Source organism: Sphingomonas sp. MM-1 (assembly GCF_000347675.2).
In the GTDB taxonomy this organism is placed as follows: domain Bacteria; phylum Pseudomonadota; class Alphaproteobacteria; order Sphingomonadales; family Sphingomonadaceae; genus Sphingomonas_E; species Sphingomonas_E fennica.
The window spans coordinates 2,482,243-2,536,627 of record NC_020561.1; the positions used below are offsets into that span (position 1 = coordinate 2,482,243).

The 54,385-nt window shown below is 69.0% G+C and carries 63 protein-coding genes (2 of these 63 running past the window's edge); 31 read left to right on the forward strand and 32 right to left on the reverse strand.

Annotated elements, in window-relative coordinates; all coding sequences use genetic code 11:
- Positions 1-1,175, forward strand: the final stretch of a protein-coding gene (locus G432_RS11900) for a M1 family metallopeptidase (RefSeq protein ID WP_015459076.1). Its footprint begins 1,438 nt before the window's first position; 1,175 of the gene's 2,613 nt are visible here — the last part of the coding sequence; the start codon falls outside the window, past its left edge; the stop codon is at positions 1,173-1,175.
- Between the two features lie 57 nt (positions 1,176-1,232).
- Here G432_RS11900 and G432_RS11905 read toward each other — a convergent pair whose 3' ends face one another.
- Positions 1,233-1,583 carry a hypothetical protein gene (locus G432_RS11905; protein ID WP_015459077.1) on the reverse strand — a complete coding sequence of 117 codons (351 nt, stop codon included), beginning with the start codon at positions 1,581-1,583 and terminating at the stop codon, positions 1,233-1,235.
- A 12-nt stretch (positions 1,584-1,595) separates the two neighbouring features.
- The gene (locus G432_RS23730; RefSeq protein ID WP_015459078.1) at positions 1,596-1,760 is read right to left on the reverse strand and encodes a hypothetical protein; all 165 of its coding nucleotides are present in this window, start codon (positions 1,758-1,760) and stop codon (positions 1,596-1,598) included.
- Positions 1,761-1,856: 96 nt separating this feature from the next.
- Between G432_RS23730 and gcvA the strand changes: the two genes are divergently transcribed.
- A complete protein-coding gene (gcvA, locus tag G432_RS11910) occupies positions 1,857-2,783 on the forward strand; it encodes a transcriptional regulator GcvA (protein ID WP_015459079.1) in 927 nt (308 codons plus the stop codon).
- Between the two features lie 5 nt (positions 2,784-2,788).
- On the opposite strand, the gene G432_RS11915 is transcribed toward gcvA, so the two are convergent.
- The 4 genes from G432_RS11915 to G432_RS11930 are packed head-to-tail and all read right to left on the reverse strand — an operon-like array spanning position 2,789 to position 6,298.
- Positions 2,789-3,574, reverse strand: coding sequence for a 3'(2'),5'-bisphosphate nucleotidase CysQ (locus tag G432_RS11915; protein ID WP_015459080.1), 786 nt, complete (start codon positions 3,572-3,574; stop codon positions 2,789-2,791).
- Positions 3,561-4,907 carry a TldD/PmbA family protein gene (locus tag G432_RS11920; RefSeq protein ID WP_015459081.1) on the reverse strand — a complete coding sequence of 449 codons (1,347 nt, stop codon included), beginning with the start codon at positions 4,905-4,907 and terminating at the stop codon, positions 3,561-3,563. The genes G432_RS11915 and G432_RS11920 overlap by 14 nt, the downstream gene beginning before the upstream one ends.
- Positions 4,908-4,965: 58 nt before the next feature.
- The gene (ubiA, locus tag G432_RS11925) at positions 4,966-5,883 is read right to left on the reverse strand and encodes a 4-hydroxybenzoate octaprenyltransferase (RefSeq protein WP_015459082.1); all 918 of its coding nucleotides are present in this window, start codon (positions 5,881-5,883) and stop codon (positions 4,966-4,968) included.
- A gap of 31 nt (positions 5,884-5,914) precedes the next feature.
- Positions 5,915-6,298: a VOC family protein gene (locus G432_RS11930; protein ID WP_015459083.1), complete on the reverse strand. Its 384-nt coding sequence runs from the start codon at positions 6,296-6,298 to the stop codon at positions 5,915-5,917.
- A 202-nt stretch (positions 6,299-6,500) separates the two neighbouring features.
- On the opposite strand from G432_RS11930, the gene G432_RS11935 reads away from it, so the two are divergent.
- Complete coding sequence (locus G432_RS11935; protein WP_041865379.1) at positions 6,501-9,272, forward strand: TonB-dependent receptor; 2,772 nt, start codon at positions 6,501-6,503, stop codon at positions 9,270-9,272.
- Positions 9,273-9,370: 98 nt separating this feature from the next.
- Here G432_RS11935 and G432_RS11940 read toward each other — a convergent pair whose 3' ends face one another.
- On the reverse strand, positions 9,371-10,141 hold the full coding sequence (locus G432_RS11940) for a VOC family protein (RefSeq protein WP_015459085.1): 771 nt from the start codon (positions 10,139-10,141) through the stop codon (positions 9,371-9,373).
- A 29-nt stretch (positions 10,142-10,170) separates the two neighbouring features.
- Positions 10,171-10,929, reverse strand: coding sequence for a DUF899 domain-containing protein (locus tag G432_RS11945; RefSeq protein WP_015459086.1), 759 nt, complete (start codon positions 10,927-10,929; stop codon positions 10,171-10,173).
- 104 nt (positions 10,930-11,033) lie between these two features.
- Between G432_RS11945 and G432_RS11950 the strand changes: the two genes are divergently transcribed.
- Together G432_RS11950 and G432_RS11955 are read left to right on the forward strand one after the other, a co-directional pair.
- Positions 11,034-11,474 carry a MarR family winged helix-turn-helix transcriptional regulator gene (locus tag G432_RS11950; protein WP_015459087.1) on the forward strand — a complete coding sequence of 147 codons (441 nt, stop codon included), beginning with the start codon at positions 11,034-11,036 and terminating at the stop codon, positions 11,472-11,474.
- Positions 11,475-11,564: 90 nt separating this feature from the next.
- Positions 11,565-14,003 carry a zinc-dependent metalloprotease gene (locus G432_RS11955; RefSeq protein WP_015459088.1) on the forward strand — a complete coding sequence of 813 codons (2,439 nt, stop codon included), beginning with the start codon at positions 11,565-11,567 and terminating at the stop codon, positions 14,001-14,003.
- 122 nt (positions 14,004-14,125) lie between these two features.
- Here the strand turns inward: G432_RS11955 and G432_RS11960 are convergent, their stop codons facing one another.
- The 5 genes from G432_RS11960 to rpmF all read right to left on the reverse strand — a co-directional run bounded on the left by G432_RS11960 (position 14,126) and on the right by rpmF (position 17,255).
- A complete protein-coding gene (locus G432_RS11960) occupies positions 14,126-14,488 on the reverse strand; it encodes a MerR family transcriptional regulator (RefSeq protein WP_015459089.1) in 363 nt (120 codons plus the stop codon).
- A gap of 22 nt (positions 14,489-14,510) precedes the next feature.
- Positions 14,511-14,810, reverse strand: a complete 300-nt coding sequence (locus G432_RS11965; protein WP_015459090.1) for an integration host factor subunit alpha — start codon at positions 14,808-14,810, stop codon at positions 14,511-14,513.
- A gap of 114 nt (positions 14,811-14,924) precedes the next feature.
- Complete coding sequence (locus G432_RS11970; protein WP_015459091.1) at positions 14,925-15,887, reverse strand: beta-ketoacyl-ACP synthase III; 963 nt, start codon at positions 15,885-15,887, stop codon at positions 14,925-14,927.
- A complete protein-coding gene (plsX, locus tag G432_RS11975; protein WP_015459092.1) occupies positions 15,884-16,921 on the reverse strand; it encodes a phosphate acyltransferase PlsX in 1,038 nt (345 codons plus the stop codon). Before plsX ends, G432_RS11970 begins: the two co-directional genes overlap by 4 nt.
- 154 nt (positions 16,922-17,075) lie before the next feature.
- Positions 17,076-17,255, reverse strand: coding sequence for a 50S ribosomal protein L32 (rpmF, locus tag G432_RS11980; protein ID WP_015459093.1), 180 nt, complete (start codon positions 17,253-17,255; stop codon positions 17,076-17,078).
- A 197-nt stretch (positions 17,256-17,452) separates the two neighbouring features.
- Here rpmF and G432_RS11985 point away from each other — a divergent pair, with 197 nt between their 5' ends.
- Complete coding sequence (locus G432_RS11985) at positions 17,453-17,884, forward strand: MAPEG family protein (protein ID WP_015459094.1); 432 nt, start codon at positions 17,453-17,455, stop codon at positions 17,882-17,884.
- A gap of 20 nt (positions 17,885-17,904) precedes the next feature.
- Here the strand turns inward: G432_RS11985 and G432_RS11990 are convergent, their stop codons facing one another.
- The gene (locus G432_RS11990; RefSeq protein WP_015459095.1) at positions 17,905-18,573 is read right to left on the reverse strand and encodes an MBL fold metallo-hydrolase; all 669 of its coding nucleotides are present in this window, start codon (positions 18,571-18,573) and stop codon (positions 17,905-17,907) included.
- 44 nt (positions 18,574-18,617) lie between these two features.
- Between G432_RS11990 and pabB the strand changes: the two genes are divergently transcribed.
- The 3 genes from pabB (at position 18,618) to msrA (ending at position 22,588) form a co-directional block, all read left to right on the forward strand.
- The gene (gene pabB, locus G432_RS11995; protein ID WP_015459096.1) at positions 18,618-20,378 is read left to right on the forward strand and encodes an aminodeoxychorismate synthase component I; all 1,761 of its coding nucleotides are present in this window, start codon (positions 18,618-18,620) and stop codon (positions 20,376-20,378) included.
- Between the two features lie 177 nt (positions 20,379-20,555).
- Positions 20,556-21,758, forward strand: coding sequence for a pyridoxal phosphate-dependent aminotransferase (locus tag G432_RS12000; protein ID WP_015459097.1), 1,203 nt, complete (start codon positions 20,556-20,558; stop codon positions 21,756-21,758).
- A gap of 119 nt (positions 21,759-21,877) precedes the next feature.
- Positions 21,878-22,588, forward strand: a complete 711-nt coding sequence (gene msrA, locus G432_RS12005) for a peptide-methionine (S)-S-oxide reductase MsrA (protein ID WP_015459098.1) — start codon at positions 21,878-21,880, stop codon at positions 22,586-22,588.
- A 30-nt stretch (positions 22,589-22,618) separates the two neighbouring features.
- Here msrA and pyk read toward each other — a convergent pair whose 3' ends face one another.
- Positions 22,619-24,082: a pyruvate kinase gene (gene pyk / locus G432_RS12010; RefSeq protein WP_015459099.1), complete on the reverse strand. Its 1,464-nt coding sequence runs from the start codon at positions 24,080-24,082 to the stop codon at positions 22,619-22,621.
- 79 nt (positions 24,083-24,161) lie between these two features.
- On the opposite strand from pyk, the gene G432_RS12015 reads away from it, so the two are divergent.
- From G432_RS12015 to ruvA, 11 genes are all read left to right on the forward strand, one after another.
- Positions 24,162-24,575, forward strand: a complete 414-nt coding sequence (locus G432_RS12015) for a DUF1244 domain-containing protein (protein ID WP_015459100.1) — start codon at positions 24,162-24,164, stop codon at positions 24,573-24,575.
- A gap of 113 nt (positions 24,576-24,688) precedes the next feature.
- On the forward strand, positions 24,689-26,041 hold the full coding sequence (locus G432_RS12020; RefSeq protein WP_015459101.1) for a metal-dependent hydrolase family protein: 1,353 nt from the start codon (positions 24,689-24,691) through the stop codon (positions 26,039-26,041).
- Positions 26,042-26,204: 163 nt separating this feature from the next.
- A complete protein-coding gene (locus G432_RS12025; protein WP_015459102.1) occupies positions 26,205-26,813 on the forward strand; it encodes a PEPxxWA-CTERM sorting domain-containing protein in 609 nt (202 codons plus the stop codon).
- 180 nt (positions 26,814-26,993) lie between these two features.
- Positions 26,994-27,236 (forward strand): DUF2312 domain-containing protein, encoded by a 243-nt coding sequence (locus tag G432_RS12030; protein ID WP_015459103.1) that lies wholly within the window; start codon positions 26,994-26,996, stop codon positions 27,234-27,236.
- Between the two features lie 27 nt (positions 27,237-27,263).
- On the forward strand, positions 27,264-27,932 hold the full coding sequence (locus G432_RS12035; protein ID WP_015459104.1) for a glutathione S-transferase family protein: 669 nt from the start codon (positions 27,264-27,266) through the stop codon (positions 27,930-27,932).
- Between the two features lie 30 nt (positions 27,933-27,962).
- Positions 27,963-28,280, forward strand: a complete 318-nt coding sequence (locus G432_RS12040) for a heavy metal-binding domain-containing protein (protein ID WP_015459105.1) — start codon at positions 27,963-27,965, stop codon at positions 28,278-28,280.
- Positions 28,277-29,020, forward strand: a complete 744-nt coding sequence (locus G432_RS12045) for a hypothetical protein (RefSeq protein WP_015459106.1) — start codon at positions 28,277-28,279, stop codon at positions 29,018-29,020. Before G432_RS12040 ends, G432_RS12045 begins: the two co-directional genes overlap by 4 nt.
- 44 nt (positions 29,021-29,064) lie before the next feature.
- Entirely contained in the window at positions 29,065-29,808 is a 744-nt protein-coding gene (locus tag G432_RS12050) for a YebC/PmpR family DNA-binding transcriptional regulator (RefSeq protein WP_015459107.1), read from the forward strand.
- An 88-nt stretch (positions 29,809-29,896) separates the two neighbouring features.
- Positions 29,897-30,256 (forward strand): endonuclease domain-containing protein, encoded by a 360-nt coding sequence (locus G432_RS12055; protein ID WP_015459108.1) that lies wholly within the window; start codon positions 29,897-29,899, stop codon positions 30,254-30,256.
- The gene (ruvC, locus tag G432_RS12060; protein ID WP_015459109.1) at positions 30,253-30,750 is read left to right on the forward strand and encodes a crossover junction endodeoxyribonuclease RuvC; all 498 of its coding nucleotides are present in this window, start codon (positions 30,253-30,255) and stop codon (positions 30,748-30,750) included. Before G432_RS12055 ends, ruvC begins: the two co-directional genes overlap by 4 nt.
- Positions 30,747-31,346, forward strand: a complete 600-nt coding sequence (gene ruvA / locus G432_RS12065) for a Holliday junction branch migration protein RuvA (RefSeq protein ID WP_015459110.1) — start codon at positions 30,747-30,749, stop codon at positions 31,344-31,346. The genes ruvC and ruvA overlap by 4 nt, the downstream gene beginning before the upstream one ends.
- Positions 31,347-31,607: 261 nt before the next feature.
- Here the strand turns inward: ruvA and G432_RS12070 are convergent, their stop codons facing one another.
- On the reverse strand, positions 31,608-32,471 hold the full coding sequence (locus G432_RS12070; protein ID WP_015459111.1) for a 2-hydroxyacid dehydrogenase: 864 nt from the start codon (positions 32,469-32,471) through the stop codon (positions 31,608-31,610).
- A gap of 83 nt (positions 32,472-32,554) precedes the next feature.
- Positions 32,555-33,676: a dipeptidase gene (locus G432_RS12075; RefSeq protein ID WP_041864895.1), complete on the reverse strand. Its 1,122-nt coding sequence runs from the start codon at positions 33,674-33,676 to the stop codon at positions 32,555-32,557.
- 200 nt (positions 33,677-33,876) lie between these two features.
- On the opposite strand from G432_RS12075, the gene ruvB reads away from it, so the two are divergent.
- The 8 genes from ruvB to pal all read left to right on the forward strand — a co-directional run bounded on the left by ruvB (position 33,877) and on the right by pal (position 39,828).
- Positions 33,877-34,905: a Holliday junction branch migration DNA helicase RuvB gene (gene ruvB / locus G432_RS12080; protein ID WP_015459113.1), complete on the forward strand. Its 1,029-nt coding sequence runs from the start codon at positions 33,877-33,879 to the stop codon at positions 34,903-34,905.
- A gap of 61 nt (positions 34,906-34,966) precedes the next feature.
- The gene (locus G432_RS12085; protein ID WP_015459114.1) at positions 34,967-35,431 is read left to right on the forward strand and encodes a YbgC/FadM family acyl-CoA thioesterase; all 465 of its coding nucleotides are present in this window, start codon (positions 34,967-34,969) and stop codon (positions 35,429-35,431) included.
- Positions 35,428-36,114, forward strand: coding sequence for a protein TolQ (tolQ, locus tag G432_RS12090; RefSeq protein ID WP_015459115.1), 687 nt, complete (start codon positions 35,428-35,430; stop codon positions 36,112-36,114). Before G432_RS12085 ends, tolQ begins: the two co-directional genes overlap by 4 nt.
- Positions 36,114-36,557, forward strand: coding sequence for a protein TolR (tolR, locus tag G432_RS12095; RefSeq protein WP_015459116.1), 444 nt, complete (start codon positions 36,114-36,116; stop codon positions 36,555-36,557). The genes tolQ and tolR overlap by 1 nt, the downstream gene beginning before the upstream one ends.
- A complete protein-coding gene (locus G432_RS12100) occupies positions 36,554-37,402 on the forward strand; it encodes a hypothetical protein (protein WP_015459117.1) in 849 nt (282 codons plus the stop codon). Before tolR ends, G432_RS12100 begins: the two co-directional genes overlap by 4 nt.
- Positions 37,399-37,836 carry a hypothetical protein gene (locus tag G432_RS12105; RefSeq protein ID WP_015459118.1) on the forward strand — a complete coding sequence of 146 codons (438 nt, stop codon included), beginning with the start codon at positions 37,399-37,401 and terminating at the stop codon, positions 37,834-37,836. Before G432_RS12100 ends, G432_RS12105 begins: the two co-directional genes overlap by 4 nt.
- 65 nt (positions 37,837-37,901) lie before the next feature.
- Positions 37,902-39,224: a Tol-Pal system beta propeller repeat protein TolB gene (gene tolB, locus G432_RS12110; protein ID WP_015459119.1), complete on the forward strand. Its 1,323-nt coding sequence runs from the start codon at positions 37,902-37,904 to the stop codon at positions 39,222-39,224.
- A 76-nt stretch (positions 39,225-39,300) separates the two neighbouring features.
- The gene (gene pal, locus G432_RS12115) at positions 39,301-39,828 is read left to right on the forward strand and encodes a peptidoglycan-associated lipoprotein Pal (protein WP_015459120.1); all 528 of its coding nucleotides are present in this window, start codon (positions 39,301-39,303) and stop codon (positions 39,826-39,828) included.
- 39 nt (positions 39,829-39,867) lie between these two features.
- On the opposite strand, the gene G432_RS12120 is transcribed toward pal, so the two are convergent.
- From G432_RS12120 to G432_RS12140, 5 genes are read right to left on the reverse strand one after another with little or no spacing between them, the layout of a single operon-like run.
- Positions 39,868-40,722 (reverse strand): S1/P1 nuclease, encoded by an 855-nt coding sequence (locus G432_RS12120; protein WP_015459121.1) that lies wholly within the window; start codon positions 40,720-40,722, stop codon positions 39,868-39,870.
- 39 nt (positions 40,723-40,761) lie between these two features.
- Positions 40,762-41,934, reverse strand: a complete 1,173-nt coding sequence (locus G432_RS12125; RefSeq protein WP_084673655.1) for a GNAT family N-acetyltransferase — start codon at positions 41,932-41,934, stop codon at positions 40,762-40,764.
- Entirely contained in the window at positions 41,897-42,667 is a 771-nt protein-coding gene (locus G432_RS12130) for a glycerophosphodiester phosphodiesterase family protein (protein WP_041864896.1), read from the reverse strand. The genes G432_RS12125 and G432_RS12130 overlap by 38 nt, the downstream gene beginning before the upstream one ends.
- Positions 42,639-43,106 carry a RidA family protein gene (locus G432_RS12135; RefSeq protein WP_015459124.1) on the reverse strand — a complete coding sequence of 156 codons (468 nt, stop codon included), beginning with the start codon at positions 43,104-43,106 and terminating at the stop codon, positions 42,639-42,641. Before G432_RS12135 ends, G432_RS12130 begins: the two co-directional genes overlap by 29 nt.
- Before the next feature lie 31 nt (positions 43,107-43,137).
- Positions 43,138-44,043, reverse strand: coding sequence for a DMT family transporter (locus G432_RS12140; protein ID WP_041865383.1), 906 nt, complete (start codon positions 44,041-44,043; stop codon positions 43,138-43,140).
- Between the two features lie 101 nt (positions 44,044-44,144).
- Between G432_RS12140 and G432_RS12145 the strand changes: the two genes are divergently transcribed.
- Entirely contained in the window at positions 44,145-44,834 is a 690-nt protein-coding gene (locus tag G432_RS12145) for a phytanoyl-CoA dioxygenase family protein (RefSeq protein ID WP_051128730.1), read from the forward strand.
- Between the two features lie 15 nt (positions 44,835-44,849).
- Here the strand turns inward: G432_RS12145 and G432_RS12150 are convergent, their stop codons facing one another.
- The 3 genes from G432_RS12150 to G432_RS12160 are packed head-to-tail and all read right to left on the reverse strand — an operon-like array spanning position 44,850 to position 46,661.
- Entirely contained in the window at positions 44,850-45,734 is an 885-nt protein-coding gene (locus G432_RS12150; protein WP_015459127.1) for an alpha/beta hydrolase, read from the reverse strand.
- 37 nt (positions 45,735-45,771) lie between these two features.
- Positions 45,772-46,395, reverse strand: a complete 624-nt coding sequence (locus G432_RS12155) for a hypothetical protein (RefSeq protein ID WP_015459128.1) — start codon at positions 46,393-46,395, stop codon at positions 45,772-45,774.
- On the reverse strand, positions 46,392-46,661 hold the full coding sequence (locus tag G432_RS12160) for a DUF3572 family protein (RefSeq protein WP_015459129.1): 270 nt from the start codon (positions 46,659-46,661) through the stop codon (positions 46,392-46,394). Before G432_RS12160 ends, G432_RS12155 begins: the two co-directional genes overlap by 4 nt.
- 41 nt (positions 46,662-46,702) lie before the next feature.
- Here G432_RS12160 and G432_RS12165 point away from each other — a divergent pair, with 41 nt between their 5' ends.
- Complete coding sequence (locus G432_RS12165; RefSeq protein ID WP_015459130.1) at positions 46,703-47,065, forward strand: response regulator; 363 nt, start codon at positions 46,703-46,705, stop codon at positions 47,063-47,065.
- 126 nt (positions 47,066-47,191) lie between these two features.
- On the opposite strand, the gene rpmG is transcribed toward G432_RS12165, so the two are convergent.
- A complete protein-coding gene (rpmG, locus tag G432_RS12170) occupies positions 47,192-47,359 on the reverse strand; it encodes a 50S ribosomal protein L33 (RefSeq protein ID WP_015459131.1) in 168 nt (55 codons plus the stop codon).
- A gap of 242 nt (positions 47,360-47,601) precedes the next feature.
- Between rpmG and G432_RS12175 the strand changes: the two genes are divergently transcribed.
- Positions 47,602-47,844: a hypothetical protein gene (locus G432_RS12175; RefSeq protein WP_015459132.1), complete on the forward strand. Its 243-nt coding sequence runs from the start codon at positions 47,602-47,604 to the stop codon at positions 47,842-47,844.
- A 16-nt stretch (positions 47,845-47,860) separates the two neighbouring features.
- On the opposite strand, the gene G432_RS12180 is transcribed toward G432_RS12175, so the two are convergent.
- The 6 genes in view from G432_RS12180 to manD are tightly spaced (at most 4 nt apart) and all read right to left on the reverse strand, a layout consistent with a single transcriptional unit that may run on beyond the window.
- Entirely contained in the window at positions 47,861-48,757 is an 897-nt protein-coding gene (locus G432_RS12180; protein ID WP_015459133.1) for a polysaccharide deacetylase family protein, read from the reverse strand.
- Positions 48,754-49,980, reverse strand: a complete 1,227-nt coding sequence (locus G432_RS12185; protein WP_015459134.1) for an SGNH/GDSL hydrolase family protein — start codon at positions 49,978-49,980, stop codon at positions 48,754-48,756. The genes G432_RS12180 and G432_RS12185 overlap by 4 nt, the downstream gene beginning before the upstream one ends.
- A 4-nt stretch (positions 49,981-49,984) precedes the next feature.
- A complete protein-coding gene (locus G432_RS12190) occupies positions 49,985-51,466 on the reverse strand; it encodes a mannitol dehydrogenase family protein (protein WP_015459135.1) in 1,482 nt (493 codons plus the stop codon).
- On the reverse strand, positions 51,463-52,878 hold the full coding sequence (gene uxaC, locus G432_RS12195) for a glucuronate isomerase (protein WP_015459136.1): 1,416 nt from the start codon (positions 52,876-52,878) through the stop codon (positions 51,463-51,465). The genes G432_RS12190 and uxaC overlap by 4 nt, the downstream gene beginning before the upstream one ends.
- A gap of 1 nt (position 52,879) precedes the next feature.
- Positions 52,880-54,175: an MFS transporter gene (locus G432_RS12200; RefSeq protein ID WP_015459137.1), complete on the reverse strand. Its 1,296-nt coding sequence runs from the start codon at positions 54,173-54,175 to the stop codon at positions 52,880-52,882.
- Positions 54,172-54,385, reverse strand: the 3' end of a protein-coding gene (manD, locus tag G432_RS12205) for a D-mannonate dehydratase ManD (RefSeq protein WP_015459138.1). 998 nt of this gene lie beyond the right edge of the window; 214 of the gene's 1,212 nt are visible here — the last part of the coding sequence; the start codon falls outside the window, past its right edge; its stop codon occupies positions 54,172-54,174. Before manD ends, G432_RS12200 begins: the two co-directional genes overlap by 4 nt.

Genomic DNA, 54,385 nt, shown 5'->3' on the forward strand with positions numbered 1-54,385 from the left:
ATGATCTGGCGCTGTCGCAGAAGCGCTATGCCGCGATCGGCGCGGGCGAGGTGCCGGCGACGACCTGGACGATCCCCTTCTGCGTCGACAATGGCGGCGAGAAGGGCTGCACCCTGATCGATCAGCCGCAGGGGCGGATGACGATCAAGGGCGCCGGGCCGCTGGTGCCCAATGCCGGCGGCAACGGCTATTACCGCTTCGATCTGGGCGATGCGGACTGGTCCGCGCTGATCGCCGCCGCGCCGCGCCTGCCCTCGGGCGAGGCGCTGGCCGCGATCGACAGCCTGTGGGCCAGCTTCCGCGCCGGCCATGCCGCGCCCGCCCGTCTGGTGGAAGCGGCGAAGGCCTTCGTCGCCAACCCCGATTCCAACGCGGCCGTCAGCGGTGGTTCGCGGCTGGCCGAGCTGGATCGCCGCGGGGTGGTGAGCGGCAAGGGGCGTGACGGGCTGCACCGCACGCTGCTGGCCACCTACCTGCCCAAGCTGGCGGCGATCGGCTTCGATCCGGCGCGCGGCGCGCACGCCAAGGACAGCCCGGACGTGCAGAAGCTGCGCACCGATCTCGTCACGCTGGTGACGCGCGATGCGCATGATCGATCAGCCCGCGCCAAGCTCGCCGCCGCCGCCACCGCCTATCTGGGCGGCAATGCCGATGCGCTCGATCCGGCCTTCCTCGGCACGGCGCTCAGGGTGCAGGTGGAGGATGGCGGCGCGCCGGTGGCGGAATCGCTGTTCGAACGCGCCATGGGATCGACCGACGCCTATTTCCGGGGCCGCGCCGTGATCGCGATCGCCGCGTCCGGCCGGCCGGAAGTGGCCAATTGGCTGATCGGCAAGATGGGCGACCAGCGCCTGCGCTCCAGCGAGAAGGTAAGCATCGTCAACGGCATCACCGCCACGCTCCCCACCCAGCCGATCGGCGTCGATTATCTCACCGCCAATTTCGAGAAGCTGGCGCGGGAAACCAACCTCACCAGCGTCAATTCGATGCTGTCGATTCCGTCGGCGGTCTGCTCGGTCGAGCAGGCGGGCGTGCTGGAAGCGGCGCTCAAGCCGCAGGTCGCCGCCTTCGGCCGCGGCGCGCTGACGCTCGACCGCACGATCGAGAAGGTGCGGAGCTGCGGCGCGCTGAAGGCCGCGCGCGGCAAGGAGATCGACGCCGCCTTCGCCGGCTGATCCCCGGCAGGGCGCCTGTTCGGGCCGGATCGCCTCCGTGGCGGTCCGGCCTTTTTTTCAGGCCGGCCCCGGCCATTGCAGCTGCGATGCCCGGACGAGATGATGCTCGACATGGTCGGGCCGCGCGATCAGGAAATGATCGTCCTCGGGATAATAACGCGGGCGCGACACGTCCTCGCCGGCAAAGAGGCGGACGGCCTCCATCGATCGCCACCAGCTCAGCGTCGTCACCTCGGTCGTGCCGTCGCCCAGGTCGCGGGTGACGAGCTGGAAGCCGATATTGCCGGGCGTGGCCGCATAATCCATCGCCCCGGTGCGGGCGATATAGGCGGTGTAGGTCGCCGCATCCTCGGTGCGGATGCGGCCGGCCCATCGCCGCAGGATGAAGCTGTCGCCGCTGTTCGTCATGGCATCGGTCCTTCAGCGGGCCTTATGCAGGCGCGCCTCCTGCCTGGTCTGGATGGCCGGATCGCCCGCCCGGCCGGGCACCGGCAGATTGGCGGCCCAGCGCAGCGCGTCGGCGATGGTTTCGGCCCATAAACGATGATTGTCGGCCCATGCGGCACCCAGAAATTCGTCTCTCATGGCCTGTTTCCTGTGTCTGGTCGGCGGCCAGTCTGGTCTCGACAGACCAAGGGAACAACGCAATATTCGGCATGAATCCATAAGGAGACCTTGGGCTTGTCGCGCATATCGCTCCCGCCGCTCGCCGCCGTCCGCGCCTTCGAGGCGGCGGCTCGCCACGAAAGCTTCACCCGCGCGGCCGATGAGCTGGGGATGACGCAGGCGGCCGTCAGCTACCAGATCCGCCTGCTGGAGGAGAGGCTGGGCGCGCGGCTGTTCCTGCGAAAGGCGCGGCAGGTGGTGCTCACCGATGTCGGCCGGCGGCTTTCGCCCGTCGTCACCGGCGCGTTCGATCAGCTTGTGGCGGCCTTCGCCAATGCCAGCGAGGATCTGGGCGGGGTGCTGCGGATCAGCGCGGTCCACAGCTTCGCGGCGCTGTGGCTCGCCCCCCGGCTCGGCGGGTTCCAGATCGCCCAGCCGGATATCGCGGTCGCGCTGGATACCGACAACCGGATCATCGATTTCGCCCGCGAGGAGTTCGACTGCGCGATCCGCAGCGGCGACGGCGAATGGCCGGGCCTCGTCCGCCATTTCCTGTTCCGCGTCCATTTTGCGCCGGTGTGCAGCCCGGCGCTGCTGCCGGCGGACGGCATGCCGCTCACCCCGGCCGATCTGCTGCGCCAGCCGCGCCTCAGCCCCGAGGATGTGTGGTGGATCGACTGGTTCGCCGCCAAGGGGATCGATGTGGCGGAGGCGCCGCACCGCCCGTCGATCCGGCTCGATTCCCAGGCCATCGAAGGCGCCGCCGCCGTCGCCGGCCAGGGCTTCGCCATCCTCGCCCCGGCATTGTGGCACGCGGATATCGCCGCCGGCCGGCTGGTGCGCCCGTTCGACGATGTCGTCTTCGGCGGCGGGGCCTTCTGGCTGGTTTATCCGGAATATAAGCGCAACACGCCCAAGATCCGGGCGTTCCGCGATTGGCTGCTGGCCCGCGTCGCCGAACATGCGGCGATCGACGATACCGGGGCGTTCCGGCCGGCCTGAGCCGCTTATCGCACCACGGCGGCGGCGGCGCGGCTCGCCAGCCGATCGATCGCGGCGGCGTGGATGCCGGGCGTCGCTGCCAGCACGCCGAAGGCCTCGCCCTTGGTGGAATTGTAGCGGAGCGGCCGGCCGAGCGCGTCCGTCACAGTAGCGCCGGCTTCCTGCGCGATCAGGGCGGCGGCGGCGATATCCCATTCATGCCCCCAGCGCAGCGTGGCGAGCAGGTCCGCCTCGCCGGCCGCGACCATCGCGATCCTGAGCGCGATCGAATTGGGCTTGGCCACCGCCACCAGATCGGAATCCACCTTGGGCAGCGAATCCGCCGGCACGCGCGCGCCGGGGAATTGCGTGCGGCCGCTGACATGGATGGGCGCGCCGTTGCGGGTGGCGCCGCCGCCCGTCTGCGCCCGCCAATGTTCGCCGCGCGCGGGCGCGTCCAGCACGCCGATCAGCGGGCGGCCGCCCTCGACCAGCGCGATCGATACCGACCAGCCCGGCCGCCCGCGCAGGAAATCGCGCGTCCCGTCGATCGGATCGACCACCCAGGTGCGCACGCCCAGCAGGCGTTCCGCGCTGTCGGCGGTCTCCTCGGAAAGCCAGCCCGCTTCCGGGTCCAGCTCGCTCAGTTGCTGGCGCAGCAGGCCGTCCAGCTCAATGTCGACCTCGCACACCGGATGGCCCGGTTCCTTCTCCCAGCGGCGATATTCGCCCTGCTGGCGGCGCAGGGCGAGGCGGCCGGCCGCCGATGCGATGGCGCTTACTTTTTCTAGGAGGGCGTCAAGCGCCGGCAATGGTCATCCCTTCCACGCGGATCGTCGGCACGTCCACGCCGCGCCGGAATTCCAGGTCGCTCGCCGGGGTGAGGCGGCGGAACATATCGATCAAATTGCCGGCGATGGTGATCTCTGCCACCGGCTCGGCAAGCTGGCCGTCGCGGATCACGAAGCCGGATGCGCCCCGGCTGTAATCGCCCGTCACCGGGTTCACCCCCTGGCCGATCAGCTCGGTGACGTAGAGGCCCAGCTTCACGTCGCCCATCAGGTCGGCGGGCGAAAGCGCGCCGGCCGCCAGGTGAAGGTTGGTGGCGCCCGCCCCCGGCGCGCCGCCGATGCCGCGCACCGCATGGCCGGTCGGCGCCAGGCCGAGCTGGCGGGCGGAAGCGGAATCGAGCAGCCAGCCCGTCAGCACGCCGTCGGCGATCAGATCCGCCGGCGCGGTGGGCAGGCCCTCGCCGTCAAAGGGCTTGGAGCGCAGGCCGCGAACGCGGTGCGGATCGTCGCGGACGACGATGCCCGGCGCGAACACGGCCTCGCCCATCTTGTCGAGCAGGAAGCTCGTCCGCCGCGCCACCGCCGCCCCGGTGATGGCGCCCGCGAAATGGCCGAGCAGGCTGGCGCCCGCGCGCGGATCGAACAATACCGGCATCGCGCCGCTGGCGAGCCGGCCGGGGTTGAGCCGCGCCACCGCGCGCTCGCCGGCGCGGCGGCCGATCGCGTCGGCGGCCTCCAGATCGGCGAAGTGGCGCGTGCTGTGATAGGCATAATCGCGCTGCATGCCGAGGCCCTCGCCCGCGATCACGCTGGCGGATGAGCTGTAGCCCGTCGTCGAATAGCCGCGCGCGAAGCCGTGGCTGGTGGCGAGCGCGATCACCGATCGGCCGGCGGATGCGCTGGCGCCCTCGCTGTTGGTGACGCCGGCGATGGCCCGCGCGGCATCCTCGGCCGCCAGCGCGCGCTCGCGCAGCGCGGCGGGGGCGGGATCGGCGCCGTCGTCGGCCTCCAGATCGGGTGCGGCGCCGGTCAGCAGCCGATCGGCGGGGGCGAGGCCGGCCCAGGGGTCTTCGGGCGCCTCGCGCGCCATCGCCACCGCGCGCTCGACCAGCGCGGCCAGCGCATCGGCGGAGAGATCGGAGGAGGAGACGCTGGCCGATCGGCGGCCGACGAACACCCGCAGGCCGATATCCTCGCCTTCCGATCGCTCGACATCCTCGAGCTGGCCGAGCCGCACGGAAACCTGGGTCGAGGCATCGCAGACGTAGAGCGCGTCGGCCGCATCCGCGCCGGCCTTGCGGGCGGCGGCGATCAGGGTGGAGACGCGGTCTTCGGCTTGGGCGATGGTAAGCATCCGCCGGACTTAGGTTGGGCGCGGGCCAAGGTCACGCCCAAAATGGCGGGAAGGCCTATCAGGCCGCGCCTACCACGCCGCAGGCCAGGAACATCAGCAGGCCCGCGAAGCGGTTCGAACGGAACTTGGCAAGCGCGTCCGCCACGTCCGCCGTGCGCAGCGCCGCGATCTGCCAGCCGAGGTGGAGCGCCATCGGGACCAGGGCGGCCAGCGCGAGCGGCTGCGGGCGGATCGACCAGAGCGCCGCCGCCCAGAAGAGCAGCGCCACGGCGTAGAGGCCGGCGACGCCGGGGCGGGCATGGCGGCCAAGCGCGCGGGCGGAGGATTTCACGCCCGCCAGCGCATCGTCCTCGATATCCTGGAGCGCGTAGATGGTGTCGTAGCCGATCACCCAGCAGACCGCGCCGGCATAGAGGAGGAGGGCGGGGGGATCGATCCGGCCGGCCACCGCCGCCCAGCCGACCAGCGCCGCCCAGGAGAAGACGAGGCCCAGCCAGGCCTGCGGCCACCAGGTGATCCGCTTCATGAAGGGATAGGCGGCGACGAGCGCGAGGCTGGCGATCGCGATGATCTGGGCCGTGGGGTTCAGCATCAGGTTGATGCCGAGGCCGGCGAGGCAGAGCGCGATCAGGAAGCCCCAGGCCAGCTTCAGCGATATCCGCCCCGAGGCGAGCGGGCGGCTGCGCGTGCGTTCGACCTTGCGGTCCAGATCGCGGTCGACGATGTCGTTATAGACGCAGCCCGCGCCGCGCATGACGATGGCGCCCGCGGCGAACAGCAGCAGCAGATCCCAGCGCCACGGCGCGCCGGCCAGCGCGATCGCCCAGGCGCCGGGCCAGAAGAGCAGCCACGCGCCGATCGGGCGATCGAAGCGGCCGAGCTGCACGAGATCGCGCGCGCGCGACGGCAGCGCCGCGACGATTGCGCGCTGTTCGGAATCGGGGACGATCGCGGGTTCGGCGGCGGGCTCGGTCATGAACGCGTCCTAGCGCCCTCGCCCTGCCCTGTCAGGCCCCGGCGGGCGGTTCCCACAATTCGATCGGATTGCCTTCCGGGTCGTGGATGCGGGCGAAGCGGCCGGTTTCGGGCGTATCCCAATCGTCGCGGGTGATGATGGCGATGCCGGCGGCGCGGAGGCGTTGGAGGAGCGCGTCGAGCCCTTCGACCCTGAGGTTCAGCATCCATTGATGATCGGCCGCGAAATAATCGGTGTCGGCGGCGAAGGGCTGGAAGACGACCGGGCCGGCGGCGACCCGCCATGCCCAGTCGTCCGGGCTGTCGCCCGCCGGGCCGCACCCCGCCCCGACGCCGAGATGATCGCGATACCAGGCCGTCAAGGCTTGCGGATCGGCGGCGCGAAAGAAAAGGCCGCCTATGCCAAGCACACCCATTTTCCCACTCCTTTGTCAAAGCCAAGCATTCCGTAAGGGAAGGTGGAGAAATTAAGTATCAGATTGAAATCTATTTAGTCTGGTCTGTTGCAGAAACGTCGCAAGTCCCCGCTTTTTCCTATCCCGATGCACGGATTGCACTTGGCCGCCGGGAAGTTGTGAGCTTACGTATACGGCAATCAGAAAAATTGGGGGAGTGATGATGAACAAGGCGCTTTGGCTGCTCTCATCCGCTTTTGTGGGGTTCGCGGCACCCGCTCTGGCCCAGGACCAGGCCGAAACCGCCGCGCGGGACGCGGCGATCGTGCAGCAGGGAGACATTATCGTCACGGCGACGCGGCGCAGCCAGGCGCTGTCGGACGTGCCGATCGCGGTTTCGGCGATCACGGCGGATACGCTGCAGAATTCGGGCGCGTCGGATATCCGCCAGCTCAACCAGGTATCGCCCTCGCTGCTCGTTTCCTCCACCTCGTCCGAAGCGGGCGCGGGCGTGGCGCGCATCCGCGGCGTCGGCACGGTGGGCGACAATCCGGGCCTGGAAAGCTCGGTCGCGACCTTCATCGACGGCGTCTACCGCAACCGATCGGGCGTGGGCCTGACGGAGCTTGGCGCGATCGACCGGATCGAGGTGCTGCGCGGCCCGCAGGGCACGCTGTTCGGCCGCAACGCTTCCGCCGGCCTGATCTCCGTCATCACCGCCAAGCCCAAGTTCGAGCATGAGGGCACCGCCGAGCTTACCTACGGCAATTACGATTATTGGCGCGCCCAGCTCGGCCTGACCGGGCCGATCACCGATACGCTCGCCTTCCGGCTGGACGGCGTCTATGCTAAGCGCGACGGCTTCATCAAGGATCTGATTTCCGGCCGCGACATCAACAATCGCGATCGCTGGCTGGCGCGCGGCCAGTTGCTCTACGAACCCACCGACGAGCTTTCGGTGCGGATCATCGGCGACTATTCCGATCGTAACGAGGAATGCTGCGCGGCGCCCTATCTGCCGGCGCGCAACGTGACGCGCGCGGCGGACGGCAGCCTCGTCTTCGGCCCGTCCACTGTGGCGGGCATCCTGCGCGGCCTGGGGGCCACCATCCCGCAGGATCCCTATGCCCGCCGCGTCGCCATCACGCCGGGCCAGTCCTATCGCGGCGACGTGCGCGACTGGGGCCTTTCGGGCGAGGTGAATTACGATCTGGGCGAGGCGCAGATCACTTCGATCACCGCCTATCGCAACTGGCGGTGGAAGCGCGGCCAGGACGCGGATTTCAACAATCTCGATCTGCTGCACCGCCAGGACGACGGCAGCGCCAACCAGCGCTTCAAGACCTTCACGCAGGAATTGCGGGTGCAGGGCAAGGCCTTCGACGGCAAGCTGGACTGGCTGGTCGGCGGCTATTTCGCCAATGAAGACCTGACCTTGAACGACAATCTGACGCTGGGTTCGGACTTCCAGGACTTCGCCAACTGCCTGCTGGCGGCGAACCTGGGCGCGCAGCTCGGCGCGCCGAGCCTGCTGTCGCTGCAGGGCACGAACTGCTTCAACCCCGCCGTGGGCGGGGCGATCGCCAGCAATCCCGGCGTGCCGGCGAACATCCGCCAGCTCGTGGGCCTGCTGAGCGGGCTGGCGCCGGGCGTGCCGGTGGGCGGATATAATGCGCTGGCGGCCGCGCTGGGCATGCCGGGTGCCTCGCTCAGCAATGTCGGCAGCCGCGATCATTATAAGCAGAACAGCCGCAACTTCGCCTTCTTCACCCATAATGTGTTCGAGGTGACCGACCAGATCAGTGTCACGCTGGGCGGCCGCTACACCAACGAACGCAAGACGCTGGATGCCAGCTTCCAGGATATCGACAACGATATCTGCCCGGCGATCAGCGTGTCGCCCTTCTCCGCGCTCCAGCAGCTCGCCTGCCTGATCCCGTCGGTGCCCGGCGGCGCCTTCGCGCAGGACAATGCGAAGAAGAAGGAGGATGAATTCACCTATACGGCCGTACTGAGCTACAAGCCGATCGAGGAGCTGCTGCTCTATGCCAGCTATTCGAAGGGCTATAAGGCCGGCGGCTTCAACCTCGATCGCAACAGCCTCGATCGCGCGGGCCGGATCGCCTACACGGACGGATCGACGCTGGTGAACGGCACCGGCGCGATCGGCGCCGGCAATGCGCGCGCGCCCAACCTGCAGCAGCTCACCTTCAAGCCCGAAGGCGTGCACGCCACCGAAATCGGCGCCAAGTTCAACGGGCGCGGCTTCGACCTCAATCTTTCCGCTTTCTACCAGGTGTTCGACAACTTCCAGCTCAACACCTTCAACGGCGTGAACTTCGTGGTCGAGAGCATCAACGCCTGCAAGTCGGACCTGGGCGGCGCGCCGACCGATAATGACAGCACCAATGGCGCCTGCCCCGGCAAGACCAAGGGCGGCGTGGTCAGCAAGGGCGTCGAGGCGGAAGCCTATATGACGCTTTCGCCCAACTTCATGGTGATGCAGGGCTTCACCTACGCCGACACCAAATATCGCAAGAATCTGGTGGGCGCGGACGGCAAGCCGCTGAACGCCGCCTTCTTCCAGCTTCCCGGATCGCGGCTGTCAAACTCCTCGCTCTATACCCTGACCGGATCGGCGACCTGGACGCCCGATATCGGATGGAACGGGCTGAAGGGCCTGGTCTATGCCGACTATCGCTATCAGAGCGGGATCAACACCGGCTCGGACCTCGATATCGAAAAGCGGCAGCAGGGCGTGATGGTGGTCAATGCCCGCGTCGGCCTGACGGGCGGCGACGGCCAGTGGGGCATCGAATTCTGGGGCCAGAACCTGTTCAACACCAACTACATGCAGGTGGCCTTCGATTCCCCCGGTCAGGGCAGCGGCACCACCGGGCAGACCGCCGCCTTCGGCACGCCTTCCACCCAGCTGTTCAACGCCTTCCTGGCGGAACCGCGCACCTATGGCGTGACGGTGCGGACGAAGTTCTGATCGGCACGGGCGGGCCGGGGGAGGGGATGTCCTTCCCCGGCCCGCCGGCCCGACTGGAAAGGGGCGGCCATCGGCCCGCCCCTTTTTCCTGGCGGTTTTCAGCGCTTCGGCGCGACCAGCGCGAACATCGCGCCCTGGGGATCGGTCGCCTGGATGATCCAGGCGCCGCCCGGCACCTCCATCGGCCCGTTGACCACGGTGCCGCCCGCCGCCTTCACCCGGTCGACTGCGGCGTCGATCGCATCGACATCGAAATAATAGCACCAGGCCGGGCCGTCGAAGCCGTCCGGGCGCCGCATCATGCCGCCGATGATCTGGTCGCCGGGGCCATAGAGCTGGTAGGTGCCCATCGGCCCCATGTCGATCGCGTCGCCCTTCCGCCAGCCGAAGCGGCCGGCATAGAAATCGAGCGCGGCGGCGGGATCGGGGGATAGCAGCTCGTGCCAGGAACCGTGGCCGGGTTCCATCGGCTTCAGCCGGGCGGCGGTGGCGTCCACGGGTTCGGTGATGAGGGCGATGGTGGCGCCCTGCGGATCGGAAACGATCGCGAAGCGGCCGACGCCGGGTATGTCGTGCGGCCCCATATGCAGCTTGCCGCCATTGGCCGCGAAATCGGCGGCCGACGCATCGACGTCCTCGACCGCGACATAGCCGATCCAGCCGGGCTTGCCGTCCGCGCCCATGCCGTCGGCAATGGCCATCGATCCGCCGATGGGGATCCCGTTCACCGTGAACAGGCCGTAATCGACGCCGGGCATGCCCGAATCCTGCACCTGCCAGCCGACGACCTTCACATAGAAATCCCGCGCGGCGGCGGGCGCGTCGGTCAGCAGCTCATACCAGGCGAAGCGGCCATGATGGGGGTTCATCGCGCGATCTCCATCTTCCGGGGCAAGGATCAGGCGGCGGCCTGGGAGGATGCGCTGCCGCAGCAGCTTGCCGGGGCCGCATCCTCATATTCGTCATGCCGGCGCAGCCAGTCCATCGTGCTTTCCTCGTTGCGGCCGAACGGCGCGCGATCGAGGATCATGTAGGTGCCCAGCACCTCCTCCAGCCCGCGCCCGTAAGTGGAATAGGTGTGGAAGATCTGGCCCGCCTCGTCCTTGTGGAAGGCGCTGAGGCCGGGCATCTCGCCGGTCGCGGAGGTTGGCTCGTAATTATAGATGGCGGTGCCGGCGGTGACGTCCTCCGCCGTGAAGGTCACGCCGAAATCGCGGTTGAAATCGGAATCGTGGGAGGATGCCCAGGGGAAATGCCAGCCCATGCGGCGGCGATAGGCCTCGATCCGGTCCAGCGGCGCGCGGGATACGGCCGTGACGGTGACGTCATGATGGTTGAGATGGGCGAGCGTGCCACCGAGATGATCGGCAAGGAAGGAACAGCCCGGGCAGCCGGCCTCCCATTCGGGCGGCAGCATGAAATGATAGATGATGAGCTGGCTGCGCCCGTCGAACAGATCGGCCAGCGATCGGCGGCCGGCGGGCGTATCGAACATGTAATCCTTGTCGATCCGCACCCAGGGCAGCGCCAGGCGCTCGGCCGTCAGGCGGTCCCGCTCGCGGGTATAGGCCTTTTCCTGTGCGAGAAGGGCCTTGCGCGCCTCCAGCCATTCCTCGCGGCTGGCGACGGCGTGATGGGTGGTGGACTGGGTCTGCATCGTCACTCTCCTGGGCCTTGCGGAGGGGCGGCCGCGCCCCGGCGACGTCCCGTTTTCCCCGAGTCTCGCTTGACTTTTTAGGTTGATATCAACATATATCGATCATGTCAAAAGCGGTCGCCGTTCCTTTTGAAACCACGCTGCTCGTGCGCGATTCCTGCCTTTGCCTGCATGTGCAGCGGGCGGCGCGGGCGCTGGCCCGCCGGTTCGACGAGGCCCTGCGACCCGTGGGGCTGACCAGCGGGCAATTCTCGCTGATGATGTCCCTCAACCGGCCGTTTCCGCCGCCGATGAAGGCGGTGGCGGAGCTGCTGGCGATGGACCGGACGACGCTGACCGCCGCGTTGAAGCCGCTGGAACGGCGCGGGCTGGTGACGGTGGCGGTCGACCCGGACGACCGGCGCAGCCGGCGGCTGGGGTTGACCGAGGCGGGCCGCACTCTGCTGGCAGCCGCCGTGCCGATCTGGGAACGCACCCATGCCGCGATCGAGGTGCCGGCGGGCGATGCCGATGCGCTGCGCGGCAGCCTGCGCGCCATCGCCTGATCCCTTTATTTTCCTCATTCCGCGAAGGGCTTGTCGCCGCCTCCCGCCACCGGTAGCGACGAGTGAGGGAAATCGAGGGCGAGGGGGCATATGATCCGCAACTTCCTGATCGGAACCGCGCTGGCCGCGCTTGTGGCGCCGGCCGTCCATGCCGCGCCCGCCGCGCCGCAAAAGGCGCTCGAAGGCACGGTGCGGGCGGAAGGGCTGCTGCCCGTGCATGTCGATCGCGATCGCGGCCGTATCCTGCTGTCGCTGCCGGCGCCGGATGCGGACGGGATAGCGGGCCGCTTCCTCTATGCCACCGCGCTCCGCACCGGCGTGGGCTCCGCGCCGATCGGGCTCGACAAGGCGCTCAACGGGCCGACCCAGATCCTCGTCTTCCGCCGGATCGGCGGCAAGATCGCCGTGGAGTTCGAAAATCCCCGTTTCCGGGCGACCGGGGCGCCCGCGCCCGAGCAGGCGGCGGCGCGGGACAGCTTCGCCTACAGCACGATCTGGATGGGCGATGTCGCCGGCACCGAGGCCGGCGGCCGCCTGCTTGTCGACATATCGGGCTTCCTCACGCGCGACGTGATCGGCATCGCCGATGCGCTGAAGCGGGGCGGGGCGCCGGGCTTCAAGCTGGTCGATGCGCTGAGCGCGGCCGATCCGGCGGCGATGAAGGTGTTTCCCGACAATATCGAACTGGAGGCGCGGCAGACCTATGCCTCCGAAACGCCGGGGGAGGAGATCGCCAACATCGCCCCCGATCCGCGCCAGATCAGCCTCGTCGTCCGCCATTCGCTGATCCGCCTGCCGGACGCCGGCTACCAGCCGCGCCGGTTCGATCCGCGCGCGGGCGGCTTCGCCAGCCAGGCGGTGGATTATGCCGTGCCGCTGGGCAGCCCGATCGTCTACGATCTCGCCAACCGCTTCCGGCTGGAGAAGCTGGACCCGGCCGCGCCGCGATCGAAGGTGAAGAAGCCGATCGTCTTCTACATCGATCGCTCCGCGCCGGAGCCGATCCGCAGCGCGCTGCGCGACGGCGTCGCCTGGTGGGCGAAGGCGTTCGAGGCGGCGGGCTATGAGGATGCGTTCCGCGCCGAGATATTGCCCGAGGGCGCCGATCCGCTCGACGTGCGCTACAATGTCGTCAACTGGGTGAACCGGGCGACGCGGGGATGGTCCTACGGCCAGGTGATCGCCGATCCGCGCACGGGCGAGATCGTCAAGGGATCGGTGCTGCTGGGCTCGCTGCGCGTGCGGCAGGACATGCTGATCTTCGAAGGGCTGGTGGGGGCCGACAAGGTGGGATCGGGCGGGCCCGATGATCCGACGCAGGTCGCGCTCGCCCGGCTGCGGCAGCTCGCCGCGCACGAGGTGGGGCATGCGCTGGGCCTCGTCCACAATTTCGCGGCCAGCACGCAGGATCGCGCATCGGTGATGGATTATCCGGCGCCGCGCATCGGCCTGAAGGATGGCATGCCCGACCTTTCCGATGCCTATGGCGTGGGCGTGGGCCGGTGGGACCTGTTCGCGGTCGACTGGCTCTATGGCGCGCCGGCGCCGGGCGAGGATGCCGATCGCGCGGCGGCGGCCAAGGCGGCGGCGATGCAGGCGGCGGGCCTGCGCTTCGCCAGCGACGGCGATGCGCGCGCCGTGGACACCAGCCACCGCTGGGCGAGCCTGTGGGACGACGGCGCCGATCCGGTGGCGGAGCTGAATCGCATGATGGCGGTGCGCCGCGCCGCGATCGGCCATTTCGGGCTGGCGGCGCTCCATCCCGGCGAACCGGTGAGCAACCTGCGCCGCAAGTTCGTGCCGATCTGGCTGCTGCACCGCTATCAGGTGGAGGCCGCCGCCAAGCTGATCGGCGGCGTGGACTTCGCTTATGCCGTGCGCGGCGACGGGCATGAGGTGGCGCAGCCCGTGCCGGCCGATGCGCAGGCGGCGGCGATCGACGCGCTGATCGCCACGCTATCGCCCGAGGCGCTGACGGTGCCCGCCGGCCTGCTGCCGCTGATGTCGGCCGGCAAGGAAGGCAATGACGATCGCCAGTTCGATATCGAGGTGTTCGCCAATGCCGGCGGGCCGATCTTCGATCCGCTGGCCGCCGCCGATGCCGCCGCGACGGTGACGCTGAACGCGCTGCTGGCACCCGAGCGGCTGACGCGGGTGGCGCGGCAGGATGGGCCGGGCGTGGCCGGCCTGATTGACAGGCTGACGGCAGCGGTGATCGACAACCGGCCCGGCGAGCTCGGCCGCCGCGTCGCCTGGCGCACCCTGCTGACGCTGGCGGCCACGGCGCGCGACGGGGATAGCGATCCCGGCGTCGCGGCGCTGATCGAGGATCGGCTGGCCGGCATCGCGACGCGGCTAGCGAAGGTTTCGGGCGCCACGGCCGATGCGGCCTGGAGCCGCAGCACGGGCCGGTTGCTGCAGGATCGCGGCGCGCTGGACAAGCTCGCCGCCGCCCAGTCCAAGGTATCGCGCGTGCCGCCGGGCATGCCCATCGGCGGCGGCGAGAGCGACTGGATGGCCCTGCCCTGAGGCGGACGGGGGGGGCGGCTGCGCCAGCGAATCGCCACCCCCGTTTCAGGCGCCCTTGGGCGTCGCGGGGCAAATGCCGATCGGCTTTGGAATCCGCCGCTGGCTTGCCGGCGCGGCCGGTCTCAGTCGGCGGCGAGGGCGGCGCGCAGTTCGTCCCGCACCGATTCGAGCGCGGCGATCAGATCGTCATCGTTGGGCGCGGGCGCCGGTGCGGAATCGGCGGGCGCCGTGGCCGATGCTGCAAGCAATTGCTGCACGCCCTTGATGGTATAGCCCTCGCGGTTGAGCAGCGCATCGATGCGGCGGACGAGCGCGATATCGGCAGGGCGATAATAACGGCGGTTGCCGGCGCGCTGCAGCGGGCGAAGCTGCGGAAAGCGCGTTTCCCAATAACGCAGGACATGCTGCGCGATGCCCAGGTCCTGGGCGACCTCGCCGATCGTGCGGAAGGCGGAATCGGCCTTGTCTGTGCGACCCGATTCCACGCGACCGGCCAGGTTTATCCGCTCAGCCCGCCTTGACGATGCGATCGCGCATCATCTGGCTGGCGCGGAAGGTGAGCACGCGGCGGGGCGCGATCGGCACTTCCACCCCCGTCTTCGGATTGCGGCCCATGCGTTCCCCCTTGTCGCGCAGCACGAAGCTGCCGAATCCGGAGATCTTCACATTCTCGCCGCGCTCCAGCGCCTTGCTCATATGGTCCAGTATCTGTTCAACCATTCCCGCCGATTCGGCCCTGGAAAGGCCGATATTGCGGTGAACAGCTTCGGCCAGGTCCGCTCTGGTCAGGGTGCCTGCCTCGGTCATCAACGTCCCCTTCGTCAAGTCCGTGGGAGAATGACCATACGCCGCAAGGAACGCGACGCAAAGGGTTGATTCCGCAGCCCGTGTGCCAGTTCAGGCCGATGAGGACATCGGCTTTCAGTAGCGGATCGCCGCCGCCCCCCAGGTGAAGCCGCCGCCCATCGCCTCGAACACCAGCAGGTCGCCGCGCTTGATGCGTCCGTCGCGCACCGCCGTATCGAAGGCGAGCGGAACCGACGCGGCCGAGGTGTTGGCGTGCTGGTCGACGGTGACGATCACCTTTTCCGGCGCGAGATGGAGCTTGCGGGCGGTGGCATCGAGGATGCGGCGATTGGCCTGGTGCGGCACCACCCAATCCACGTCCGCCACGCCGAGGCCGGCCTTGGCCAGCGTTTCGCCCAGCACCGCGGCGAGATTGACCACCGCATGCTTGAACACTTCCGGCCCCTTCATGCGCAGCTTGCCCACCGTCTGCGTGGTCGAAGGGCCGCCATCGACATAAAGAAGCTGGTTGTGCCGGCCGTCGGCATGCAGCGCGACGGAGAGGACGCCGGCGTCGCCGCCTTCCTCGGCCCGTAGCACGATGGCGCCGGCCCCGTCGCCGAACAGCACGCAGGTGGTGCGATCCTCCCAATCGAGGATGCGGCTGAAGGTTTCCGCGCCGATGACGAGCGCGTTGGTGGCGCCGCCCGCGCGGATCATGCTGTCCGCCACCGACAAGGCATAGAGGAAGCCCGAGCAGACCGCCTGCACGTCGAAGGCGACGCAATCGTCGATGCCGAGCGCCGCCTGCACCTTGGTGGCGGTGGCCGGGAAGGTCTGGTCCGGCGTCGCGGTGGCGAGCACGATCAGGTCGATATCGGCGGCGGCCATGCCGGCGGCGTCGAGCGCGCGGCGCGCGGCATCGGTGGCCAGCGTGGCGGTGGTCTCGCCTTCGCCGGCGACGTGGCGGAAGCGGATGCCGGTGCGCTCGACGATCCACTCGTCCGACGTATCGACGGTCTCGGCCAGTTCCGCGTTGGAGATTCGGCGGGCCGGCAGCGCCGATCCGCTGCCCGCGATCACGGCCCGGCGGCTCATGCCTTCACCTCGTGCGCGCGGACCTGATCGAGATCCTCGGCGATGCGCCGTCCCAGATCGTTCTTCACCAGACTTGCCGCCACGCCGATCGCATTCGCCACACCTTGTGCATTGGCCCCGCCGTGGCTTTTCACCACCACGCCGTTGAGGCCGAGGAAGACCGCGCCATTATGATTATTGGGATCGAGACGGTGGCGCAGCAATTCCGTGGCCGGCCGCGAGATCAGGAAGCCGATCTTCGAGCGGACGGAGCTGGTGAAGGCGCGGCGCAGCAGATCGGCGACGAAGCGGGCGGTGCCCTCCATCGTCTTCAGCGCGATATTGCCGGAAAAGCCGTCCGTCACCACGACATCGGTTTCGCCGCGGCCGAGCCGGTCGGCCTCGATGAAGCCTTCGAAGCTCAGATGCAGATGATCCTCGGCGCGCAGGCGGGCGGCGGCATCGCGCAGCTCGTCCGTGCCCTTCAGTTCCTCGGTGCCGATGTTCAGCAGGCTGACGCGCGGCCGTTCGATGCCCAGGGCGCAGCGCGAATAGGCCGCGCCCATGACCGCGAATTCCACCAGGTTGCGGGCATCGCATTCGGTGTTGGCGCCCAGATCCAGCATCACCAGATCATTGTCGCCCAGCGTCGGCAGCAGGGCGGCGAGCGCGGGGCGGTCGATGCCCTTCATGGTGCGCAGCGCGAGCTTGGCCATCGCCATCAGCGCGCCGGTATTGCCGGCGGAGACGGCGGCTTCGGCCTGATGCTGCTTCACCGCCGCGATGGCGAGGCCCATCGACGTGGTCTTGGCGCGGCGGATCGCCTGGCTGGGCTTGTCCTCGCCGCTGATCGCCTCGGGCGCGTGGGCGATTTCCGCCCGTCCGGCGAGGGCGGGATGGCGCGCGAGTTCGGGCCCGACGACGCTTTCGTCGCCGAACAGGATGAAGCTGAGCGATGGATCGCGCGCGGCGGCCAGCGCCGCGCCTTCCAGCATGATCGCGGGGCCGCCGTCGCCGCCCATCGCATCGATGGCGATTCGCGGCGTTCCTGCCATGACCCCTCTTCTCCTCAGACCCCGATCCGACGGGCGCGAATCGCCACCGTCGATCCCATCAAGGTCTCAACCGCTGGAACAGGCCGGACCGGCGATCCAAATCGCGGCGCCAGGCGCCGCGATTCGCTATCGCCAGAAAGACCGGCCGACCGGTTCAGGCTTCGACCGAAACGATCTCGCGACCATTATAGTGGCCGCACGCGTTGCACAGGTTGTGCGGGCGCTTCAGCTCGCCGCAGTTCGGGCATTCCTGAAAGGATTCGACCGAAAGCGCATCGTGGCTACGGCGCATGTTACGCCGCGACGGCGAAGTTTTTCTCTTAGGGACGGCCATCTCGGCACCTGTTCCATCTGTGCAAAAAAGAATAAGCGACGAGTTTCGCCGCCAGCGGACCCGCACCCGTCGGGGTGGAGGACCAAGCGGCCAGGCTCGTCGCGAACGGGTGCCCTATAGCGATTTCGGCCCATGTTGCAAGCTGCCGTGCGCCGTGCGAACCAGTTCATCGACAAAAATGGAGGGGGAACAGCCGCATGACGATCCTGCCGATCACGCTGACCTTCGCCGCGGCGGCGACGATCATCAACCTCTGGCTGGGCTTCCGGGTGAGCCAGATCCGCACCAGCGCCAAGGTGCTGACCGGCGACGGCGGCAATCCGCTGCTCCTCGCCCGGATGCGCGCGCATGCCAACTATACGGAATATACGCCCTTCTTCCTGATCCTGGTCGGCCTGATCGAGCTGGCGCGCGGATCGCAGCTCTGGCTGTCGATTCTGGCGGCGGCCTTCGTGGTGGGGCGCATCCTCCACGCCTTCGGGATGGACAGCGTGGATAAGCCCGCCAAGGGGCGGATCATCGGCATCCTCGTCACATGGCTGGTGCTGATCGGCCTTGCCGGCTGGGCGCTGGTGATCGCCTATCTCGGCATGCCGACGCCGGTGACGGCGGACATGGTGGCCGGCTGATTCGGATCGGCGCGGCGGGCTTATCCCCGCGCCAGTACCTGATCGGCGACGAACGGGTTGGTCTGCCGTTCATGGCCGAAGGTGGACATCGGGCCATGGCCGCAGACGAAGGCGGTTTCCGCCCCCAGCGGCCAGAGCTTGCTGGTGATCGCGTCGATCAGGTCGGCATGGTTGCCCATCGGAAAGTCGGTCCGGCCGATCGATCCCTGGAACAGCACGTCGCCGACGATGGCCAGCCGCGAGGGCGCGTGGTGGAACACGACATGGCCGGGCGTGTGTCCGGGGCAGTGGATCACGTCCAGCACCAGATCGCCCACCGTCACCGTGTCGCCGTCGCCAAGCCAGCGATCGGGCTCGAACGGCTGGCCCTCGATCCCGTAATTGCGGCCGTCGTCGGCCAGCCGCGCGATCCAGAAGCGGTCGTCCTCGTGCGGGCCTTCGATCGGCACGCCAAGCTCCCGGGCGAGGATGCCGGTGCCGCCGCAATGATCGATATGGCCGTGGGTGACGAGCAGCTTTTCCACGGTGACGCCCGCTTTCTCCGCCGCCGCCTTCAGCCGGGGCAGATCACCGCCGGCATCGATGAAGGCGCCGCGCATCGTCCGGGTGCACCAGATCAGCGTGCAATTCTGCTGGAGCGGGGTGACGGGCACGATGGCCGCGCGGAGCGGGGGGACGGTCTCAGTCATCGACGGGGGTTTACGAAAGGGCTTCCGGCGCGGCAACAGGCGGCGTGACGATCGACACCGACCAGCCCTTCATCCTCCTCGACGACGCCCGCGCGGACGGCGGCGGCGCGCGGCTCTACGTGCGGCCCATCGGGGTGGTTTCAGCGTCGCGGCTGGATGAGGTGGCGCCCGCGCTGGCGGCGCTGCGCGCCGCCGCCGCGCGGGGCCTGCATGCGGCGGGCTATATCGGTTACGAGGCCGGGCTGGCGCTGGAAGGGCGGCTCGATCGGCTGCCGGTGGCCCAGGGCGGCGCGCCGCTTCTGTGGTTCGGGCTGTTCGAGGGATTTTCCCGGCCCGATGCGGATGCGCTCGCCGCGATGCTGGGCAATCCGGCGGGGGCATGGGCGGGGGCCCCGCGCCCGCGCATCGCCTTTGCGGACTATGCCGCCGCCTTCGATCGGGTGGCGGGCTATATTGCGGCGGGCGACATCTATCAGGCGAATCTCAGCTTCCGGGCCGACGTCCCTATGGCCGGCGATCCGCTTGCGCTCTACGCCGCGATGCGCAGCGCCAGCCGGAGCGGCTGGGGCGGGGTGGTCTTCACCGGCCGGCACTGGCTGCTCTCCTGCTCGCCGGAGCTGTTCTTCACGCTGGAGGAAGGGCGCCTCACCGCCCGGCCGATGAAGGGAACCGCGCGGCGCGATGCCGATCCCGCCCGCGATGCGGCGCTGGCCGGGGCGCTGGCCGCCGATGCCAAGGAACGCGCCGAGAATCTGATGATCGTCGATCTGCTGCGCAACGATCTCGCCCGCGTGGCGGAGGCCGGCAGCGTGGCGGTGCCCGCTCTGTTCACCGTGGAAACCTACCCGACCATCCACACCCTCACCTCCACCGTCACCGCGCGGCTGGCGCCGGGGCGCGACGCGGTGGACGTATTGGCGGCGATATTCCCTTGCGGATCGGTGACGGGCGCCCCCAAGATCCGCGCGATGGAAATCATCGCCGGGGTGGAGGCCGACGCCCGCGGCCCCTATACGGGGTCGATCGGCTGGCTCGATCCGGCGGGCGATGCGGCGTTCAACGTCGCGATTCGCACGCTGGCGATGGAACAGGGGAGCAGGGTTGCGGAACTGGGGCTGGGATCGGCGGTGGTCGCCGATTCGACCGCGGCGGGCGAATGGCGCGAGTGCCTGGCCAAGGGCGCGTTCGTGACGGCGGCGATGCGCCCGTTCGATCTGATCGAGACGATGCGGTTCGACGCCGCCGGCGGGCTGGTGGAGCTGGAACGCCACCTCGCCCGCATGAAGGCATCGGCCGATGCGCTGGATTTCCCGTTCGACCGCCACGTCGCCCGCAACGAATTGCAGGCCGCGACCTTCCGGTTGCGCGATCCGCGCCGCGTGCGCCTGATGCTTTCGCCGAGCGGGGCGCTGGCGGTGGAGGTGCGGCCGCTGCCCGCCAATCCCGCCGTGGCGAACGTGGCCATGGCGCCGCTGCCGGTGGCGCCGGGCGATTTCCGCCTGCGCCACAAGACCAGCGATCGCGCCGCGCATGATGATGCGCGCCGCGCCGCCGGCACTTTCGAGGTGCTGTTCACCGATCCCGAAGGCCGGCTGACCGAGGGCAGCTTCACCAGCCTGTTCGTGGCGCGCGGCGGCCGGCTGGTGACGCCGCCGCTGGAGCGCGGGCTGCTGCCCGGCATCCTCCGCGAGGTGCTGATCGCCGAGGGCCGCGCCGAGGAGGGGGACCTCGCGCCCGCCGACCTGGCCGGCGGCTTCTTCATCGGCAATTCGCTGCGCGGGCTGATCCCGGCGCGGCTGGTTTGAAACTTCGCTGCTAGCAGTTTTCGGGCGGTGCCGGCCCACTCCCAAAACCGGGCCCCGCGCAATCCAGCTTCACGGCAGCCACCAATTTCTTGTCCAATGTTGCGCCGCCGCGGTTGAGGAAAGGGGGCGCGGAGGCTATAGGCCCGCGCGCCTGTCAATCCCCTGGGGACACGATTCATGACCTTCACGTCCGCCGCGCTCGGCCGCATCCAGCCGTCCGCCACGCTTGCCATGACCAGCCGCGTCCTGGAGCAGAAGGCGAAGGGGATCGACGTGATCGGTCTTTCGGCCGGCGAGCCCGATTTCGACACGCCCGATTTCGTGAAGGCCGCCGCGATCGAGGCGATCCAGCAAGGCAAGACCAAATATACCAATGTCGACGGCACGGCCGAGCTGAAGGCCGCCATCGCCGCCAAGTTCAAGCGCGACAACGGCCTGGTCTACGAACCCGCGCAGATCAGCGTGAACGTAGGCGGCAAGCACACCCTGTTCAACGCGCTGGTCGCCACCGTCGATCCGGGTGACGAGGTGATCATCCCCGCGCCTTATTGGGTGAGCTATCCCGATATCGTCGCCTTCGCGGGCGGCGTGCCCGTGATGATCGCGGCGGGCGCCGCGCAGAATTACAAGGTGACGCCCGAGCAGCTCGATGCCGCGATCACGCCGCGGACCAAGTGGGTGCTGCTCAACTCGCCGTCCAACCCCTCGGGCGCGGCCTATAGCGAAGCCGAGCTGAAGGCCCTGGCCGAGGTGCTGCGCCGCCACCCGCACGTGTGGGTGATGACCGACGATATGTATGAGCATATCGTCTATGACGATTTCCACTTCACCACGATCGCCCAGGTCGCGCCCGATCTCTATGAGCGGACGCTGACGGTGAACGGCTGCTCCAAGGCCTATTCGATGACCGGCTGGCGCATCGGCTTCGCCGGCGGGCCGATCTGGCTCATCAAGGCGATGGCCAAGCTGCAGTCGCAATCGACCTCCAACCCCTGCTCGATCGCGCAGGCGGCGGCGACGGCGGCGCTCAACGGCGACCAGGGCTTCCTCAAGGATCGCGCCCGCGCCTTCCAGGTCCGCCGCGATCTGGTGGTCGGCCGGCTGAACGCGATCGACGGCATCCACTGCCCGGTCCCCGAAGGCGCCTTCTACGTCTATCCCGACGTTTCGGGCCTGATCGGCCGCAAGACGCCGGCCGGCCTCGTCATCGAGAATGACGAGATGCTGATCGGCTATCTGCTGGACGAAGGCCGCGTCGCCGCCGTCCATGGCGGGGCCTTCGGTCTCTCGCCGGCCTTCCGCGTGAGCTACGCCACCTCCGAATCGATCCTGACCACGGCCTGCGATCGCATCGCCGAGGCCTGCGCCGCGCTGAAATAAGCCAGGGGCCGCCCCCTTCGCCAGATCGGAGGCGAAAGGGGCGGCCTTTTCCACCGCCGGCCTTGCAACCGGCCGCTGCCCGCCCACTTATCCATCATCGCGGATATGCGAGGTGCAGCGTGGCGCGGACCCATCTGATCGCAGCTTTATTGGCCACGGGCGTCGCGGTCGGCATGCTGGCGCCGATCGCGCGGCCCGATTTTTCGGCCGCGACCGCCGCCGAGACGGTGGTGGGCCTGCCGCCGCCCGCGCTCGATCCGCCCTCCACCGCATCCTCCGACACGGCGATCCTCGCCGGCGGCTGCTTCTGGGGCGTGCAGGGCGTGTTCCAGCATGTGAAGGGCGTCACCTCCGCCGTGTCCGGCTATGCCGGCGGGGACAGGGCGGCGGCGCGTTACGGCACGGTCCGGTCGGGCGCCACCGGCCATGCCGAGGCGGTGCGCATCACCTATGATCCCCGCCAGATCAGCTATGGCCGGCTGCTGCAGATCTTCTTCTCGGTGGTGCACGATCCCACCCAGCAGGACCGGCAGGGGCCGGATGTCGGCCCGCAATATCGATCGGCGATCATGCCCGCCGGCGAGGCGCAGCGGCGGGTGGCGGCGGCCTATATCGCCCAGCTCGGCAAGGCGCGGGCCTGGCCCCGCCCGATCGTGACGCGGATCGAGCCGGGCAAGGCCTTCTTCCCGGCCGAGCCCTATCATCAGGACTATCTGGCCCGGCATCCCGACCAGTTCTACATCCGCGTCAACGACCTGCCGAAGATCGCCGCGCTCCGGCAGGCCTTTCCGTCGCTCTATCGGGCCAGGCCGGTGCTGGTCGCCGGGTGAGGCGAGCGGCCCGCCGGCCCGTCGCATCCCTCAGGCGCCGTGCCCCTTCAGCTCTTGGCCGGTGAGGCGGACGACATGGAGCACGTTGGTCGATCCCGGCGTTCCGAACGGCACGCCCGCCATCACGATGATGCGATCGCCGGCATGGGCGATCTTGTGGCGGAGCGCCATGCGCTTGGCCTTGCCGACCATTTCCTCGAAGCTCGCGACGTCGCGGGTGTGGACGGCGTGCGCGCCCCAGAGCAGGCCGAGCCGCCGCGCGGTCGCCTGGCTGGGGGTGAGGACGAGCACGGGCACGTCCGGTCGCTCGCGCGAGATGCGGCGCGCGGTGGAGCCCGAAAGGGTGAAGCAGATGATCGCGGCGGCCGAAACCGTGCGCGCGATATTGCCGGCGGCCTCGGCCAGCGCGTCCGCCGTGGTGGGATCGGCCGGCGTCTCGGTGAAGTGGAGGCGCGCCTGATAGCCGGGGTCCTGCTCCACCGACACGGCGATGCGGTTCATCATCGCCACCGCTTCCTCCGGCCAGCTTCCCGCCGCCGATTCGGCCGAAAGCATCACCGCGTCCGCGCCGTCATAGATGGCGGTCGCGACATCCGACACTTCGGCGCGCGTGGGCGAGGGGGACTGGATCATCGATTCCAGCATCTGGGTGGCGACCACCACCGGCCGGCCCATGCGGCGCGCGGTTTCGACGATGCGCTTCTGCGCGGGCGGCACCAGCTCGGGCGGCAGCTCCACGCCAAGGTCGCCGCGCGCCACCATCACCGCGTCGGCCAGCTCCAATATCTCCTCCAGCCGGTCCAGCGCGGCCGGCTTCTCGATCTTGGCGAGCAGCGCCGCCTTGCCGCCGATCAGCCGGCGCGCCTCGGCCACGTCCTCGGGCCGCTGGACGAAGCTCAGGGCGATCCAGTCGGCCCCCTGCTCCAGCGCGAAGGCAAGGTCCTTGCGGTCCTTTTCGGTGAGCGCCGCCATCGGCACCACCACGTCGGGCACGTTCAGGCCCTTGCGGTTGGAAAGCGGGCCGCCGACCTCGACGATGGTGTCGACGCGATCCTCGTCCACGTCGGTGACGCGCAGCACCAGCTTGCCGTCGTCCAGCAGCAGTCGCGCGCCGGGGCGCAGCGCCTGGAATATCTCCTTGTGGGGAAGCTGCACGCGATGCTGGTCGCCGGGCGCGGGATCGCGATCCAGCCGGAAGGGATCGCCCGTGCGCAGGTGAACGGCGCCGTCGGTGAAGGTGCCGACGCGCAGCTTCGGGCCCTGCAGGTCGAACAGGATCGTCGTCGGCCGGTCCAACTCCTTCTCCAGCGCCCGGATCGCCGTGACCAGCGCCGCCTTGTCGTCATGGCCGCCGTGGCTCATGTTGATGCGGAATGCGTCGGCACCGGCCAGATAGAGCTTGCGGATCATCTCCGGCGTCGCGCTGGCGGGACCGAGCGTGGCGAGCACGCGGACCTTGCGCTCTCGGGCCTGGGCGGCGAACTTGTTTGCCATCGGCATCGATCCTCTGCTTGCGGGATGAAGCCGGCTCGTTAGTCCCTATTTGCGACAGATCAAGTTTGGAGTTTGCGCCATGAAACCCACAGAAACGGTCCAGCGCCCGGAAGATGTGATCGACGATGCGACCGCGGCGGCCGCTTTCCGCCGGCTGCTGCGCCATCTGCGGCACCGGGCGGATGCCCAGAATATCGATCTGATGGGGCTGGCCGGCTTCTGCCGCAACTGCCTGGCGGACTGGGTTTCCGAAGCCTCGCACGGCAAGTTCGATGCGGAGACGGCGCGCCACCTCGTCTACGGCATGCCCTATGGCGAATGGAAGGCGCGCAACAACACGCCGGCCACGCCCGAGCAGATCGCGAAGATGGAAGCGAGCATGGCGCTGAACCGCACCCGCGAGCAGGAGGCGCTGGACGAGGGGCTGGACCAGTCGCTGGAAGACAGCTTCCCCGCCAGCGATCCGCCCTCCCAGACCGATCCGTCGCGCTGAGCGGCGGGGGCGGCCGCCGCTCTTTCCGGGTGGCGGCCCGATTTTATCGTTCCCCTATTCCCATCCGCCCGAACCGGGATAAGGTGATGGATCAAAAGGGGGAATCACAAAAAATGCGAAAGACGATACTGGCGGCCTGCACGGCGATCCTGATGGCCGGGACCGCCCATGCGCAGGCCGTGCCCGCGGCTCCGGCCACCCAGGCGGCGGCGCATGTCACCTATATCCACGCGGGCGCGCTGCTCGACCGGCCGGGCGGCAGGCCGCGCGGCGCCTCCACCGTGATCGTGCGCGACGGCAAGATCGCCGAGGTGCGCGACGGCTTCGCCGCGCCGGAGGGCGGGGCCGAACTGGTCGACCTCAAGGACCGTTTCGTCCTGCCGGGGCTGATCGACATGCACGTCCACCTCTACAGCGACGGCGATCCGCTGAAGGAACGGCTGGAAGGGCCGGGGCGCGATTATGAGGACGAATTCGTCATCGCCGCCCGCCATGCCCGCGTCACGCTCGAATCGGGCTTCACCACCGTGCGCGATCTGGGCGGGGAGCCGCGCGGCATCGCCACGCTGCGCGACGCCATCAACGCCGGCGACCTGCCGGGGCCGACGATCGTGCCGGCGGGGAAGATGATCTCCGTGTCCGGCGGGCATGGCGACGCCAACGGCGTGAACCGCGATCTTTATGAGGCGATGCACCAGCATCAGACCAATATCTGCGACGGCGCCGACGAATGCCGCCGCGCGGTGCGCGCCCAGATCCGCGACGGGGCGGAAGTCATCAAGTTCGCGGCGACGGGCGGGGTGCTCTCCAACGTCGCCGGCGGGCTCGGCCGGCAGATGACGCCGGACGAGATGCGCGCCATCGTCGAGACCGCGCACAGCTTCGGCCGCAAGGCGACCGCGCATGCCCATGGCAAGGAAGGGATCGAGACCGCGCTCGAGGCGGGCGTCGATTCGATCGAGCATGGCAGCTTCCTCGACGAGAATACGGTGAAGCTGTTCAAGGCGAAGGGCGCCTATCTGGTGCCGACGATGATCGCGCCGGTGACGGCGCTGCGCAACGCCCGGGCCGGCGCGCTGCCCGCGCCGACGCTGGTGAAGGCGGAGGCCGCCGCCGCCGCCGCCAAGAAGAATCATGCGCTGGCGGTGCGCTCTGGCGTGAAGATCGCCTTCGGCACCGATACCGGCGTGTCGAAGCATGGCGACAATGCGCAGGAATTCGCGCTGATGCTGGAAGCGGGGATGACCGCGGACCAGGCGATCCGCGCGGCGACGCTGGATGCGGCCGACCTGCTCGGCCGCGCCGACCGGCTGGGCAGCATCGAGCCCGGCAAGGATGCCGATATCATCGCCGTCGCGGGAAGCCCGCTGGAGGATGTGCATCGGCTGGAAACGGTGGATTTCGTGATGCGCCACGGCACCGTCCACAAGCTCGGCGGCAAGCGCCAGCCCTTCCCGGTCGATTGATGTTCGGGTGGCGCGGGAGGGTTGGGCTCCCGCGCTACTCCTGTCGGGCTAGTTTACATCTCGTAATAGTTAACAGTGTTTTGCACTAGAATTGCCGTTGTTGGCACGATTCCTGCTTTGCTCCCGACGTTATATTCCAGAGGGGAGTAGTAGCGTGAAATCCATGTTCCTGAAGATCGCCGCCGCGGCCAGCCTCGGTCTTGCCGCGATCGCGCCCGCCAATGCGGCGGTGACGTTCGAGATCGACCAGAGCGCCGCCAATACCTACGTCAATTATTCCTATAATCAGCTGGGGTGGAGCAACTTCTCCGCCACGCTCGCGGATCTGCCGACGAGCTTGAAGACGCTGGAGATCGGCGAGAGCTGGACTTTCGATTTCATCGACATCTCGATCGGCGGCATCGGCGCCGGCGCGGTGGAACTGGCCGCCCAGCTTTCGTTCCTCACGCCGGGTGGCTCGGCTCCGGGCGAGGCCAGCGGCTGGTATGCCGTCGCCTTCTTCACCGCCGCCGGAGGCCTGACCTGGGACGGGCCGACGACGATCACTGCCAACGGCGCGACCTATCAGGTGGCGCTGGAAAATCTCGGCGGCCTCGATTTCGGCCATCCCATCACCGAGACCATCTCCGCCACCGTCACGCTGATCGGGCAGGACGTCGTCTCCGCCCCGGTGCCGGAACCGGCGAGCTGGGCGATGCTGATCGCGGGCTTCGGCCTGGTCGGCGGCGCGATGCGCCTGCGCGCGCCGCGCCGGGTGGCGATCGCCGCCTGATAACGGCCGCATAGACGGACCCGGATCGCAGGGAGGCGCCGTCGGCCGCGAGGCCGGCGGCGCTTTCGCGTTTCGGGCGGACGGCGCGGAAAATGCGGCCCCGGAAGACGAGACCGGTTCCGTGCGGGGCGAAACCGCTCTAGAGGCTCCGCTTCCACCGAATCAGGAGTGAACGACCGGATGAGCGAACCTAATGTCGCGGCCGATCAGCTGAGGCTGTTCATCGAGCGCATCGAGCGGCTGGAAGAAGAGAAGAAGGGCATTTCGGACGACATCAAGGACGTCTATCTGGAAGCCAAGAGCCAGGGCTATGATGTCAAGACGATGCGTGCCATCGTCCGGCTGCGGAAGATGGAGAAGCATGCCCGCGATGAGGCGGAGGCCCTGCTCGAAACCTACAAGGCGGCGCTTGGCCTCGGCTAACATGACCGCACCGGCGCCGGCGGAGCGATGAAGCTCTACGGCGTCGCCTTTTCGCCTTATGCCCAGCGCTGCCTGATGGTGGCGCGGGCCAAGGGCCATGATCTCTCCCTGTTGCCGCCGCCGCCCGACGGCGACTGGCGATCGCCCGCCTATCGCGCGATCAACCCGCTGGCCAAGCTGCCCTGCCTGGATGATGGCGGCTTCATCCTGCCCGAATCCGGCCCCATCGCCGACTATCTCGATGCCGTCCTGCCCGGCCCTTCGCTATGGCCCGCGGACCCGCGCGCCCGCGCACGCGCCGCCTTCGCCGCCCGCATGGTGGATGTGGAGATCGGCCCCGGCGTCTCGATGCTGCTGGGCCATGCGCTGTTCGGGATGGGCGGCGAGGATGCCGTCGCCCGCGCGATGCGCCGGGTGGCGCGCGGTCTCGGCGCCATCGCCCATTTCCGGGATGCCGCCGCGCGCTGGGCGCAGGACGACCGCTTCGGCCATGCCGATGCCGCGCTGATGCCGATGCTGGCCGTATGCGATCGCTTCGGCGATCCCACCGCGATCCGGGCCGACCCCGGCCTTGCCGCTTATCGGGATCGCGCCTTGGGCAGCGACGCCGGCCGCCGGATGGCGGGGGAGATGGCGGCAAGCTTCGATGCCTTCCTCGCGCGGCCGCTGGCGGCGCGCGGCCGGATCGGGCAGTAAGGGATTGCAACGGCAATGGGGAGCCCGGCGATGATCGTCACCACCACCACGCTGATCGAGGGCCGCCCGGTTCGCGACTATCTGGGCATCGTCACCGGCGAGGTGATCGTCGGCGCCAACCTGTTCAAGGATCTGTTCGCCTCGGTGCGCGACATCGTCGGCGGCCGGTCCGGCGCCTATGAAGGCGCGCTGCGCGATGCGCGGACGGCCGCGTTCGAGGAGCTGACGTCCGAGGCGCGCGATCTCGGCGCCGATGCCGTGATCGGCGTCGACATCGATTATGAGGTGCTGGGCCAGAACGGATCGATGCTGATGGTTTCGGTGAGCGGCACGGCGGTGAAGCTTTGAGCGGCGCCGTGATCGAGCCGGACGTTGCCGGCGTCCGCCGCGCGGTGATCGCCCATCTGAAGCCGCCGCACATGACCGCCGACATCTGGCTGATCGCGCTCGCCATCACCACCGGCACCAACCTGATCGACTTCGCGACCAAGCCGCAGCCGGGGGAGATGTCCGGCGCGTTCATCGCCGCCGCCGCGATCCGAGTCATCGCCGTGTTCTGGCTGGCTTATGCGGTGATCCGCCGCATCGCCGGCGTGCCCCGGCCCTTCGCCCCCGGCGCGCCGCTGGCGCGCTATCTGGGCGTGACGATCCTGCTCGCGATCGGCTTCGGCCTGTTTTCGGCGCTGGGCACCATCGCCACCGGCAAGGATGCGGCGATCGCCGATATCTGGCTGGCGCACATGATCACCACCGCCATCTGGTATGCCTTCACCATCGCCATCCTCGCCTGGCAGGCGGCGCTGGCGATCGGGGATGCGGGCTTTCCCCTGCGCCACATCTTCGCCCGCCAGCAGGGGCGGCTGGTGCCCCTGTGGCTGGCTTATGCCGCGCTGGTGCTGCCGTTCGCCGCCGTGCATTTCGCGCTCACCCTGGTCGCGGTGAAGATCGCCCTGCCGGCGCGCGCGCTGGCGGCGCTGTCGCTGGTCGATGGTGCGGTATCGGCGGTGCAGCTGGCGATCGGCTGCGCGCTGGGCGTGGTGGCGTGGAAGATCGCGTTGCCGTTGCGCGAAGGGGCTGCCTCCCGCTAAGGAGCGCGCACAATTCCGACAGACAGCACAGGACCGCGACGGCAATGGCCGGCCATTCCAAATTCAAGAACATCATGCACCGCAAGGGTGCGCAGGATAAGAAGCGCTCGGCGCTGTTCTCCAAGCTCAGCCGCGAAATCACCGTGGCCGCCAAGATGGGCCTGCCCGATCCGGCGATGAACGCCCGCCTGCGCGCGGCCGTGCTCACCGCGCGCGCGGGCGGCATGCCCAAGGACAATATCGAGCGCGCGATCAACAAGGCGGCGGGCAGCGACGGCGAGAATTACGAGGAAGTGCGCTACGAGGGCTTCGGCCCCGGCGGCGTCAGCCTGATCATCGAGACGCTGACCGACAACCGCAACCGCACCGCCACCAACGTCCGCACCGCCGTTTCGAAGAATGGCGGCAATCTGGGCGCCAGCGGATCGGTGAGCCACGGCTTCGACCGGATGGGCCTGATCAACTATCCGGCCAGCGCGGGCGATGCCGACAAGGTGTTCGAGGCGGCGCTGGAAGCCGGCGCGGAGGATGTCTCCTCCAGCGACGAGGGCCATGAGATCTGGACCGCGACGGAAAATCTCCACGAAGTCGCCAAGGCGCTGGAAGCCGTGCTCGGCGATGCCGAGGGCGTGAAGCTCGCCTGGCGCCCGCAGACGCTGGTGTCGGTGGGCGAAGGCGATGCCGCGACGCTGTTCAAGCTGATCGACGCGCTCGACGACGACGACGACGTCCAGACCGTCTGGGCCAATTACGACGTCTCCGACGAGGTGATGGAAAAGCTGGGGTGATCGGAATCTGAGCCCCTCCCCTTCAGGGGAGGGGTTGGGGTGGGGAAGCCGGGTGAAATCGTGGGAACTTGGTAACCGCGCCCGTGGCATGCGTAATGATCCGACGCCCGCCGGAAAGCATCTCTGGTGCCACCTCTCCGGATCGCAGCTCGGCGGTTTCAAGTTTCGTCGCCAATCGGTGATAGGGCCGTTCATCGTCGATTTCTTCTGCCCTGCCGTCGGCCTGATCATCGAGGTCGATGGCGATACGCACGATCGGCAGCTGGATGCCTCTCGCGACGCGGCGCTCGCGGGCAAGGGCTTCCAAACTCTTCGCTTCACCAACCGGGACGTGGCGTGCGACATGGAGGCTGTGCTGACCGCGATCCTTGCCAAACTCTTGGCCATGCCTGACCGCTGGCCCCACCCCAACCCCTCCCCTGAAGGGGAGGGGCTTGCCGGCTCATGATCCTCATCGGTCTCGATCCCGGTCTCGGCACCACCGGCTGGGGGGTGATTGCGGCTGACGGCAACCGGCTCAGCCATATCGCCAACGGCCAGGTGAAGACGGAAACCCACGCGCCGCTGGCCGAACGGCTGGTGGCGCTGCACGATCAGCTGACGGACGTGCTGCTGGCCCACCGCCCCGATGCGGCGGCGGTGGAGGAGGTGTTCGTCAACGCCAATCCGCAATCCACGCTCAAGCTCGGGCAGGCGCGCGGCGTGGTGCTGCTGACGGTCGCCCGGCAGGGGATCGCGGTCGGCGAATATGCCGCGCGGCTCATCAAGAAGGCGGTGGTCGGCACCGGCGCCGCCGAAAAGCAGCAGGTGCACGCCATGGTCGCGCGGCTGCTGCCCGGCGCGAAGATCGCTGGCGCCGACGCGGCCGATGCGCTGGCCGTCGCCATCACCCACGCCCATCATCTGGCGAGCGCCAGGGCCATGAAGAGGATCATCGCATGATCGCACGGTTGACCGGCCTGCTCGCGGAGACGACGGCCGATCATGCGGTGATCGACGTCGGCGGCGTCGGCTATCTGGTGCAGGCTTCCGCCCGCACGCTTTCCGCCCTCGGCGCGGCGGGCGGGCAGGTGATGCTGTTCACCGAGATGCAGGTGCGCGAGGATGCGATCACGCTGTTCGGCTTCGGATCGGCGGGCGAGCGGGACTGGTTCCGCTTGTTGACCAGCGTGCAGGGCGTGGGCGGCCGCGTGGCGCTGGCGATCCTTTCCGCGCTGGCGCCCGACGAGCTTTCCCGCGCGGTCGCGGGCGGCGACAAGGCGATGGTGGCGCGGGCCAACGGCGTGGGGCCGAAGCTCGCGATGCGCATCGTCAACGAACTCAAGGACAAGGTGGGCGGCCTCGCGATCGGCGTGCCGGGCGCGGTTGTGGCGGCACCGGCGAGCAGCGCCGCGGGCGATGCGCTCTCCGCGCTCGCCAATCTCGGCTTCCGCCCCGCCGAGGCCAATGCGGCGGTGGCGGCCGCCGAGGAGGAGCTGGGGCCGGGCGCGACGCTCGATGCGCTGGTGCGCCTCGCGCTCAGGAAGGCGGCGCGCTAGGGGCGTCCTCCCTTCCCCGCTTCGCCAAGCCGGGGGAATCCTCATCCTGGGGCGCTGGAGGTTCCGTCGGGCCGGTCGCCGTCCATGGATTCCCGTTTTCGCGGGAATGACGGGGAGGGTCTGTCCCACCGGCGTCGGCAGCGGCCTTCCCGGCGAGAATGCCGCCGCGTTCGCGATCCCGTGCCGGCCATCGCCCGCAGGCTCACCATCGGGTGCCTCCTGCCTCGTCACTCACGCTTCCTCGGGAATGACGGAGAGGGCTTATTCCACCGGCGTCAGCAGCGGCTTTCCGGCAAAGAACGCCTCCACGTTCGCGATCACCAGATCGGCCATCGCCTTGCGCGTCTCGACGGTGGCGCTGCCCTGGTGGGGGAGGAGGACGACATTCTCCATCGCCAGCAGCGCTTCCGGCACATGCGGCTCGTGCGCGAACACGTCGAGGCCGACGGCGCCGAGGCGGCCTTCGGCCAGCGCCGCGACCAGCGCATCCTCGTCCACCACCGATCCCCGGGCGATGTTGATGAGCGTGCCGTCCGGCCCGAGCGCGTCGAGCACGGCGCGGTCGACCAGCCCGGCCGTGCCCTTGCCGCCCGGCGTGGCGACGACCAGCACGTCCACGCCGGCCGCCAGCGCCACCGTGTCGGCGGCGTAGCGATAGGGCGCGCCCGGAACGGGGGTGCGGCTGTGATAGGCGATCTCGCCGGCGAAGGGCGCGCACCGCTTTGCGATCGCGCTGCCGATCCGGCCGAGGCCGAGAATGCCGATGCGCCGGCCGGTGAGCTTGCGGGCCAGCGGCGGCGGCCCTTCCTTCTCCCAGCGGCCGTCGCGGACATAGCGATCGTAGAGCGCGACCCGGCGATAGACCGCGAACATCAGCGCGATGGCGGTGTCGGCGGTATCCTCCGTCAGCACGTCGGGCGTGTTGGTGACGGCGATGCCGCGCGCGCGGGCATGGGCCACGTCCACCTTGTCATAGCCGACCGCGCAGACCGCGATCAGCGCGAGATCCGGGCAGCGGTCGATCGTCGCGGCGTCGATCCCCTCGGCCCCGCCCGTCACCGCCGCGCGGATGCCGGGGCCGGGCGCGGTGCGCAGGTCGAACCGGCTTTGCAGGTCGTCGAGCATCCAGTGTGGCGGCTCCTGGACGAGCAGGAGGACGGGGGGCTTGTGAGGCAAGGGGTGGGCTTCTCTGTGTAAAAAGGGGCGGATCAGCCGCCCCACACCTCGCCATAAAGGCGCAGCAGGTTGCCGCCCAGTATCTTTTCGATCCGCGCCGCCGGCCAGCCCGCGCGGGCAAGATCGTCCGCCAGCATGCGGAAGCGCATATGGCTGTTATAATCCATCACCAGGTTGAAGACGTCCGGCCCCTCGCCCGGCGCCGCGATTCCCTTGGCGGCGCGGTCCTCGTAGAATTTCTTCTGGTTGGCGCGCGCATCGTCGTCGATCACCGTGGCGGAAAGCATGCCGTCCGTGCCGATCGCGACATGATCCTCGCCGCACACGTTCACGGCATGGGCCATGTGGCGGATCAGATCGTCCTTCGTCGGTTTGCCGCCGGGGACGAGGAAGGGCATCCAGTAGATGCCGGCCACGCCGCCCTTGTCCGCAAGCGCCTTCAGCTCCGCATCCCAGACGTTGCGGGGATTGTCGTGGAGCGAGCGGCAGCCGGTATGGCTGATGGTCAGCGGGCGCTTCGCCGCCGCGATTCCCTCGGCGATGGTGCGCTGGCCGCCGTGGGAGAGGTCCAGCAGCAGCCTTTCCGCCTCGATCCGTTCGATCGTGGCGCGGCCGAGCCTGGATAGCCCGGCATTGGCGGGCTCCAGCGATCCGTCGCCGGAAAGGTTGCGGAGATTGTAGGTGAGCTGGATCACGCGGACGCCCAGCCCCCTGAACAGCGCCACCCGATCCAGCACCGGGCCGATCACCGCCGAATCCTGCAGCCCATAGACGATGGCGATCCGGCCCGATGCCTTGGCGGCGCGGATATCGGCGGCGGTGAGCGCGTGGAGCAGGATATCGGGATTGTCGGCGATGACCTGGTCGCCGCCGGCAAGGGCCTGCACCGCCTGCTCCAGCGATACGTCATTGCCCGGATCGGCGACGGTCATCTGGATGGCGGTGGCGCCGGATGCGCGCATCTCGGCCAGCCCGCGCGGGGTGAAGCGGGTCATGCCCGGCTTGAAATCGGGATCGCTGACCGCGCCCAGCCCGTCGATCACGATCGCCTTGCGATAAAGCCGGTCGCCGAAGCCGGCGGGCGCGGCGCCCGCGCGCGACGCCAGCAGCAAGGCGGCCCCGCCCGCCAGCATGCCCCGTCTCGTCATGTCCATCGCCCGTTCCCCCTCTGGTAATGTTGGACCTGAAATGGCAGCCTGCCGGCGGTGATCGTCTCGCGCGCCTCTTCCTCTCCATTCGCCCGGCCGGCCTGCGCCATGGTCCGGGCGGACCGGATGGCAATCCTCAACTTCCTCAACTTCGTGTCAACCGCCGGCCCTCGACAAGCGGCGGCAGTGGCCGCTACGGCGATCGCGTGACCGATACCGACCGCATCCTCACCGCCGCCCGCCGCCCCGAGGACGTGGACGCCGCGCTCCGGCCCCGCAGCCTCGACGAGTTCGTCGGCCAGAAGGCCGCGCGGGAAAATCTGCGCGTGTTCATCGAGGCCGCGCGGGCGCGGGGCGACGCGCTGGATCATGTCCTGTTCTTCGGCCCGCCCGGCCTGGGCAAGACGACGCTGGCGCAGATCATCGCCAAGGAAATGGGATCGGGATTCCGCGCGACGTCCGGCCCCGTCATCGCCAAGGCCGGCGATCTCGCGGCGCTGCTCACCAATCTCGAGGATGGCGACGTGCTGTTCGTGGACGAGATCCACAGGCTGAGCCCGGCGGTGGAGGAGGTGCTCTATCCGGCGATGGAGGATCGCGCGCTCGATCTGATGATCGGCGAGGGGCCGTCGGCGCGGTCGGTGCGGATCGATCTGCCGCGCTTCACGCTGGTCGGCGCCACCACCCGGCAGGGCCTCATCACCACGCCGCTGCGCGACCGCTTCGGCATCCCCGTGCGCCTGCAATTCTATACGGTGGACGAGCTGGAGCGCGTGGTGACGCGCGCGGCGGGCCTGCTGGGCCTGGCGATCGCGCCCGATGGCGCGACGGAGATTGCCCGGCGCGCCCGCGGCACGCCGCGCATCGCCGGGCGGCTGCTCCGCCGCGTGCGCGATTTCGCCGATGTCGGGGGTCATGCCCTGGTCGATCGCAAGGCCGCCGATGCCGCGCTCAACCGGCTGGAGGTCGACCAGCTCGGCCTCGACGCCATGGACCGGCGCTACCTCACCATGATCGCCGACATCTATCGCGGCGGGCCGGTGGGGGTGGAGACCCTGGCCGCCGGCCTGTCCGAACCGCGCGACACGATCGAGGAGGTGATCGAGCCTTATCTGATCCAGCTCGGCCTCGTCGCCCGCACCGCGCGGGGGCGCTGCCTCAACGCGCTGGGGTGGAAGCATCTCGGCCTCAATCCGCCGCCGGGCGCGGAAGCCGGCCTGTTCGACGGAAAATAGGCGGCATTAGCGCCGACTTTGGGGTTCCGGTCGCGAATCGGACAAGCTAGACCGCTGGGCCATGGTTAAGGATGCGTTGGATCAGCCCTTCGAGGGCCGCTTCGTCGGCACGGAGCACCGCTTCGCGCTGCGCGTCTATTTCGAGGACACCGATCTTTCGGGCGTGGTCTATCACGCCAATTATCTGCGCTTCATGGAACGCGCCCGCAGCGACATGCTGCGCGTCGCCGGGATCGACCAGCGCGCCGCGCAGGAAGGGGGCGAGGGCTATTATGCCGTCGCGGACCTTTCCATCCGCTACCGCCGGCCGGCAAAGCTGGACGATGCGCTGCTGGTGGTTTCGCAAGTGAGGGAAATTCGCGCGGCTTCGTGCGTCATTCATCAGAGAGTCATGCGGGGTGGGGAGGTAGTCGCCGAAGCGGACGTCACCGCGGCCTTCCTCTCCCCCGACGGTCGGCCACGGCGGCAGCCACGTGGCTGGATCGAAATATTCGAACGGCTGAAAGGGAATTCTGACCGATCATGACCATTGCGCCCACGGAATCGCTGCTATCCCCCGTAACCTTGTTCATGCAGGCCGATTTCGTCGTGAAGGCGGTGATGATCGGGCTGGTGCTGGCGAGCATCTGGACGTGGACGATCATCCTGGCCCACGGCACGCGCCTTCGGAAGATTTCCAAGGCCAACGAGGCCTTCGAACGCGAATTCTGGAAAGCGGAGGATATCGACCGCTTCTATGACGGTCCCGGCCGTTCCGACCTGCCGAGCGCCAAGGTGTTTTCGGCCGGCGTTTCCGAATGGCGGCGATCGACCAAGGGCGACCGCATCGACCGCGAAGGCACGCGCGCGCGGCTGGCGACGTCGATGGGCGTGGCCGTGGCGGCCGAGGTGGACCGGCTTTCCGACCGGCTGAACATCCTCGCCACCATCGGATCGGTGGCGCCGTTCGTCGGCCTGTTCGGCACGGTGTGGGGCATCATGAAGAGCTTCACCGATATCGCGGCCCAGCAGAACACGTCGCTCGGTGTCGTCGCCCCCGGCATCGCCGAGGCGCTGTTCGCCACCGCGCTCGGCCTGTTCGCGGCCATCCCGGCGGTGATCGCCTATAACCGCCTGACCCATGTGCTGAACCGGATCGAGGCGCGCCTCCACCGCTTCGCCGACGGCTTCCATGCGACGCTGAGCCGCGAGCTGGAGGTCGAGGGCTGATGGGCATGGGGCCGGTGCAGGGCCGCGGGCCTGGCGGCCGCCGCGCGCCGATGGCGGAGATCAACGTCACGCCGCTGGTGGACGTGATGCTGGTGCTGCTGATCATCTTCATGATCGCCGCCCCGCTGATGGCGACGGGCGTGCCGGTGAACCTGCCCGACAGCCGCGCCGGCGCGCTGGACCAGAAGGACCAGCCGATCATGATTTCGATCGACGGGACCGGCAAGGTGTTTCTCGACGATCAGGAAGTGCTGGAATCCACGCTGGCGGCGCGGCTGGGCGACATCGCGGCGACGCGCGGCCATGGCAAGGATGCGCCCCAGATCTTCCTGCGCGCCGATCGCGGCCTGGATTATGGCCGGGTGATGCGGGTGATGGGCGAGCTCAACCGCGCCGGGCTGAACAAGGTGGCGCTGGTTACGGCGGGCGAAGACAGATCGTGATCGATCGCGCGGAGAAGGCTGGTTTCGGCGTTGCGCTGATAGGGCATGCCGCCCTGTTCGCGGTGCTGTCGCTCGGCATCTTCACCACCGTGCGCCTGCCGCCGGCGGTGAACGAGCCGCTCGACGTGATCCTGACCGACGAAGTGGGGCTGCGTTCGGCGGTGCCCAATCCGGCGACCGAGGCGCCGGCGCCATCGGAAGCGCCCGAGACGGGGCCGCCCGAGGAGCCCGCGCCCGCCGAGCCGACGCCTGCGCCGCCCGAGCCCGCGCCGACCCCCAAGGCGGCGGAGCCGACACCCGCGCCGAAGCCGGCCGACAAGCCGAAGCCCGCGGAAAAGCCCAAGCCCGCCGAAAAGGCGCCGGCGAAGGACAAGGAGGATGCGAGCGATCGCCGCCGTCCCGACCGGGAAACCAAGGGCAAGGCGGAAAAGCCCGCTGGATCGCGGCTGGGCGCCAATTTCCTGAAGGGCATTTCCGATGATCCCAAGGGCAAGGCTGCGAGCCCGCGGGCGGCGGTGAGCGGGGCGGCGATGCAGGGGTTGGCGGCCGCGCTCGCCCGTCAGTTCAAGCCCTGCTACGAGCTGGGATCGCTGCAGGGCACATCGGCGATGAGCATCGTGACGACGCTGCGCCTGCGCTACAAGCCGGACGGCACCGTGGCGATCGAGCCCGAGATGGTCGAGCAGACCGGCGTCAACGATGCCAATCGCTCCTATGCCCGGCAGATGAGCGACATCGCGCGGCGCGCGGTGCTGCGCTGCACGCCGGTGAAGCTGCCGGCGGAGCTTTATGAAGGCGGCTGGAACGATTTCCAGCTTCGCTTCATTCCGAGCCAACTGGGATGAGGCAGGCATGGCGCGCCTCCATCCCCCTGGCGCTGGGGCTGCCGTTCGTGTCGGCCGGGTGCACCGCGCCCCGGACGGCCGGGGCGGCGGTGGCGCCGGTGCCCGCGCCCGAGCGCGCGGCGGCGATGCGGGCGATCCAGGTGGCGGCCGATCAGGTGAAGCGCTGCTACCGCTCGCCCCGAAGCGCGGGCGCGGCGCGGACGATCGCGACCACGCTTACCGTGCGCTACGCGCCGGACGGCACGCTGATCGGGTTGCCGCAGGTGGCGCGGCAATCGGGCGTGACGCCGGAACTATCGGCGCAGGCGGAGCGGATGGCGGAAGCAGCCGCGCTCGCCGTGCTGCGCTGCCAGCCGATCCGCCTGCCGGCGGACCTTTACGAAAATGGCTGGAGCGAGTTTCAGCTGACATTCAGCCCGGGCGGGGCGGCATGACGGGCCGGGCAATGGACAAGGAACGGGAGACGATGATGAACCCGACAGGGACGAACCCGCGAGGGATGAAGCCGATGCGAACCCTGCTGCTGGCCGCGGCGCTGGCGGCGCCGCTGCCAGCGGCGGCGCAATCCATCACGGTCGACATCACGGGCGGTATTTCCTCGCCCATGCCGATCGCTATCCCGTCGATGCCGACGCCGGCGATCGTGCAGACGGCGGCGGGCGATACCTCCGCGCTCGGGCGGCAGGTGGCGGACGTGATCACCAACGATCTGCGCAACAGCGGCCTGTTCCAGCCGATCGGGCCGAACGCGCTGGGCCAGGTGAACTTCGCGCAGGTGACGGCGCCCGATTTCCCCTTCTGGGTGGGCACGGGCGCGCAGGCGCTGGTGCAGGGCTTCGCCCAGGCCAATGGCGACGGCACCATCACCGTCGGCTGCTACCTCTATGACGTATTCGCCAAGACGGAGATGGCGCGGCAGGGCTTCGTCGTCCAGCCGGCGCAATGGCGCCGCGCCGCGCATAAATGCGCCGACACCGTCTATACCCGGCTGACCGGCGAAGGCCCCTATTTCGACAGCCGCGTGGTCTACGTCTCCGAAACCGGGCCGAAGAAGAACCGCATCAAGCGGCTGGCGATCATGGACCAGGACGGCGCCAACCACCGCTTCCTCACCAACGGCCAGAATATCGTGCTGACGCCGCGCTTCGCGCCCAACCAGCAATCGATCGTCTACATGTCCTTCGTCAACGATCGGCCGCGCGTCTATGTCTATGACGTCGGTTCCGGCCGGCAGCGGCTGGTGCTGGACCAGCCGAACATGACCTTCGCGCCGCGCTTCTCCCCCGATGGCCGCTTCATCGTCTTCTCGATGGCGATCAACGGCAACACCGACATCTATCGCGTATCGGCGAGCGGCGGCCCGGCGACGCGGCTGACGACGTCGCCCGGCATCGACACGGCGCCCAGCTACTCGCCAGACGGCAGCCGCATCGTCTTCGAAAGCGATCGTTCGGGCACGCAGCAAATCTATGTGATGAGCGCGGACGGATCCGGCCAGCAGCGGATCAGCTTCGGTTCCGGCCGCTATGCGACGCCGGTGTGGAGCCCCAAGGGCGACCTGATCGCCTTCACCAAGATCGGCGCGGGCTTCCGCATCGGCATCATGGGCGTCGACGGATCGGGCGAGAAGCTGCTGACCGACGCCTGGCAGGATGAAGGGCCGAGCTGGTCGCCCAACGGCCGCGTCATCATGTTCTTCCGCACGGCGCAAGGGTCCGGCAAGGCCGACCTGTGGTCGGTCGATCTGACCGGCGTGAACGAAAAACGCGTTCCTACCCCGCTGGATGGATCCGATCCGGCCTGGGGGCCGTTACTGCCCTGAAATGGGTTGACCGCTGCCCTGCTTTCGGTTCATCGTTCCAAACAAACAACTCGTCGCTAAAATCAAGGAGATCGACATGCAGAACCTGACGACCAAGCTGCTGATGGCGGCGGCTCTCGTCGCCGTGGCCGGCTGTTCCAAGAAGCCGCCGGCGCAGCTGCCGCCGGCTCCGCCCACCGAATCCACCCCGGCGCCCGAGACGACGCAGCCGGAAGGCCCGGTGGCGTCGACCGTCGTGCCCGGATCGAAGGAGGATTTCCTCCAGCAGGTGGGTTCCGACCGCGTGTTCTTCGGCACCGACAAATATGACCTCGACAGCGAGGCGCGCGCCATCCTGGACCGGCAGGCCGACTGGCTCGCCAAATATCCGAACGTGCGCGTGACGGTGGAAGGCCATTGCGACGAGCGCGGCACCCGTGAATATAACCTCGCGCTGGGCGATCGCCGCGCCAATTCGGCCAAGAATTATCTGGCGACCAAGATTGACGCCTCGCGCATCTCGACCGTGAGCTACGGCAAGGAGCGTCCGGCGGTGGAAGGTTCGGACGAGTCCGCCTGGGCCCAGAACCGCCGCGCGGTTTCGGTCGTCATCACCGGCATGTGATCCGAAGGGGAGGGGCCGGCCGGGTCCCTCCCCTTTCCCTTACCCCAGCGCTTCGTCCAGCAGCCGCGCCAGGCGGACGCCGCCGCGCACCGCCTGGAGCCGGAGCACGGGGATCAGCTTTTCGATCGTCGCCTCGTCGATCTTCACGCGCTGGTCGGGCGTGGGGGCGCAGGGATCGCCCAGCACGCTGGCATAAGCGGAATCCCGCGCGACCTGCCAATTCTCGCGCGACCAATCCTCCACCGTGCCTTCGCGCATCGCGGCGCGGGCCGGCGGGCCATATTCCTCCAGCAGCCCCTTCGCCCCGCCCGGTGGCGTGGAAAGCGCGCGATCGGCCAGCAGGCCATCCCATACCGAGTGGAGATTGGCGCGGCCCTCGATCACCCCATAGGCCGCCTTCACCCGATTGCCGCCGAGATCGGCCTTGTCGCCGGCGTGGAGCGGCTGGTGCAGATCGCCCATGAAATGGACGAGGAAGACCAGCGCCATCACCCGTTCGCGCACCGGCACCGTGCGATCCTTGAGCAGCCGCGCATTGCGTTCGATCTGGGCGGAAACGCAATTGCCGTCCGGGCAATTGGGCTTGATCGCGAACGGCTTGCAGATGTTCACGTTCTGATAGTGCCAGTTATAGGCATAGCTGAAGCGATCGCCGAGCGGCTTCACGCAATCGGGCCACACGCTCGCCTGCTCGATGGTGCGGGCGGGGCAGGTGGGCGTTTCCAGCAGGTCGGACCGGGCGAGCAGCCGGCGGATCGCGGCGCGGGTGGAGGGCTTCACCTGCGCCATGGCGATGCTGGCGACGGTTTCATGGCCATATTCCCACCAGGCCGCGGCGGGCGTGGCGGCGATGAGCGAGCCGAGAAGGGCGAACAGAGCGAGGATGCGATTCATGCGCCCGCCCTTAGCCGCAACAGATGACGATTTGAAACGTCAGCTCCGCCTGAACGGCCCCATTTCGGCGAGCATTTCGATCTCATCGTCAACGGCCCGGCGCTCGGCGGCCAGATAGTCGGCCACGGCGCGGCGGAAGCCGGGATCGGGAATGAAATGGGCGGACCAGGTGGCGACCGGCTCATAACCGCGCGCCAGCTTGTGCTCGCCCTGCGCGCCGGCTTCCACCCGGGCGAGGCCGCGGGCGATGGCGGCATCGATCGCCTGATAGTAGCAGAGCTCGAAATGGAGGAAGGGCACCTCCTCCGTCGCGCCCCAATAGCGGCCGTAGAGCGTGTCCCCGCCGATCAGGTTGAGCGCGCCGGCGATCGGCCGGCCATCGCGCAGCGCCAGCATCAGCAACACCCTGTCCGCCATCCGCTCGCCCAGCGCGGAGAAGAAAGCGCGGGTGAGATAGGGGCGGCCCCATTTGCGGGCGCCGGTATCCTGATAGAAGGCCCAGAAGGCGTCCCAATGCGCCTCGGTGAGATCGCCGCCGGAAAGATGGACGATATCCAGCCCCGCGACGGCGGCGGTGCGTTCCTTGCGGATCGCCTTGCGCTTGCGGCTGGCCAGCGCGTCCAGGAAATCGTCGAAGCAGCCATAACCCTGGTTGGCCCAGTGGAACTGGCGGTCCGACCGGATCAGCCAGCCGGCGGCCTCGAACAGCGGCACCTGATCGGGCGCGACGAAGGTGGCGTGCGCCGACGACAGGCCGTTCTGGCGGACGACGGTTTCGATCGCGGCGATCAGCGCCGGGGCGGCCGCCGCCTCGCCATCGCGCAGCAGCAGGCGGGGGCCGGGCACGGGGCTGAAGGGTGCCGCGATCTGGAGCTTGGGGTAATAACGCCCGCCGGCCCGTTCCCAGGCATCCGCCCAGGCATGGTCGAACACATATTCGCCCTGGCTGTGGCTCTTGCCATAGGCCGGGGCGATCGCAGCGGGGCGCCCGTCCGCGCCGTCCACGATGATCGGCAGGGGCTGCCAGCCGGTGCGCGGGCCGACGCTGCCCGAATCCTCCAGCGCGGAAAGGAAGGCGTGCGACACGAAGGGATTGCCCGTGCCGGCGCAGGCATCCCAATCGGCGGCGGGAACGGCCGAGACGCCATCGGCCATGCGCGCGACGATATCGCGATCAGCCAAGGGGATGCTCGTGGATCGGGGCGTCGGCATGCGCGGCGACGGTCGCTTCGTCGGCGTCGGTCCGCACCGTCCAGCTCAGCACCGGAATGCCCCGGCGGCGCTGGGCGGCGGCGAAGGGGGAGGGCAGATCGCGCACGTCATAGGCGAGGAAATCGGGACGCGCCCGCCAGAGCGCAAGATGGCGGCGCAGGCGGCCCGGCAGGTTCCGGTCCTTCTCCTCCGTCACCACCAGCCCGCGCACGATGGCCGGCGCATGGATGGAGAACCAGCGGGCCACTTCGGGGTTGAAGGACATCACGGCAACCGCGCCGGAATAGCCGGCAAGCGCATCGCGGACGGCCGCGCAGAGGCGCGCGGGCCGGCGGTGGCGGCTCTTGACCTCGATCAGCAGCGGGACCCGGCCGGCGATGAGGCTGAGGATTTCTGCGAGCGTCGGCAGCGTCTCGCCATCGCTCCCTGCGAGCGCGATCCGGCCGAGTGCTGCGGCATCGAGATCGGCCAGCGCGCCCGATCGGCCGGTCAGCCTGTCCAGCGTGGCATCGTGGAAGACGATGGCCTGGCCGTCCGCGGATTGCTGGACGTCGAGCTCGATCCCGTCGCCATGGGCGATGGCGGCGGCGAAGGCCGCGCGGCTGTTCTCCACCCGGCCGCGTCCATGGAGGCCGCGATGGGCGAAGCGGCGGCCTTTCAGGAAGGCGATCCGCTCCGCCGCGGGCGCCGGCGCGAACAGCGCGTCAGGCAGGCCGGACGGCAACGACCGCATCGACCTCGACGCAGGCGCCGAGCGGCAGCACCGGCACGCCGACGGCCGAACGGGCATGGCGGCCGGCATCGCCGAACACGGCGGCCATCAGTTCCGACGCGCCGTTGGCGACCTTGGGCTGATCGGTGAAATCAGCGGTGGAGGAGATGAAGGCGCCGAGCTTGACGATCCGTTCGACGCGATCCAGATCGCCGCCCAGCGCCGCCTTGATCTGCGCGATCAGCATCAGCCCGCAACGTTCGGCGGCGGCGCGGCCGCCCTCCACGTCGACATCCTCGCCGAGCCGGCCGGTCATCAGCGATCCGTCCGCGCGGAACGGCAATTGGCCGGAGATGTGGAGAAGCCCGTTCGCCTCGACCGCCGGCACATAAGCGGCGACGGGGGCGGCGGGCTGGGGAAGGGTGAGGCCGAGTTCGGCGATGCGCGCTTCGATGCTCATGCCCGCCTCTTCCGCCGCCGGGCGCGTTGCGTCAAGGGGCGGGGCGCCGCTGGAGCAGCGCCGTCATGCCGATGCCGCCCAGGATCAGCGCCATGCCGGCGAGGTGATAGCCGTGCAGCGGCTCGTCCAGCAGCGCGGCGGCAAGGCCGGCGCCGAACAGCGGCATCAGGCTGATCGTCTGCCCCGCCCGGCCGGCGCCGATCATCTCGACGGCGGAATTGAACAGATAATAAGCGATCAGCGACGGCAGGATCGCGACATAGGCGAAGGCCCCGATCACCGCCGGGCGCCAGTGGATCGGCGGGGCGGCATGCCATTCCCACACCGCCAGCGGCAGCATCGCCAGCGCCGCGATCAGGAAGGTGGCGAAGAGGAAGCTCGCCTGGCTGATCGCCGGCCGGATGCGCAGCAGGCTGGTATAGATCGACCAGGCGAGCACCGCGCCCAGGATCAGGATATCGCCCTTGCCCAGCCGGAACCCGGCCAGCACGCCGAGATCTGCATGGGTGACGACCAGCAGCACCCCGATCGTCGACAAGGTGACACCGGCCACCTGCCACCCGCCGGCCCGGTCGCGGAAGAACAATGCATTGCAGACGAGCACCAGCGCCGGCGTCGCGGCTTGCAGCAGCAGGCCGTTGGTCGCGGTGGTGTGGTGCAGGCCCCAGTAAAGCAGCCCGTTGAAGCCGGAGACGCCGATCAGCCCCAATGCCAACACCGACTTCCATCCCGCGATCAGCGCCGCCTTGTCCCGCACCAGCCCCCGCCAGGCGATCGGCAGCAGGATGATGAGCGCCCCCGTCCAGCGGACGAAGGCGAGGGTGAAGGGCGGAATATCATCCCTGACCGCGCGGCCGACGATGGAATTGCCCGCCCAGAACAGCATGACGAAGGCCAGCATGGCATAAGCGCGAAGGGCGGGAGAACGCTCGGTCATGTCGGTTGCGTAGCGGGAGAAAGGGCGCGGAGCCAGCGGGTTGGCGCGGATTCGATCCGTCGGCATTGCGCCCCGGCCTATGTCCCTTCTACCAAGGGGCAATGGCTTTGCTTGTCGATGGCAGCGCGGACATGCGCCTGGAGCGAGACGGTGCGCAGTTATTCCCCGAAGCGGCGCGCGGCGATCTGGCGGCACTTCGCGCTGTTCTTGGCCGGCTGCCTGCGGACCATGCGGGGCTGCGCCTGAACGGTATCGCGGCGCTTTCGCCCTTCCTGTCCGCCGGCGGATCGATCGGTTCGGTTGCGGCCGGCCATCTGGGCCGCGCCAGCCGCCCGGTGAGGGCCATTCTTTTCGACAAGTCTCCGGCCATGAACTGGGCGCTGGGATGGCATCAGGATCGGACGATCTGCGTCGCCGAACGCCGTGACGTGCCCGGCTTCGGCCCCTGGACCGTGAAGCGGGGCATGCATCATGTGGCGCCGCCGCCATCGTTGCTGGCCGGGATGGTCACCTTGCGCGTCCATCTGGACGACGTGCCGGAAACCAATGCGCCGCTTTTGGTCGCGCCGGGATCGCACCGGTTGGGCAAGCTGCTGGAAGCCGATATCGCGGGAGTGGTGAAAGCCTGCGGCATTCGCGCCTGCCTGGCGGATGCCGGTGACGTCTGGCTCTATTCGACTCCCATATTGCATGCGTCGGACGCGGCGACGCACCCCGGCCGGCGGCGGGTGCTGCAGGTCGACTATGCCGCCGCGGACTTGCCGGGCGGCCTGCAATGGCTGGGCGTTTGACCGATCTTTCGCAATCTATCGCCCCCCGTGCCGGGTGAGGCAGGCTGGGGTCCGGGCGGGGGGATGATCGGTGAGGCGCCAGCCTTCGGGGAGGGTGGCCGGAAGGGCGGCGAGGCGGTCTTCGGCGATGAGGCGGATCGTGTCGGCGATGGCGGGGCCGAGGACGGGCATGTTCGGCTTGTGGGTGGCGCCCGGCATGGTGACGAGGAGCGCGCGGTTGCAGGCGGCGGCCAGCAGGCTTTGCGCCTGGGGCAGGGGGGCGACATCGTCCGCCGTGCCGTGGAAGATCACCACCGGCGGGGCGACGGCGGCGATGGCTTCGCGATTGTCCCAGCGATCGACCAGGAAAGGGCGGGCATAATCGGGCGCGACCTCGCCCAGCGCGGCGAAGGGCTCGATCAGGACGACACCGGCTACCGGCGCGCGGGTGGCCAGTTCGAGCGCGACCGCGCCGCCGAGCGAATGGCCGACCAGGAAGATGCGGGCGTCCGCGCTGTGGAGTTGCCGGGCGAGCGCGATGAAGGCCGCGCCGTCCCTCAGCAGCCCTTCGCGTGAGGGTGAGCCCGAATTGCCCGCGAAGCCGCGATAGGAGGCAACGAGGACGGCCGGCCCCTTGCCCGCGAGATATTGGGCATATTTGGCGCCCACGCCCTGATGCGCCCGGCGGCCGTGGAAGAAGATGATGACGTCATGGCTGCCCGGCTTTCCCGCCCAGTGGAAGCCCTGGAGGGCGATGCCGTCGGCGGTGGTGGCGCGGACTTCCGCCGGCGGCGATTTCGTCCAGTCGGCGATCGCGACGATATCCGTGCGGGGCTTGTAGAGATTCTGCCGGACGAAGCCCGCGCAGCCGCCGAAGGCGAGCAGCGCGGTGAGGAGGAGAAGGCGGAGGCCGGTCCGCACGGGCGCCCCCCCGCTTCCGCCGCCGCCTCGCGCGGCCTCAGGCGGCGGCCCGGGCCGCCAGCCGATCCAGCACCCAGGCCTTGGCGGACACCCAGTCGTCGATGCGGGCATGGGCGTGCGGGGCGGCCGGGATATGGGGCGCCATGCGGGGTTCGGCGACGAGGTGGAGGCGCCATACGTCCGGCGCGTGCTTCGCGACCGATTCGTGATGGACGGCAAGATCGTCCACGAACACCGTGGCGCCGGGGCGCAGTTCCTCGATCAGGCGGGCGACCGGCCGGCCCTTGCCGCCGCTGTTGCAGAGCACGCGATGGCGGATGCCGAGCGATTCCAGATGGGCCATGCGATGCGGGCGGCAATGTTCGCCGATATTGGTGAGGACGACGATGTCGGCATGCTCGGCGATCTCGCCCAGCGCCTCGATCGCATGCGGCACGGGCGTCTGCCGGTGCATCTCCGTCTGGAAGAAGGCGTCGAGCAGGGGCCACGCCTCCTCCGCGGGAACGGTCGAGCCGTCGGCGCGCCGGGTCATGGCGTTGAAGGTATCGTGCCGGTCTAGCGCGAAATCGATGCCGTGCGCCTCGTCGAGCCAGGCGCCGAAATGGGAGGCCATGTGCAGCAGCACTTCATCGCAATCGGTGACGAGCAGGGGACGGTTCATGCTTCCATTTCCATGCGGGCGGCGATCAACGCCTGGGGTGGGATATCAAGGGCGGCGGCGCAAGCGATCAGATCCGGCTCATGCCCTTCGAGGAAGGCCAGGACGGCGGCGAGCAGCGCCCGATCGTGGATGCGGCGGCGCAGCTCATCCGGGCCGATGCCGGTGAGCGCCAGGAAGCGATCGGCCCGGTCCGGCTCGCCAAGCGTCCAGGCGAGCGCGTTGAGGGCGATCGCGGCGCGGTCATGATTTGTTTCCGGTCCCGGCATAGTTTACAATCGTCCGCGGGTGTAGCGTGGTGGGGCGGCCTGTGTCCAAGAAAGTGCTCGTTGTCGAGGACAACGAACTCAACCTCAAGCTGTTCTGCGATCTGCTGCGCGCGCATGATTATGTGGCGGAGCCGGTGCGGGACGGGCGCGAGGCCGTGGACGTGGCGCGCAGCTTCGGCCCGGACCTCATCATCATGGACATCCAGCTCCCCCATGTCAGCGGGATCGAGCTGATCGAGCAGCTGAAGGCGGATGATGGGCTGCGGACCATTCCGATCATGGCGGTGACCGCCTATGCCGGCAAGGGCGACGAGGATCGCATCCGCGCCGCCGGGGCGGAAGCCTATGTCTCCAAGCCGATTTCGGTGATCCGCTTCGTGGAGGCGGTGGAGGCACTGGTCTGAGGACCGGCGGACGATCGACGCGGGCCAGACGACCGAAGCCCGGCCCACGCGCCCGATCCGCGATCGGGGCATGGCCGGGCATCGAACGATCCGCAAGCGCAAGGCGGGGTGACCCCGCCCGCCGGCTTACTTGATCTTGGCTTCCTTGAATTCCACGTGCGCCCGCTTGACCGGGTCATACTTGCGGAAGCTCAGCTTCTCGGTCTGGGTGCGCGGATTCTTCTTGGTCACGTAGAAGAAGCCGGTGTCGGCCGTGCTGACGAGCTTGATCTTGACGGTGGTCGGCTTGGCCATGACCCTTTGATCCTTCGAATTCTGCTGCTGCGTGCCGGGTGGCACGAAAAAATAAGGCGACGTCACCGCCGCCTGATTCCATCGGCAGGGCCAATGCGGCAGGCGGAGCCGAAAGTCAAGCCGAAGGGCGTCAAAGCCCCACGGCGCGCCGTTTCGCTTAATCCAACGCTAATCCTGAACCGACATGATGGCCGGCAGGAGGAAGAATCATGGCTTCGTTACGCCGAATCGAATCAGCGGCCATGGCCGGTGTCGAAGACGAGTTGAAGGCGCGCATCGCCCAGATCGACCGCGACATGCGGCTGCTATCCGTGGGCGAGCTGCGCCGCCGCGCGGATGCGATTGCCGAAGTGGCGCGGGCGAACGGCATGGAGCCGCTGGGCCGGCTGGCGGCCGATCTGGGCGATACGCTGCAGCGTTCGGGGCGCGGCGCGGGCGTGCGATCCTGCCTAGACGGCATGCGCGCGGCGATGGCCGGGCGCTGAGCCGGCCGAAACGGCGTCAGAGGCAGAGCTTTTCGATCCCTTCCCCCGGATCGTCATGGACGGGGGGAGCGAGGCCCTGCCCCGTCATCCGGCCTTCGAGGCTGGCGGCGCGCGCCGGCAGGCGGGGATCGACGTCGCTGGCATAGGCCGGATCGCGTTCCGCCCGGTCGAGCGGCACGAAGCGGACATTCCGCGCCGCATAGAGCGCGAGCAGGCGCGGCAGCATATGCGCGTCGAACGCGCCCGCGTGCATCAGCAGCACATAGGGTATGTCGCGGCCGTAGAGCGACTTCGCCATCGATCGGCTGCGGATGATCGCGGCATCGGCGGCGGCGAGGAAGCTGTGCTCAAGCGTGTCGATCGCGGCCTTGTCGCCTCTGGCGAGGCAGCGGGCATAAGGCGCGTTCCAGCGATAATCGCCGAAGCTCATCGTCACGGCGGCGATGCGATAGCCGCGGGTGGCCAACAGGCGGCGGATGGCGGCGCGGTGCGCGGGCGTTCCGCCTTCCGCCAGATAAGGGAAGCGGAACCAGCGGCGCCCTGGCTTCACACCCCATCGTTCCAGAAGCGGCTCGTTGCGCTCGATTTCCGTGGCGACAGCGGCGTCGTCGAGGGAATCGAGGCGGGCATGCGACCAGCCATGGTTGCCGAGCGGATATCCGGCGGCGCGCCAGGCGGCGAGCACCTTCTCCATCGCCGGATCGCCTGCCGTGGCGGCGCCGTTGACGAAGCCATGGACGGCAGGCACGCGCGCCGCCTTCAGCGCGGCCAGGATGCGATCGGCGACGGCGAGCGGGGTTTCCCCGGCCGGCAAGGGCTGGTGGACGGGAAGATCATCGAAGGTGATCGCGATTTCCGGGCCGGGCGGTCGCGGTGCGGTGGCCGCCAGCAGCAGCGCGGCCGCGATCGTCATCTGCCGAACAGGCCCAGCGGCACGGCATCGGCCATGGCGCGATAGCCCGCCGGCGAGGGGTGCAGGCCGTCGCCCGAATCATAATCGGCGCGCAGGCGATCGGGCCGGGCGGGATCGCGGGTCGCGGCGTCGAAATCCACCACGGCATCGAAATTGCCGGGCGTTCGGATCCAGGCGTTGATCGCCTGGCGATCGGCCTCGGCGCCGGCATCGGGATGATAATATTCCGATCCGCCATAAGGCAGGATCGTGGCGCCGATCGCCTTCACGCCCGCCGCCCGCGCGCGGGCGACGATCTGCGCATAGGTGGCGGTGATGCGGTGGACGAGATCGGCGCGCTGGGCGGGCGTGGCCGGCGCCTCGCGCGTCAGCCCGCCGAGATCGTTCACGCCTTCGAGCAGGACCAGATAGCGCACGCCGGGCTGGGCGAGGACATCACGATCGAAGCGCGCCAGCGCGTTGGGGCCGAGCCCGTCGATCAGCAGCCGGTTGCCGCCGATGCCGTGGTTCAGCACCGAGAGATGGCGCGTGGTCTGTGACGCCTGGAGGCGCTGCGCCAGGATATCCGGCCAGCGATCGTTGGCATTGGTGGTCGATCCGGCCCCGTCGGTGATCGAATCGCCGAGGGTGACGATGGCGGCCGATCCCTTTCCGGCGGCCACGTCGATACCGGCGATCTGATACCAGCGGTCGACCGTTTTGGCATCCGGCAGCTCCGCCGCGTCCACCTGGTCGCCATGGACGAGGTAGCTGGTGGTGCGCGATCCGGGATGGCCGGTCTGCTGCGCGGGCGGATCGGGCAGGTGGAAGCTGATCGCGACGCTGCCGAGCGGCGGCACGGCAAGATCGATGGGATCGGAGAGCCAGCTTGCGCCCGCCGGGACGATCACATCCTGCCGGCCGGCGAAGGTGACGATGCGGCCGCGCGCGGCATCGATCCGCGGCGATCCGGGCCGGCCGGGGGCGACATGGACGCGGGAGAAACGCAGCGGCGCCGTGCCGAAGGCGTTGGAGAGGCGGACGCGGATGGTCTTGCCGCCGGCCGAGAGGCGGACGATCTGCCGCAGCGTCGCATCGCGCAGATCGGCGGGGTCGAGTGCGTTGCGCGGCTCGGGTATCTGTTGCGACGCGGCCCAGCTTCCCACCCAGCGTGCTTCCTTCGAGATCGCGGGGGAGGCGGCGATGGCGAGAGCGAGGGCCAGCCCGGTCAGGAAGCGCTTCATGCGGTCACGGCCTTTCCTTGGAAAGCAGGGAGGCGATCGCCGCGCGCGATCCCGCCTCGCCGAGCAAGGCGAGATGGCGGGTCAGCGTGGCGCGGAAGCCGGCATCGCCCGCGAGCCGGGGCGGAAAGATCGCCTCGATCGCGAGCAGCGCCGCCACCCGATCGGCCGGGGATGCGGCACCGGCGAGCCTCGCCGCCGTCACCGCCGCCAGCGGATCGTCGACGGTGAAGATGGCGCCGCTGTCGTCGCGCCCGTCCTGCCAGCGCATCCATGCGGCCACGGCCAATGCGAGCGCCTCCACGGGCAGGCCGCGATCGAGCCGCGCCGCGATCGGGGCGAGCAGCCGTTGCGGTAGCTTCTGCGATCCGTCCATGGCGATCTGCCGCGTGCGATGCTGCAGCGAACTGTTGGCGAAACGCGCCATCAGCGCGGCGCGATAGGCCGGGATATCGAGGCCCGGCGGCGGGGATAGCGTGGCGGCCGCCTCGTCCCACAGCGCCTTGACGAAGCCACGCCCTTCGGCAAGGCCGACGAACTGGTGGACGAAATCCACGCCGGCCAGCCCGCCCAGATAGGCGATGCCCGAATGCGCGCCGTTCAGCAGCCGCAGCTTCGCGTCCTCCCATGGCGCCACCGATCGGGTGATCTGGGCGCCGAACCGCTCGAAATCGGGCCGTTCGCCGGCGAACCGATCCTCGATCACCCATTGGGAGAAAGGCTCGGTCTTCACCATCGCCTGGTCCTCCAGCCCGGTGCGGGCGGCGAGAGCTGCGATATCCTCGTCCCGCGTGGCCGGCACGATGCGGTCGACCATGGTTTCCGGGAAGGCGCCATGCTGCGCGATCCAGTCGGCAAGGCCTGCGTCATGCTGCGCAGCAATCGCCAGCACGGCGGCCCGCAGGCGGGAGCCGTTGTGCGGCAGATTGTCGCAGGAAATGGCGGTGAAGGGCGCGAGGCCGGCCGCGCGGCGGCGGGCGAGGGCGGCGACGATGAAGCCGGGGGCGGTGCGCGGCGCGGCAAGATCGCGCAGATCGGCCGCGACATCGTCATCACCGGCCAGCAGCGCGCCGGTCGCGGGATCGAGCTTATAGCCCTTCTCGGTCACGGTAAGCGTGACGATGTGGACGCCCGGCGCGGACATCGCCGCCACCAGCGCGGCGGGATCGCGCGGCGCCACCAGCACCTCCCGGATCGCGCCGATCACCCGCACGTCCTCCGCCGCGCCATCGCGGACGACGAGCGAGTAGAGGCCGTCCTGCGGCGCCATCTGGTCGTGCACGGCAGGCGATCGCAGCGACGCGCCGATGATCCCCCAGCGAAGATCGCCAGCGGCCAGCGCCGCATCGAACAGCGCGGCCTGGTGCGCGCGGTGGAAGGCGCCGATGCCGATATGGACGACGCCGGTGGCGATCGCCCCGCGATCATAAGCCGGCCGCGCGATGCCGGGGGGAAGCAGGTCGATGGTCGTCGCGGACAGGCGCGTCACAGCCTGTAGGCCTTCTTCACCAGATCATAGGTGAGGGCGCGGGCCAGCTCGTGCGCCTCATCCTCCTCCAGCCGATGCTCCGCCACCAGCCGGGCGAGGAAGCCGCAGTCCATCCGCCGCGCGACATCGTGCCGCGCCGGAATGGAAAGGAAGGCGCGGGTATCGTCGTTGAAGCCGACCGTGTTGTAGAAGCCGGCCGTCTCCGTCACCTGCTCGCGGAAGCGGCGCATGCCTTCGGGGCTGTCGTGGAACCACCAGGGCGGGCCGAGCCGCAGCGCCGGATAATGGCCGGCGAGCGGCGCCAGCTCGCGCGCATAGGCGGTCTCGTCCAGCGTGAAGAGGATGATGGTGAGATCGCGTTCGTTGCCGAACCGGTCCAGCAGCGGCTTCAGCGCCTCGACATAGCCGGTGGGCACCGGGATATCGGCGCCCTTGTCGCGCCCGAACCGGCCGAGCAGCGCCGGATTGTGGCTGCGGTGGACGCCGGGATGGATCTGCATGACCATGCCGTCCGCCACGCTCATCCGCGCCATTTCGGTGAGCATGTGGGCGCGGAACAGCTCCGCCTCGGCCGCCGTCACCGGGCCGGAACGCACGCGGGCATAGAGCGCCTCGATCTCGGCGCGCGGCAGGTCCGCCGTGCGGGCGCTCGGATGGCCGTGATCGGTGGAGGTGGCGCCCGCCGCGCGGAAGAAGGCGCGCCGGTTCTCGTGCGCGCGCAGATAGCCGGCGAAGGTGGAGATATCCTCGCCGGCCACCTCGCCGAAGCGGATCAGGTTGCCGGCAAAGCCCGGATGCTCCGGGTCCATCACCGGATCGGGGCGGTAGGCGGTGACGACGCGGCCATGCCAGCCGCTTTCGCGGATCGCGCGATGATGCTCCAGCGGATCGAGCGGGCTTTCGGTGGTGGCGATCAGCTCGATCCCGAACCGGTCGAACAGGGCGCGCGGGCGGAAGGCGGGGGTGGGAAGCGCGGCCGCGATCACATCGTAATAATGATCGGCGGTGGCGGCCTCCAGCCGGATGTCGATGCCGAATATCTCGGCGAACACCCAGTCCAGCCACAGCCGCGAAGGCGTGCCGCGGAACAGGTGGTAATGGCTGGCGAACAGCCGCCAGATCGCGCGCGGATCGGTCTCGGTGGCGCTGCCGTCCGCCGTGGGCACGCCCAGCGCCTCCAGCCCCACGCCCTGGCTGTAGAGCATGCGGAACACATAATGATCGGGCACGATCAGCAGCTCCGCCGGATTGGCGAAGGGCTGGTCGTAGGCGAACCAGACCGGATCGGTATGGCCGTGCGGGCTGACGATCGGCAGGTCCTTCACGCCGGCATAGAGCGCGCGGGCGATGGCGCGGCTGCGTTCGTCGGCGGGGAAGAGGCGGTCGGGGTGGAGGCGCAGCGGATGGGTCATGTCAGGCCTGTCGGGCGGAAAGCTTGGTGGCAGGGGCATAATGCGGATTGATCAGGTGGACCACCAGCAGCGCCACCAGATAGGCCGATCCCGAAACGATGAAGATCGGCGTGTAGGTGCCGACCGTCTCCAGCACATAGCCGGCATATTTCGACATCAGCATGCCGCCGGCCGCCCCGGCGAAGCCGCCGAGGCCGACGACGGTGCCCGCGGCCCAGCGCGGGAACAGATCGGCCGGCATCGAGAAGAGATTGCTGGAAAAGCCCTGATGGCCCGCGCAGGCCAGCCCGATCAGCGCCACGGCGATCCAGATCGACGGCGCATACATGGCGAAGGTGACGGGGGTGACGACGAGCGCGCAGGCGAGCATCGCCGTCTTGCGGGCGCGATTGGCGCTGATGCCGCGCCCCAGCAGCCGCGACGAATACCAGCCGCCCAGGATCGAGCCGACATCGGCGATGATGTAGATCGCGATCAGCGGGGGGCCGAAGCCCTTGAGATCGACGGCGTAGCGCTTGGAGAAGAAATCCGGCAGCCAGAACAGGAAGGTCCACCAGATCGGATCGATCAGGAAGCGGCCGGCCATATAGGCCCAGGCCTGCCGGCAGGCGAGCACCTGGCGGAAGCTGGCCTTGCCCTCGGTCTCGAACGGCTCCGCCTCGATATAGGCGATCTCCTCCCGCGTGATGCTCGGATGCTCGCGCGGGCGGCGGTAGAAGGCGATCCAGGCGCCGATCCAGATGAGGTTGAACAGGCCGGTGATGATGAAGGCCGATTGCCAGCCCATCGCCAGCGTGATGAGCGGCACGATCAGCGGCGTCACGATCGCGCCGACATTGGCGCCGGCGTTGAAGATGCCGATGGCCAGCGCGCGCTCCCGCTTGGGGAACCATTCGGCGGCGGCGGCGAGCGCGGCGGGATAGGTGCCGGATTCCCCCAGCGCCAGCGGGATGCGGGCAAGCGCGAAGCCGGTGGTGGTGGTGACGAGGGCGTGCGCCATATGGCCCGCCGTCCATACCGCCATCGCCAGCAGATAGCCCAGCTTGGCGCCGACCCGGTCGATCAGCCGCCCGAAGAAGAGGAAGCCGATGCCGTAGGCGGCCTGGAACCAGAAGACCACGTCGCCATAGCCGCTTTCGGACCAGCCATATTCCTGCTGCAGCGTGGGCTTCAGCACCGAAAGGACGAGGCGGTCGACATAGCTGAGCACCACCGCCGCGAAGAGCAGCGCGCAGATGATCCAGCGCACCTTGCCCTTGGGGGGCGGCGGAATGAGGGATTTGTCCACCGCGATCACCAGTTGGTCATGGTGCCGTCCTGGAGGCGGTTCACGGGGAGGTAGGCGCGCTTATATTCGTATCTGGCGGCCAGCTCCTCGTCGATGTCCACGCCCAGGCCCGGCTGGTCGCCGGGATGCATCAGGCCGTCCGCAAAGCCGTAGGCATGGGGGAAGACGGCATCGGTCTCGGCGGTGTGGCGCATATATTCCTGGATGCCGAAATTCGGC

Coding starts and splice junctions, on each gene's coding strand:
- G432_RS12120 (WP_015459121.1), bottom strand. CDS start 40,722: ATGAATCGCATCCTCGCTCTGTTCGCCCTTCTCGGCTCGCTCATCGCC.
- G432_RS12055 (WP_015459108.1), top strand. CDS start 29,897: ATGCGTAATGATCCGACGCCCGCCGGAAAGCATCTCTGGTGCCACCTC.
- G432_RS11970 (WP_015459091.1), bottom strand. CDS start 15,887: ATGAGCCGCCGGGCCGTGATCGCGGGCAGCGGATCGGCGCTGCCGGCC.
- G432_RS12035 (WP_015459104.1), top strand. CDS start 27,264: ATGAAGCTCTACGGCGTCGCCTTTTCGCCTTATGCCCAGCGCTGCCTG.
- G432_RS11930 (WP_015459083.1), bottom strand. CDS start 6,298: ATGGGTGTGCTTGGCATAGGCGGCCTTTTCTTTCGCGCCGCCGATCCG.
- G432_RS11940 (WP_015459085.1), bottom strand. CDS start 10,141: ATGAACCCCCATCATGGCCGCTTCGCCTGGTATGAGCTGCTGACCGAC.
- pal (WP_015459120.1), top strand. CDS start 39,301: ATGCAGAACCTGACGACCAAGCTGCTGATGGCGGCGGCTCTCGTCGCC.
- G432_RS11955 (WP_015459088.1), top strand. CDS start 11,565: ATGATCCGCAACTTCCTGATCGGAACCGCGCTGGCCGCGCTTGTGGCG.
- G432_RS12175 (WP_015459132.1), top strand. CDS start 47,602: ATGGCCGGTGTCGAAGACGAGTTGAAGGCGCGCATCGCCCAGATCGAC.
- G432_RS12130 (WP_041864896.1), bottom strand. CDS start 42,667: ATGCGGTCGTTGCCGTCCGGCCTGCCTGACGCGCTGTTCGCGCCGGCG.
- G432_RS12000 (WP_015459097.1), top strand. CDS start 20,556: ATGACCTTCACGTCCGCCGCGCTCGGCCGCATCCAGCCGTCCGCCACG.
- G432_RS12155 (WP_015459128.1), bottom strand. CDS start 46,395: ATGAACCGTCCCCTGCTCGTCACCGATTGCGATGAAGTGCTGCTGCAC.
- G432_RS12180 (WP_015459133.1), bottom strand. CDS start 48,757: ATGACGATCGCGGCCGCGCTGCTGCTGGCGGCCACCGCACCGCGACCG.
- G432_RS12020 (WP_015459101.1), top strand. CDS start 24,689: ATGCGAAAGACGATACTGGCGGCCTGCACGGCGATCCTGATGGCCGGG.
- plsX (WP_015459092.1), bottom strand. CDS start 16,921: ATGGCAGGAACGCCGCGAATCGCCATCGATGCGATGGGCGGCGACGGC.
- G432_RS11990 (WP_015459095.1), bottom strand. CDS start 18,573: ATGACTGAGACCGTCCCCCCGCTCCGCGCGGCCATCGTGCCCGTCACC.
- G432_RS12135 (WP_015459124.1), bottom strand. CDS start 43,106: ATGAGCATCGAAGCGCGCATCGCCGAACTCGGCCTCACCCTTCCCCAG.
- G432_RS12160 (WP_015459129.1), bottom strand. CDS start 46,661: ATGCCGGGACCGGAAACAAATCATGACCGCGCCGCGATCGCCCTCAAC.
- G432_RS12070 (WP_015459111.1), bottom strand. CDS start 32,471: ATGCTCGACGACCTGCAAAGCCGGTTCGACCTGCGCACCGCGCCCGGC.
- G432_RS12030 (WP_015459103.1), top strand. CDS start 26,994: ATGAGCGAACCTAATGTCGCGGCCGATCAGCTGAGGCTGTTCATCGAG.
- G432_RS11985 (WP_015459094.1), top strand. CDS start 17,453: ATGACGATCCTGCCGATCACGCTGACCTTCGCCGCGGCGGCGACGATC.
- G432_RS12050 (WP_015459107.1), top strand. CDS start 29,065: ATGGCCGGCCATTCCAAATTCAAGAACATCATGCACCGCAAGGGTGCG.
- tolQ (WP_015459115.1), top strand. CDS start 35,428: ATGACCATTGCGCCCACGGAATCGCTGCTATCCCCCGTAACCTTGTTC.
- G432_RS12015 (WP_015459100.1), top strand. CDS start 24,162: ATGAAACCCACAGAAACGGTCCAGCGCCCGGAAGATGTGATCGACGAT.
- rpmF (WP_015459093.1), bottom strand. CDS start 17,255: ATGGCCGTCCCTAAGAGAAAAACTTCGCCGTCGCGGCGTAACATGCGC.
- G432_RS11920 (WP_015459081.1), bottom strand. CDS start 4,907: ATGCTTACCATCGCCCAAGCCGAAGACCGCGTCTCCACCCTGATCGCC.
- G432_RS12140 (WP_041865383.1), bottom strand. CDS start 44,043: ATGACCGAGCGTTCTCCCGCCCTTCGCGCTTATGCCATGCTGGCCTTC.
- G432_RS11965 (WP_015459090.1), bottom strand. CDS start 14,810: ATGACCGAGGCAGGCACCCTGACCAGAGCGGACCTGGCCGAAGCTGTT.
- G432_RS11950 (WP_015459087.1), top strand. CDS start 11,034: ATGTCAAAAGCGGTCGCCGTTCCTTTTGAAACCACGCTGCTCGTGCGC.
- G432_RS12085 (WP_015459114.1), top strand. CDS start 34,967: ATGGTTAAGGATGCGTTGGATCAGCCCTTCGAGGGCCGCTTCGTCGGC.
- G432_RS11905 (WP_015459077.1), bottom strand. CDS start 1,583: ATGACGAACAGCGGCGACAGCTTCATCCTGCGGCGATGGGCCGGCCGC.
- G432_RS12125 (WP_084673655.1), bottom strand. CDS start 41,934: ATGCCGACGCCCCGATCCACGAGCATCCCCTTGGCTGATCGCGATATC.
- tolR (WP_015459116.1), top strand. CDS start 36,114: ATGGGCATGGGGCCGGTGCAGGGCCGCGGGCCTGGCGGCCGCCGCGCG.
- G432_RS12040 (WP_015459105.1), top strand. CDS start 27,963: ATGATCGTCACCACCACCACGCTGATCGAGGGCCGCCCGGTTCGCGAC.
- rpmG (WP_015459131.1), bottom strand. CDS start 47,359: ATGGCCAAGCCGACCACCGTCAAGATCAAGCTCGTCAGCACGGCCGAC.
- tolB (WP_015459119.1), top strand. CDS start 37,902: ATGAAGCCGATGCGAACCCTGCTGCTGGCCGCGGCGCTGGCGGCGCCG.
- ruvC (WP_015459109.1), top strand. CDS start 30,253: ATGATCCTCATCGGTCTCGATCCCGGTCTCGGCACCACCGGCTGGGGG.
- G432_RS12075 (WP_041864895.1), bottom strand. CDS start 33,676: ATGGACATGACGAGACGGGGCATGCTGGCGGGCGGGGCCGCCTTGCTG.
- G432_RS11945 (WP_015459086.1), bottom strand. CDS start 10,929: ATGCAGACCCAGTCCACCACCCATCACGCCGTCGCCAGCCGCGAGGAA.
- G432_RS11935 (WP_041865379.1), top strand. CDS start 6,501: ATGAACAAGGCGCTTTGGCTGCTCTCATCCGCTTTTGTGGGGTTCGCG.
- G432_RS12105 (WP_015459118.1), top strand. CDS start 37,399: ATGAGGCAGGCATGGCGCGCCTCCATCCCCCTGGCGCTGGGGCTGCCG.
- G432_RS12145 (WP_051128730.1), top strand. CDS start 44,145: ATGGCTTTGCTTGTCGATGGCAGCGCGGACATGCGCCTGGAGCGAGAC.
- ubiA (WP_015459082.1), bottom strand. CDS start 5,883: ATGACCGAGCCCGCCGCCGAACCCGCGATCGTCCCCGATTCCGAACAG.
- uxaC (WP_015459136.1), bottom strand. CDS start 52,878: ATGACCCATCCGCTGCGCCTCCACCCCGACCGCCTCTTCCCCGCCGAC.
- pyk (WP_015459099.1), bottom strand. CDS start 24,082: ATGGCAAACAAGTTCGCCGCCCAGGCCCGAGAGCGCAAGGTCCGCGTG.
- G432_RS12185 (WP_015459134.1), bottom strand. CDS start 49,980: ATGAAGCGCTTCCTGACCGGGCTGGCCCTCGCTCTCGCCATCGCCGCC.
- ruvA (WP_015459110.1), top strand. CDS start 30,747: ATGATCGCACGGTTGACCGGCCTGCTCGCGGAGACGACGGCCGATCAT.
- G432_RS12025 (WP_015459102.1), top strand. CDS start 26,205: ATGTTCCTGAAGATCGCCGCCGCGGCCAGCCTCGGTCTTGCCGCGATC.
- G432_RS23730 (WP_015459078.1), bottom strand. CDS start 1,760: ATGAGAGACGAATTTCTGGGTGCCGCATGGGCCGACAATCATCGTTTA.